At 37.5% G+C, this 57,671-nt stretch carries 45 protein-coding genes and 3 pseudogenes (2 of these 48 cut by a window edge); 24 read left to right on the top strand and 24 right to left on the bottom strand.

What is annotated here, in order from left to right; all coding sequences use genetic code 11:
• Positions 1-273, top strand: partial view of a BA14K family protein gene (locus ACFINY_RS00495; RefSeq protein ID WP_375611188.1) — the 3' portion only. It extends 519 nt beyond the left edge of the window; 273 of the gene's 792 nt are visible here — the last part of the coding sequence; its start codon lies beyond the left edge, outside the window; its stop codon occupies positions 271-273.
• A 70-nt stretch (positions 274-343) separates the two neighbouring features.
• Here ACFINY_RS00495 and ACFINY_RS00490 read toward each other — a convergent pair.
• Positions 344-655: pseudogene (locus tag ACFINY_RS00490) on the bottom strand (MBL fold metallo-hydrolase); the annotation flags it as partial.
• A gap of 4 nt (positions 656-659) precedes the next feature.
• On the opposite strand from ACFINY_RS00490, the pseudogene ACFINY_RS00485 reads away from it, so the two are divergent.
• Together ACFINY_RS00485 and ACFINY_RS00480 are read left to right on the top strand one after the other, a co-directional pair.
• Positions 660-1,058 (top strand): annotated as a pseudogene (locus tag ACFINY_RS00485) (two-component sensor histidine kinase); the annotation flags it as partial.
• 472 nt (positions 1,059-1,530) lie between these two features.
• Complete coding sequence (locus tag ACFINY_RS00480; protein ID WP_375700752.1) at positions 1,531-2,154, top strand: BA14K family protein; 624 nt, start codon at positions 1,531-1,533, stop codon at positions 2,152-2,154.
• A gap of 71 nt (positions 2,155-2,225) precedes the next feature.
• On the opposite strand, the gene ACFINY_RS00475 is transcribed toward ACFINY_RS00480, so the two are convergent.
• Positions 2,226-2,876: an MBL fold metallo-hydrolase gene (locus ACFINY_RS00475; protein ID WP_375611186.1), complete on the bottom strand. Its 651-nt coding sequence runs from the start codon at positions 2,874-2,876 to the stop codon at positions 2,226-2,228.
• Positions 2,877-3,020: 144 nt separating this feature from the next.
• Here ACFINY_RS00475 and ACFINY_RS00470 point away from each other — a divergent pair.
• Positions 3,021-3,724: pseudogene (locus ACFINY_RS00470) on the top strand (response regulator).
• A gap of 8 nt (positions 3,725-3,732) precedes the next feature.
• On the top strand, positions 3,733-5,073 hold the full coding sequence (locus ACFINY_RS00465; protein ID WP_375611185.1) for an ATP-binding protein: 1,341 nt from the start codon (positions 3,733-3,735) through the stop codon (positions 5,071-5,073).
• A 45-nt stretch (positions 5,074-5,118) separates the two neighbouring features.
• On the opposite strand, the gene ACFINY_RS00460 is transcribed toward ACFINY_RS00465, so the two are convergent.
• Positions 5,119-5,619, bottom strand: coding sequence for a YbjN domain-containing protein (locus ACFINY_RS00460; RefSeq protein WP_273724125.1), 501 nt, complete (start codon positions 5,617-5,619; stop codon positions 5,119-5,121).
• A 404-nt stretch (positions 5,620-6,023) separates the two neighbouring features.
• On the bottom strand, positions 6,024-6,269 hold the full coding sequence (locus ACFINY_RS00455; RefSeq protein ID WP_273791228.1) for an accessory factor UbiK family protein: 246 nt from the start codon (positions 6,267-6,269) through the stop codon (positions 6,024-6,026).
• 305 nt (positions 6,270-6,574) lie between these two features.
• On the opposite strand from ACFINY_RS00455, the gene lgt reads away from it, so the two are divergent.
• The 4 genes from lgt (at position 6,575) to ACFINY_RS00435 (ending at position 10,807) form a co-directional block, all read left to right on the top strand.
• Positions 6,575-7,453, top strand: a complete 879-nt coding sequence (gene lgt, locus ACFINY_RS00450; protein WP_375611184.1) for a prolipoprotein diacylglyceryl transferase — start codon at positions 6,575-6,577, stop codon at positions 7,451-7,453.
• On the top strand, positions 7,428-8,507 hold the full coding sequence (locus ACFINY_RS00445) for a class I SAM-dependent methyltransferase (protein WP_375611183.1): 1,080 nt from the start codon (positions 7,428-7,430) through the stop codon (positions 8,505-8,507). The genes lgt and ACFINY_RS00445 overlap by 26 nt, the downstream gene beginning before the upstream one ends.
• 102 nt (positions 8,508-8,609) lie before the next feature.
• Entirely contained in the window at positions 8,610-9,401 is a 792-nt protein-coding gene (gene pgeF, locus ACFINY_RS00440; RefSeq protein WP_375611182.1) for a peptidoglycan editing factor PgeF, read from the top strand.
• A 473-nt stretch (positions 9,402-9,874) separates the two neighbouring features.
• On the top strand, positions 9,875-10,807 hold the full coding sequence (locus tag ACFINY_RS00435; RefSeq protein WP_375606345.1) for a ribose-phosphate pyrophosphokinase: 933 nt from the start codon (positions 9,875-9,877) through the stop codon (positions 10,805-10,807).
• Here the strand turns inward: ACFINY_RS00435 and ACFINY_RS00430 are convergent.
• Positions 10,804-12,303, bottom strand: a complete 1,500-nt coding sequence (locus ACFINY_RS00430) for a helicase HerA domain-containing protein (protein WP_375611181.1) — start codon at positions 12,301-12,303, stop codon at positions 10,804-10,806. The genes ACFINY_RS00435 and ACFINY_RS00430 overlap by 4 nt on opposite strands.
• 292 nt (positions 12,304-12,595) lie before the next feature.
• Here ACFINY_RS00430 and ACFINY_RS00425 point away from each other — a divergent pair, with 292 nt between their 5' ends.
• Both ACFINY_RS00425 and pth read left to right on the top strand, forming a co-directional pair.
• Complete coding sequence (locus ACFINY_RS00425) at positions 12,596-13,225, top strand: 50S ribosomal protein L25/general stress protein Ctc (RefSeq protein WP_375611180.1); 630 nt, start codon at positions 12,596-12,598, stop codon at positions 13,223-13,225.
• 75 nt (positions 13,226-13,300) lie between these two features.
• Complete coding sequence (gene pth / locus ACFINY_RS00420) at positions 13,301-13,882, top strand: aminoacyl-tRNA hydrolase (RefSeq protein WP_375611179.1); 582 nt, start codon at positions 13,301-13,303, stop codon at positions 13,880-13,882.
• A gap of 221 nt (positions 13,883-14,103) precedes the next feature.
• Here the strand turns inward: pth and ACFINY_RS00415 are convergent, their stop codons facing one another.
• Positions 14,104-14,847 (bottom strand): L,D-transpeptidase, encoded by a 744-nt coding sequence (locus ACFINY_RS00415; RefSeq protein WP_375611178.1) that lies wholly within the window; start codon positions 14,845-14,847, stop codon positions 14,104-14,106.
• A gap of 265 nt (positions 14,848-15,112) precedes the next feature.
• Here ACFINY_RS00415 and ychF point away from each other — a divergent pair, with 265 nt between their 5' ends.
• Complete coding sequence (gene ychF, locus ACFINY_RS00410) at positions 15,113-16,216, top strand: redox-regulated ATPase YchF (RefSeq protein WP_375611177.1); 1,104 nt, start codon at positions 15,113-15,115, stop codon at positions 16,214-16,216.
• 159 nt (positions 16,217-16,375) lie between these two features.
• Here the strand turns inward: ychF and ACFINY_RS00405 are convergent, their stop codons facing one another.
• The 4 genes from ACFINY_RS00405 to petA form a co-directional block, all read right to left on the bottom strand.
• A complete protein-coding gene (locus tag ACFINY_RS00405; protein ID WP_375611176.1) occupies positions 16,376-16,816 on the bottom strand; it encodes a PRC-barrel domain-containing protein in 441 nt (146 codons plus the stop codon).
• Positions 16,817-16,926: 110 nt separating this feature from the next.
• Positions 16,927-17,823 carry a cytochrome c1 gene (locus tag ACFINY_RS00400; RefSeq protein WP_375611175.1) on the bottom strand — a complete coding sequence of 299 codons (897 nt, stop codon included), beginning with the start codon at positions 17,821-17,823 and terminating at the stop codon, positions 16,927-16,929.
• Positions 17,817-19,073 (bottom strand): cytochrome bc complex cytochrome b subunit, encoded by a 1,257-nt coding sequence (locus ACFINY_RS00395; protein ID WP_375611174.1) that lies wholly within the window; start codon positions 19,071-19,073, stop codon positions 17,817-17,819. The genes ACFINY_RS00400 and ACFINY_RS00395 overlap by 7 nt, the downstream gene beginning before the upstream one ends.
• Before the next feature lie 4 nt (positions 19,074-19,077).
• Positions 19,078-19,626: a ubiquinol-cytochrome c reductase iron-sulfur subunit gene (petA, locus tag ACFINY_RS00390; protein WP_375611173.1), complete on the bottom strand. Its 549-nt coding sequence runs from the start codon at positions 19,624-19,626 to the stop codon at positions 19,078-19,080.
• A gap of 726 nt (positions 19,627-20,352) precedes the next feature.
• Here petA and ACFINY_RS00385 point away from each other — a divergent pair.
• On the top strand, positions 20,353-20,829 hold the full coding sequence (locus ACFINY_RS00385; protein WP_375606355.1) for a tRNA (cytidine(34)-2'-O)-methyltransferase: 477 nt from the start codon (positions 20,353-20,355) through the stop codon (positions 20,827-20,829).
• 485 nt (positions 20,830-21,314) lie between these two features.
• Here ACFINY_RS00385 and ACFINY_RS00380 read toward each other — a convergent pair whose 3' ends face one another.
• Positions 21,315-22,568, bottom strand: coding sequence for a CCA tRNA nucleotidyltransferase (locus ACFINY_RS00380; protein ID WP_375612987.1), 1,254 nt, complete (start codon positions 22,566-22,568; stop codon positions 21,315-21,317).
• Positions 22,569-22,813: 245 nt separating this feature from the next.
• On the opposite strand from ACFINY_RS00380, the gene ACFINY_RS00375 reads away from it, so the two are divergent.
• The 5 genes from ACFINY_RS00375 to ACFINY_RS00355 all read left to right on the top strand — a co-directional run bounded on the left by ACFINY_RS00375 (position 22,814) and on the right by ACFINY_RS00355 (position 31,126).
• Positions 22,814-23,845 carry an AAA family ATPase gene (locus tag ACFINY_RS00375; protein WP_375611171.1) on the top strand — a complete coding sequence of 344 codons (1,032 nt, stop codon included), beginning with the start codon at positions 22,814-22,816 and terminating at the stop codon, positions 23,843-23,845.
• Positions 23,846-24,757 (top strand): DUF58 domain-containing protein, encoded by a 912-nt coding sequence (locus ACFINY_RS00370; protein WP_375611170.1) that lies wholly within the window; start codon positions 23,846-23,848, stop codon positions 24,755-24,757.
• Positions 24,754-27,552 (top strand): DUF4159 domain-containing protein, encoded by a 2,799-nt coding sequence (locus ACFINY_RS00365; protein WP_375638068.1) that lies wholly within the window; start codon positions 24,754-24,756, stop codon positions 27,550-27,552. Before ACFINY_RS00370 ends, ACFINY_RS00365 begins: the two co-directional genes overlap by 4 nt.
• The gene (locus tag ACFINY_RS00360) at positions 27,549-29,645 is read left to right on the top strand and encodes a glutamine amidotransferase (protein ID WP_375675053.1); all 2,097 of its coding nucleotides are present in this window, start codon (positions 27,549-27,551) and stop codon (positions 29,643-29,645) included. Before ACFINY_RS00365 ends, ACFINY_RS00360 begins: the two co-directional genes overlap by 4 nt.
• Before the next feature lie 596 nt (positions 29,646-30,241).
• The gene (locus tag ACFINY_RS00355) at positions 30,242-31,126 is read left to right on the top strand and encodes a metallophosphoesterase family protein (RefSeq protein ID WP_375612992.1); all 885 of its coding nucleotides are present in this window, start codon (positions 30,242-30,244) and stop codon (positions 31,124-31,126) included.
• A 1,376-nt stretch (positions 31,127-32,502) separates the two neighbouring features.
• On the opposite strand, the gene ACFINY_RS00350 is transcribed toward ACFINY_RS00355, so the two are convergent.
• From ACFINY_RS00350 to ACFINY_RS00295, 12 genes are all read right to left on the bottom strand, one after another.
• Positions 32,503-33,327 carry an outer membrane protein gene (locus ACFINY_RS00350; RefSeq protein WP_375611166.1) on the bottom strand — a complete coding sequence of 275 codons (825 nt, stop codon included), beginning with the start codon at positions 33,325-33,327 and terminating at the stop codon, positions 32,503-32,505.
• A 451-nt stretch (positions 33,328-33,778) separates the two neighbouring features.
• Positions 33,779-36,724, bottom strand: a complete 2,946-nt coding sequence (locus ACFINY_RS00345; protein WP_375700751.1) for a bifunctional [glutamine synthetase] adenylyltransferase/[glutamine synthetase]-adenylyl-L-tyrosine phosphorylase — start codon at positions 36,722-36,724, stop codon at positions 33,779-33,781.
• A 70-nt stretch (positions 36,725-36,794) separates the two neighbouring features.
• Positions 36,795-38,177 carry an ATP-binding protein gene (locus tag ACFINY_RS00340; RefSeq protein ID WP_375611164.1) on the bottom strand — a complete coding sequence of 461 codons (1,383 nt, stop codon included), beginning with the start codon at positions 38,175-38,177 and terminating at the stop codon, positions 36,795-36,797.
• Positions 38,174-38,860 carry a response regulator transcription factor gene (locus ACFINY_RS00335; protein ID WP_273791552.1) on the bottom strand — a complete coding sequence of 229 codons (687 nt, stop codon included), beginning with the start codon at positions 38,858-38,860 and terminating at the stop codon, positions 38,174-38,176. The genes ACFINY_RS00340 and ACFINY_RS00335 overlap by 4 nt, the downstream gene beginning before the upstream one ends.
• Before the next feature lie 72 nt (positions 38,861-38,932).
• Positions 38,933-40,444: a Do family serine endopeptidase gene (locus ACFINY_RS00330; RefSeq protein ID WP_375611163.1), complete on the bottom strand. Its 1,512-nt coding sequence runs from the start codon at positions 40,442-40,444 to the stop codon at positions 38,933-38,935.
• A gap of 217 nt (positions 40,445-40,661) precedes the next feature.
• Positions 40,662-41,072, bottom strand: a complete 411-nt coding sequence (locus ACFINY_RS00325) for a cytochrome c-type biogenesis protein CcmH (protein ID WP_375622274.1) — start codon at positions 41,070-41,072, stop codon at positions 40,662-40,664.
• 1 nt (position 41,073) lies between these two features.
• On the bottom strand, positions 41,074-43,053 hold the full coding sequence (locus ACFINY_RS00320) for a heme lyase CcmF/NrfE family subunit (protein ID WP_375611161.1): 1,980 nt from the start codon (positions 43,051-43,053) through the stop codon (positions 41,074-41,076).
• Between the two features lie 7 nt (positions 43,054-43,060).
• The gene (ccmE, locus tag ACFINY_RS00315) at positions 43,061-43,540 is read right to left on the bottom strand and encodes a cytochrome c maturation protein CcmE (RefSeq protein ID WP_375611160.1); all 480 of its coding nucleotides are present in this window, start codon (positions 43,538-43,540) and stop codon (positions 43,061-43,063) included.
• A 77-nt stretch (positions 43,541-43,617) separates the two neighbouring features.
• Entirely contained in the window at positions 43,618-44,388 is a 771-nt protein-coding gene (locus ACFINY_RS00310; RefSeq protein ID WP_375611159.1) for a tetratricopeptide repeat protein, read from the bottom strand.
• Between the two features lie 234 nt (positions 44,389-44,622).
• Positions 44,623-46,041, bottom strand: coding sequence for an ATP-binding protein (locus ACFINY_RS00305; RefSeq protein ID WP_375611158.1), 1,419 nt, complete (start codon positions 46,039-46,041; stop codon positions 44,623-44,625).
• On the bottom strand, positions 46,041-46,706 hold the full coding sequence (locus tag ACFINY_RS00300) for a response regulator transcription factor (RefSeq protein ID WP_375611293.1): 666 nt from the start codon (positions 46,704-46,706) through the stop codon (positions 46,041-46,043). Before ACFINY_RS00300 ends, ACFINY_RS00305 begins: the two co-directional genes overlap by 1 nt.
• Positions 46,707-46,727: 21 nt before the next feature.
• Positions 46,728-46,964, bottom strand: a complete 237-nt coding sequence (locus tag ACFINY_RS00295; RefSeq protein ID WP_375622279.1) for a hypothetical protein — start codon at positions 46,962-46,964, stop codon at positions 46,728-46,730.
• 345 nt (positions 46,965-47,309) lie between these two features.
• Here ACFINY_RS00295 and ACFINY_RS00290 point away from each other — a divergent pair, with 345 nt between their 5' ends.
• From ACFINY_RS00290 to ACFINY_RS00275, 4 genes are all read left to right on the top strand, one after another.
• Entirely contained in the window at positions 47,310-49,460 is a 2,151-nt protein-coding gene (locus ACFINY_RS00290) for a transglycosylase domain-containing protein (protein WP_375700750.1), read from the top strand.
• 17 nt (positions 49,461-49,477) lie between these two features.
• Positions 49,478-50,074, top strand: coding sequence for a DUF1214 domain-containing protein (locus ACFINY_RS00285; protein ID WP_375700749.1), 597 nt, complete (start codon positions 49,478-49,480; stop codon positions 50,072-50,074).
• Positions 50,067-50,606, top strand: a complete 540-nt coding sequence (locus ACFINY_RS00280; protein WP_375611154.1) for a hypothetical protein — start codon at positions 50,067-50,069, stop codon at positions 50,604-50,606. Before ACFINY_RS00285 ends, ACFINY_RS00280 begins: the two co-directional genes overlap by 8 nt.
• Before the next feature lie 535 nt (positions 50,607-51,141).
• Positions 51,142-51,927 (top strand): DUF1499 domain-containing protein, encoded by a 786-nt coding sequence (locus tag ACFINY_RS00275; RefSeq protein ID WP_375611153.1) that lies wholly within the window; start codon positions 51,142-51,144, stop codon positions 51,925-51,927.
• A gap of 1,918 nt (positions 51,928-53,845) precedes the next feature.
• Here ACFINY_RS00275 and ACFINY_RS00270 read toward each other — a convergent pair.
• Positions 53,846-54,439, bottom strand: a complete 594-nt coding sequence (locus ACFINY_RS00270) for a hypothetical protein (protein WP_375700748.1) — start codon at positions 54,437-54,439, stop codon at positions 53,846-53,848.
• Positions 54,440-54,647: 208 nt separating this feature from the next.
• Here ACFINY_RS00270 and ACFINY_RS00265 point away from each other — a divergent pair, with 208 nt between their 5' ends.
• Together ACFINY_RS00265 and ACFINY_RS00260 are read left to right on the top strand one after the other, a co-directional pair.
• A complete protein-coding gene (locus ACFINY_RS00265) occupies positions 54,648-56,363 on the top strand; it encodes a peptidase domain-containing ABC transporter (protein WP_375700747.1) in 1,716 nt (571 codons plus the stop codon).
• Positions 56,353-57,671, top strand: partial view of an HlyD family type I secretion periplasmic adaptor subunit gene (locus ACFINY_RS00260; RefSeq protein WP_375637417.1) — the 5' portion only. Its footprint extends 7 nt past the window's final position; the window shows 1,319 of its 1,326 coding nt (coding positions 1-1,319); it begins with the start codon at positions 56,353-56,355; its stop codon lies off the right edge, out of view. The genes ACFINY_RS00265 and ACFINY_RS00260 overlap by 11 nt, the downstream gene beginning before the upstream one ends.

Here is a 57,671-nt window from a genome sequence, read left to right as displayed (position 1 = left end):
GGTACAATTCTTGGTACAATTTTAAAAAAACCAGAACAGCCACAAGTGGTTTATCAAATAGTACCACAAAGTCAGGTAATTTATCAAAAAGTTCCGCAAAATCAAGGGGTTTATCAAGTGCAGCAAACGGTGGCATATGAGCCATTCCAGCAATCATTAGAATCTGATTGGCTTAACTATTGCAAGAAAAAATACCGTTCCTTTAACCCTAAAACAGGGACCTTTCGAGACCGTAATGGTTTGGAACACATTTGTTATGCCCCAATAAATTAACTTCTGTTGCGTCCTACTAAAAAAGTTTTAAATGGCAAAAAAAAACGCTTCAAAGCGTTTTTTTGTTTTCTCATATATTAAAATCTTGAAGAAAAGGATTATTTTGGCGCTCATAGCCTATGCTACTTTTGGGATCATGCCCACAGATAAAACAAACATCATCGCCTAAGGGTAAAACTTTTTCTCGAAGGGATTGCATCAATTTTTCATAAGAACAGAAGGGGAAGTCCGTACGTCCAATAGAACCACGAAAGAGAACATCACCCAAGAGGGCTAAGTGCTCTTTTTCATTGAAATAAATAACATGACCAGGGGAATGCCCCAGTGTATGTAAAACCCTAAACTCATGTCCAGCAAAATACACACACTCACCATCTTCTAACTATATCGAACAACGCACCACGATGCTTTCGGGTGTAAGCCATGATTTAAGAACCATTCTCACCCGTTTTAAACTTCAGCAAGCGTTAGCAAATACTGACTTTGATATCAAGCTGCTTGAACAAGATGTGAGCGACACGCAAAACATGTTAGAAGATTACCTTGCTTTTGCCCGTAGTGAAGAAAGTGAGTGTGTTAAAACTTTTGATTTAAATGCTCTTATGCAAAAATTCTCTACCGATGTGCATCTTCACAAACGTCAATTTTCCTACACCATTGAAAGCCCTACACCAATACAAGCACGCCCACGTGCCTTCAGGCGTCTCATCAGCAATCTTGTGTCAAATGCATTTTGTTATGCCAATACTGTCAAACTAACAGCCATATCCCAACAAGAATGTTTCCCATATATCAAAAAAAGTTCCCGCAATATATTATATTTATACAGTTATAATATGATATCGAACTCAATATTTAGCCTCACAAGAGAGTGGTCAAACAGGACTGTATTCAATCACACAAATAAGGTTCTATCTTAGCACCATAAGCCTATAATAAAAAACGATAACTTTTGTTCATACACCTATTGTTCAATTCATATTGTATCAAGCAATAAAAAATTACTCATCAATAAATAATTTATAACCAATAGTAAAAAATCTGGTGCTCTAAATACAAGCTGCTTAATTAATCTTAAGAAGAGTACATTAATTGAAATCAAAATTCTGTCATGATTTTATTTTATTGTATTGATAATAGTTTTAACTAAATGAATTTTTATTTTTTTGTCACAATAAAGTCCAAAATTGTTCAGTCTCTATTCAGTTTGAAACGTGTAGGATGTGAAAAATACGAATTGACACAAGGAGCATCATTATGAAAAAACTCTTCAGATTAGCGGTATTATCAGCAATGTCTACTGCAACCGTTTTGATGCCATTAAATCCAACGCTTGCAGATATGGCATGGTATCATAACTATGACATGAGAAGGGAGGCTGGTTTACCGTCTCACAATTTTAGCTCCCATTTTTCTCATAGTGAACATCACTCTTTTGATAACCCCCACACGCGTCATTATGTTAGCCATAAATGGGGAGCACAACAACACCATCATGTTGAACACAAGACATATCATTATGTCGAGCGCAAAAAGACAAAACACAGTAGTATTAATATAAATAACTCAGGAGAAGCTTTAGCAATGGGCATTCTTGCTCTTGCAGCAGGTGCACTTCTCGGCAAAATTTTTAAAAAATCAGAACAGCCACAAGTTGTTTATCAAACCGCACCACAGCATCAAATTGTATATCAACAGGCTCCACAAGAACAGATAATTTATGAAGCTCCGCAAACGGTGGAATATGAGCCAGTACAACAATCATTAGAATCTGATTGGCTTAACTATTGCAAGAAAAAATACCGTTCCTTCAACCCTAAAACAGGAACTTTCCGAGACCGTAAAGGCGTCGAACACCTTTGTTATGCCCCAATAAATTAACTTCTGTTCTGCCCTACTAAAAAATTTTAAATGGCAAAAAAAAACGCTTCAAAGCGTTTTTTTTTGTTTGCTCATATACTAAAATCTTGAAGAAAAGGATTATTTTGGCGCTCATAGCCTATGCTACTTTTGGGACCATGCCCACAGATGAAACGAACATCGTTGCCTAAAGGTAAAACTTTTTCTCGAAGAGATTGCATCAATTTTTCATGGGAACAGAAGGGAAAGTCCGTACGTCCAATAGAGCCACGAAAAAGAACATCACCCAAGAGGGCTAAGCGCTCTTTTTTATTGAAATAAATAACATGACCAGGGGAATGTCCTGGGGTGTGAAAAACCTTAAACACATGTCCAGCAAAATGAACGCACTCACCATCTTCTAACCATCGATCAGGAATACAAATGCAAGCATCAGTGATGCCATAATTTTTTGCGCTTTCGCTCACGGCATCCATCACAGGCTTATCATCGCGATGTGAACCGATAATTTTTACATTAAGCGCTTCTTTCACTTGCATTGCTGCTCCTACATGATCAAAATGACCATGTGTTATCCAAATAGCCTCAACGATAACACCATTCTTTTCGATTACGTCTTGAATTCGTGGCCAATCACCACCAGGATCAACGAGAACCCCCGTTTTACATTCACTATCAAAAAGCAAAGTGCAATTTTGTTGAAATGTCGTAACTGGAATAATATGTATATTAAGACTACCCATAATATCCTTTTCAAAAATAACTTTTTTAAATTTATAAATAAAACTTTCTCTCCTTTAAGGTAAAGGTGCTGCTCGACAGCTTTATACAACTTATGTAAACTTGCATTTTGTGTAAACTAAATTTTTATCAAGGTTTTTTTAAGAATGAGCAATCACGTTCAAGTTTTGTGTGACGATGCCCCTCACCTTCTTGTGATTGATGACGATACACGTATTCGCAATCTTTTATTTCAGTTTCTCATTAAAAATGGATTTCGTGTTTCAGTTTCAGCTAATGCGAATGAAGCAAGACGACTGTTAGTAAGTTTAGATTTTGATCTTCTTATTGTTGATGTCATGATGCCTGGCGAAAACGGTATTGATCTCACTCATTCACTCCGCCAAACAAAAGATGTCCCTATCTTTATGTTAACAGCTTTATCAGAAATAGACAATCGTATCCGTGGATTAGAAGCAGGGGCAGATGATTATCTGGCTAAGCCGTTTGACCCTCGTGAACTTCTCCTTCGCATCAACGCCATTTTACGACGTGGTTTTCCCCCTCACCAACCTAAAATTGAGCAAATAGTTTTTGGTCCTTATATATTTTCAATTTCACGACGCGAACTCAAAAAAGGAGGAGAAATTATTAAATTAACAGATAAAGAACAAGAAATGATGATCATTTTTGCCGAAAATGCAGGCGATACAATTCCGCGCCATAAATTCGCGACCGATGACAGCAATGTAAGTGAACGTGCCATTGATGTGCAGATCAACCGCCTTCGTCGTAAAATCGAAAAAAACCCAGCACTGCCTTATGGCTCCAAACCGTGCGAGGAATAGGGTACAAACTCTCTATTGAATAGGCACAAGAATGATCAAACCTTTAAGATTTTTTCTTCGATGGTTAACGAAAAAAATGCCTAAACGGCTTTATGCTCGCTCTTTGATCATTATCATCGCTCCCATGGTGCTTCTGCAAACGGTCATTGCTTATGTCTTTATGGAACGCCATTGGCAAATGGTAACCGAGCGTCTTTCAACGGCTGTCGTGCATGATATTTCAGCCATTATTGATATTCTTGAAACATATCCCCAACAAGATAACTATGAAGATATCAAGCGTATTGCACAACAACGTATGGGATTAAATATTTCTATTCTATCTCCTACCTCCTTACCCCCTCCAGGACCTAAGCCATTTTTTGCAATTCTTGACTATTTTTTAAGTGAAGAAATCACCCGCCAAATTAACCGTCCCTTCTGGATCGATACCGTAGGAGATTCTGATCTTGTTGAAATCCGTATCCACCTTGGTCACAACATTTTACGCGTCTTTGCTCCACGCAGCCAAGCCTATGCTTCCAATACTGCTATTTTTTTAAGCTGGATGGTAGGAACAGCTCTTGTTTTATTGCTGATAGCAATTTACTTTTTACGCAATCAAATCAAACCGATTCAACAATTGGCTGAAGCAGCAGAAAGCTTTGGACGCGGTCGTCCTTTACCAAAAGGATTTCAACCACAAGGAGCTGATGAAGTCCGACGTGCAGGCATCGCTTTTTTACGCATGCGTGAACGTATTGAACGCCAAATTGAACAACGTACCATGATGCTCTCAGGAGTAAGTCATGATTTAAGAACCATTCTTACACGCTTTAAACTTCAGCTGGCATTAGTAAATACTGACTTTGATATTAAACCGCTTGAGCAAGATGTAAGTGACATGCAAAATATGTTAGAAGATTATCTTGCTTTTGCTCGTGGTGAAGGAAGTGAAAGTGTCAAGACTTTTGATTTAAATGCTCTTATGCAAAAATTCTCCACCGATGCTCGTCTTCACAAACGTCAATTTTCTTACACTATTGAAGGTCCTACAGAAATACAAGTACGTCCCCGTGCTTTTACACGCTTGGTCAGCAATCTTGTATCAAATGCATTTTGTTACGGCACGACCGTTAAACTAACCGCTAACTCTCAACAAGAATCTTTTATATTAATAATCGATGATAATGGACCTGGAATTCATAAAAATATGCGCACAGAAGTTTTTAAGCCATTCTTTCGACTTGATAAAGCGCGAAATCAAGATGCAAGTGGAACAGGACTTGGTCTTTCTATTGCTCAAGACATAGCACGCAGCCATGGTGGCAATATACAATTAGATGAGAGCCCACTCGGGGGAGTGCGCGCTATTCTTGATGTCCCCCTATGAGCAATATTTCCGCAAACCGTCTGTAAAAATAACAGACTGTATATTTTAGGCATTCCCTACAGTTTCAAACAAAGTGTACTGTAGTGCCTTGTAAGCACTTTCTCCCGATAAAGCAACCATCTGAAATGCAACATAATGGCTTTCACAGGCTTTAAGTGCATGTATCAACAATGTTTCAACCTGTATATGAGATGGATGCATCCCACCAGCCAAAAGAAGACCTTGTCGATAAATAACTGAATTATTCCTTTGCCAGTAATCAAAATGTCCCAACAACAACTTTTCATTAATTGCTAGCAATAAGCGCTGTATTTCAGCTGTTCGAGCATTTTTAATAGAGAGATCAAACGAACAAGCTAAATGAAGTGCTTCATGCTCTTCCATCCATGAAAAAGCAAGACGATAGTTTGCGCGTTTTCCTTCCACACAAACGCTAATTTCATCTTGTGCATCCCGCTCAAACGACCAATCATATTCACAGGCAATCTGTTCGATAAAGTCAACAGGGTGCTCTTTTCTTTCTGTGGCGCAAAATGCAAGCCTCATCACAATCCTCAATCATCTTAAAACATTGTCAACAGAATATAAACCGTCTCAACTGTAACAATATTTTGCTACAATCAGAACCTTTACACCAAACAAATACACATAAAAACATCGACAGTACACAAACACCCAGAACACAATCGCGCTGTTTAGGGCAACCTGATAGTCATAAAACGAATCATCAAGTCTTTTCAGTGTATTGATACAATTTCATAGCGCCAGCCCCCCTGATTCAAAAAAATGTACTTTACCCAAAAAAAAATCAAAAATAAACAAATGCTCCGCTCTAACAGACTCAAGATTAAGCATTTTTTAGTTTCACGCATCATATTGAAAAATTGGGGATATTTTTTTGAAGATTCTTTTTTTTTAAACTATTTTACTTTTTTGTGTCTGCGTTTTTTTTAATCATCTTTTTTTAAATCATCAAGGCGTCTTTTCAAATCAGCGTTATCAGCATGGATTTTCAGCACCATCTCCTTAAAAGTCTCAAACTCTTCGCGAGAAACAAGATCAAGTTTGTTTGCTATCTTTTCAGCCTGCACACGAAAAGCTGTTCCAGCTTCACGTCGTATGCCTTGCGCAACGTCAGCAGCATCCGTTGCTAATTTTGCTAATTCATCAAGAATACGATTTGATCCATTACGCATAACCTTTTTCCTTAAATTTTAATTATTGACGCACGCATTATAGCGTATTCTCATAACATTTAGATACTGTAATTTGTTCCTTTTACTCTATATTTTACATACTGTGCAGATTTTTCATAATGATTTTGTTTAAGATTTTTTAATATTCCTTTTATCACCATATTTTTTACCGCGATAAATCAGTGGAAATCTATTTCCCTTTCTGACTAGCCTCCCTACTGACTTGACCATTGTGTATTCATCTGTCATTTCTGACCATCAGAGTCACTTCATATTCATCTCGTATAATGTAAGATGCTTAACTCATGAACAATTTGTCTTGTCCAGCCATTGCTTTTCCGTCTTTTCTTGATCCTGTCATTATCCAGCTAGGTCCCATAGCACTTCATTGGTATGGACTTGGTTACGTACTGGGTATTCTTTTTGCTTGGTGGTATGCGCAAAAATTATTAAAAAAAACATCTCTATGGTATAGAGACCACCCTCCTATGGATAAAGAAAAGATCGGAGATTTTGTTGTCTGGTCTGCCATAAGTGTTGTTGTCGGAGGGCGTTTAGGACAAGTTCTTGTATGGGATCCCATTTACTATTTTAATCATCCAAGTGCTATTATTGCCGTATGGGATGGGGGAATGTCCTTTCATGGCGGACTTATTGGTATTATCATTGCTATGATCTGGTTTGCCCGTAAAAATCATATTAACATACGAGCCATGTTTGATATCATTGCTGCAGGTGCTCCTATTGGTATCGGCATTGTACGAATCTGCAACTTCATTAACCAAGAATTATGGGGTAATATTACTACACGTCCTTGGGCTGTTTGTTTTCCTCTTGATCCTTACTATTTACCGCGCCATCCAAGCCAGCTTTACGAAGCATTTATGGAAGGATTTCTTCTCTTCATCATCCTGTGTCTTCTTATTTTTGGGTTCAAAGCATTAAAACGTCCCGGTACTGTATCAGGAACATTTATTATAGGCTACGCAGTAACACGCAGCATTTCTGAAATTTACCGTGCGCCTCAAGAAGATCCAGAATGGTTTTCGACTCTTTTCCATTCTACTGGTTTTACCTATGGCATGGCTTTATCTCTTCCCATGCTTCTTGTAGGGTTTTATCTTCTTCTCCACGCCTTTAAATATAAACCGACAGAAAATGGCCAATCTCAAAGAAAAAATTAAAGAAATTATTGCCCTTAATGGACCAATCACTGTTAGCCAATATATGACGTTGGCAATCACCGATCCCCAATTTGGTTATTATCACACACAAACCCCTTTTGGACATGCTGGTGATTTCATTACAGCACCTGAAATAAGCCAATTATTTGGAGAGATGATTGGCATTTGGACTCTTGCAAGCTGGAAAGCTCAAGGTTGTCCTCATCCTTTTATCCTCGCTGAGATAGGTCCAGGACGAGGAACTTTGATGGATGATATTTTGCGAACCATCCAAAAGCTCTCTCAAACGGCATTTAATGCTGCTGAAATTTTTCTGATCGAAATAAGCAAAAAACTTGCAAAAGAACAAAAAAAGCGCCTTTGCTCTTATCAAAAACAAATCCATAGCATTGAAAATTTTGATCAAATTCCTCCAAAACCTCTCTTCCTCATTGCTAATGAATTTCTCGATACACTCCCTATCAACCAATATATTAAAGTCAATGGAGAATGGAAAGAGCGCCGCATTACAGTCAATCAAAATGGAGATTTCATCTTTATTGCTGCCCCGCATAGACTTCCCTCTTCTTGTCTACAAACCTATTGTTCTAAAGTCCCTGACGGAACAATTTTTGAACATGCCCCCTTACGACATCAGTTCATGAAACAAATCAGCCACCATTTAGTGCAAGTGACAGGTTCTGCTTTACTTATTGACTATGGTGCTTGTGAGCTTGCCTTTGGCGATACCTTGCAAGCACTCTCAAAACATAGATTTCGTGATGTTTTTGATGCCCCTGGTGAACATGATTTAACATCCCATGTTGATTTTTCTTTTTTAAAAAACATAGCTCTTAAACAGGGCTGTTTTGCTGAAATCTTCGAGCAAGGAGAATTTCTTTTTAAAATGGGGCTACTGGAGCGCGCAAACCAGCTTGGAGTTGGCAAAAGCACTCCTTTGCAAGACAAAATCCGCCAAGACATTGAACGGCTCTCTGGTCCAGATCAGATGGGAAAATTATTTAAAGTTTTATATTTCAGTGACAAAAATATCCCCATACCTCCTCAATTTTAATGATCGGCGCTTTTGTCAATAAGCACATCATTATCTGAAATATTCATTGACAAATATGAGCATCTCCACCCTCACTTCAAATAATCCCCATAAGGAACTTTTATGAAACCTACCCCTCATCCTATCTTCGCAAAAAAACTTTCTACTTTACACACCCATGGGATAAAACATGGATTTTTTACACGACAAAGTGGTGTTTCAAAAAATCTTTATCATAGCCTTAATGTCGAGAAAAGTTCAAATGATCAACCTGAACATATCGTACAGAATCGTCTTTTGATTGCCGACTATTTTTCTATTGAGGTACAAAATTTAGTCACGGTCAATCAAATACACTCCTGTAACGTTGTTGTAGCTCATCAAGCAATTATCGGTGAACCTCCTAAAGCTGATGCTCTTGTTACGACCACACCAGGACTCGTTATTGGGGTTCTTACAGCAGATTGTGGACCTATTCTGTTTGCTGATCCACAAGCCGGTGTCATCGCTGCAACTCATGCTGGCTGGCGAGGAAGCTTAAATGGAATTATCGAGAAAACAATTGCTGTTATGGAAAAGCACGGAGCTAAAAGACAATCAATAACAGCAGTTCTTGGACCTTGTATTGGTCCATGCCACTACGAAGTAACAAGTGAATTTTATAACCAATTTATGGAGAGCCATAGCAAATTTCAAAAATATTTTTTAAAAACAGAAAAAGTCAATCATTTTCGCTTTAATCTATGGGCATTTATTATAAATCAACTCAAAGAAGCAGGCGTTAATGCTTCTTGTGTAGAGCTTTGTACCTATCAAGATGAACAGCATTTTTTTTCTTATCGCCGTGCAATACACCGCAATGAACCCGATTACGGACGGCAAATTTCTGCTATTATGCTGAAAAACAAAAGATGAGCCCCTTCATGCTTGAGAACAATACCAAAACTGCAAAACTAAACTTTTTACCCAAATGTAAAAATAAATCCCATTGTACTTTGCTTTTTTCACGAAATTATCTACCAGCCCATAAAATATGATAGCCTTCGCTATGATCATTTTCAATGTTTGGTTATAATGATTGAAGGCAAGATGATACTTCTTTTTATTACTCCCCTTCATTCATCTTAAATATGAAACATTCCCCATATTGAAAGTATTTTTATAAAGTAATAACTAAAAAGCTTAATCAATATGTATTTCTTTGCCGCATGGAGAAAAAACTTTGCTCTAAAAGTAACAAACTTTTGGAAAAAGAGAAAACATACTGCATAGCTCTTTAATAATAATCAATAAAATTGTAAGGCTTTTGTAATTGTTCTCTTGCAATTTAATAAAAAGAAATTAAAAACCGTGTCGCATTCCCACCATGATGATTCAGAGGTTCTACTATGAAACTTTTCTGCGGAAATTCTAATCCACGCCTAGCTGAAGATGTTGCAAATTATTTGAACATCCCCTTAGGCAAAGCAACTGTAAAGCGCTTTGCTGATCAAGAAATTTTCGTAGAACTGCATGAAAATGTACGTGGACAAGATGTTTTTGTTTTGCAATCTACATCCTATCCCGCAAATGATCATTTGATGGAATTACTCATCATGATTGATGCCCTTCGTCGTTCTTCTGCGCGTCGTATTACAGCTGTTATCCCCTATTTTGGCTATGCCCGCCAAGATAGAAAACCAGGACCACGAACTCCTATTTCTGCAAAACTTGTTGCCAACCTCATTACTGAAGCAGGGGCTCATCGTGTTTTAACATTGGACCTTCATGCAGGACAAATTCAAGGTTTTTTTGATATCCCTACGGATAATCTCTATGCTGTTCCTGTCATTTCTCGCGATGTCAAAGTGCATTATTCTCTTGAAAATGTTATCGTTGTTTCACCTGATGTGGGTGGTGTGGTGCGCGCGCGCGCGCTTGCCAAGCGCTTGAACAGTTTGCTCGCTATTGTGGATAAACGTCGCGAAAGCCCGGGTGAATCAGAAGTTATGAATATCATTGGAGATGTATCGGGAAAAGATTGCCTTTTGCTTGATGATATTGTTGATTCAGGTGGAACTTTATGCAATGCAGCAAGTGCTCTGCTTAAACATGGTGCCAATAGTGTCACAGCTTATATCACGCACGGTGTTCTTTCTGGTAATGCAATCGAGCGAATTGCCAATTCAGAGATGAAAGAATTGGTTATTACAGATTCAATTATGCCAACACAAGCTATTGAGAAAACCCATAATATTCGTGTTTTGCCCATTGCCGACCTTATGGGAGAAGCAATAGCAAGGACAGCAGCAGAACAATCGGTTTCCAGCTTATTTGGTTAAAGTGGTTCCTTGGGGTCTCCCGGTGCTGTTTCAACACCAAGATCAGGAAATGCAACAATACGTTGACCACTAAAATGCGTATGAATAACAATAAGTCCACGCTCTTCAAAGTAGGTTAAAAGTCGGCGTGCACGGCTTAAAGAATGAGTTCCATAAAGACGTGCTAAAAATGCATCAGATGGACATGGCTTTCCCCCTAATGCGGCCTGTGCCACATTCAAGAAGACTCCTTGAACATCTTCTTCCAAACTTTCTGATATCTGCAAAATATGTTTCCAATGTTCACTGACAGCCGTTTGTTCATCAACAAAAGCCTGAGCAATAGCCAATTTACGCCGAAATTGTGAAAGATTAAAAGGAACCTTTGACATACCATGGATACGGCAACGAACTGAAAAATCTTGATAAAGCACCGCTGTTGAACGATAAAAAGCCTCAGAATCCTCAAGAATTTCCCGAATAATATGTTCTGCTTGGCCGTCACGCTCAACATCAGAAAGTTCAGGAAATAAACTTGGGTTTTCTTCTAACAACTCTTGTTTTTTATGCACGACCTCCTCTAACATCTCGTGCATTGATTTTTCCCTCATCGGCTCTCGTGTTTGTTTAAATGGCGTTAAAATTTCCTCTGGTGAAGCAGTAAAAACGAGCTCTTGCACATCATCCCGCTCTGTTGGAAGTGGCATTAATTTAGGACTAGAAGAGCGTGCCAAAGTTTCAACAGAACCGATAATGATTGGTAAGGGACGTCGTGATAAAGCAGGGCCTAAAGCTATAAAATTTCCCCGTTCAAGATCTCTAAACATTTCCGCTTGGCGACGCTCCATTCCCAAAAGATCAGCAGCGCGCACCATATCAATATCTAAAAAAGTCCGCCCTATTAAAAAGTTTGAAGCTTCCGCAGCAACATTTTTGGCAAGCTTAGCCAAACGTTGTGTCGCAATAACACCAGCAAGACCACGTTTACGTCCTCGACACATAAGATTGGTCATAGCGCTCAAAGAAATTTTACGCGCTTCATCAGAAACTTCTCCTGCCGCAGTTGGAGCAAACAATTGTGCTTCATCGACAACGACAAGCATAGGATACCAATAATCACGTTCCACATCAAACAGTGCCCCAAGAAAAGCCCCAACAGCACGCATCTGTTGTTCAGTATCCAAGCCTTCAAGATTAAATACCACTGAAACTCGATGTTGTCGAATGCGATGGGCAATACGAGTCAATTCTAATTCACTACGTTGAGCTTCTACAATAACATGACCAAATTTATCTGCCAAAGTTACAAAATCGCCTTCTGGATCAATTACACAATGCTGCACCCACTTAGCACTTTGCTCCAAAAGACGGCGTAAAAGATGTGATTTCCCTGAACCAGAATTACCTTGTACAAGAAGACGTGTCGCCAATAATTCTTCCAAATCAAGAAGTGCTGGCATCGATTTATGCAAAGCACGACTCTCTGACATCTCACCCAAGGCAATCTCAACCTTCATAACATCTCCAGTGTTTGATTTTGAACATATCAGCGCCAGCACATATTGGTTGATTCTCCATCCACACCGTAATTTGTAACATTTCCTCCTTTTTAACGGTAGAAATCATCGATTTTTCCCACAACTCTTGCATCTATGAATAGTTTGAACTATAGAACAAACTTCTGCGTAGACACCCTTGGAGGCAACGTAGAATGGAGTGATCGCTGTTGGTTAGCGCATATCTTCATATCCATGCAAAAACTATTACTGTTTTTGAAGGATCTCCAATCATGTAAAAAGGACTTAAATTATGAGCAAAAGCTACACTCTTAAGGCCGAAAAACGCGAGCGGGTTGGTAAGGGGTCCTCCCGTGAACTTCGCCGCAACGGTCTTATTCCTGCTGTCATTTATGGTGAAAAACAACCTCCTTTGGCAATAACAGTTCCCTATAAAGAAATTTTCTACAAAATTCACGCTGGTGGCTTTCGCACCACCATTGCAACGATTATTCTTGACAAGCAAAAAATTATGGTTTTGCCAAAAGATTATCAATTAGATCCCGTGCGTGACTTTCCCCTCCATGTAGACTTTTTGCGCATTTCAGCAAAATCCGTTGTAGAAGTGAATATTCCTGTCCACTTCCTCAATGAAGATACGGCACCTGGACTTAAAAAGGGTGGTGTCCTCAATATTGTTCGGCACGAAATTGAATGTACAGCTCCAGCAAGTGCTATTCCTGAAGCTATTGAAATTGATCTCTCCAGCTACTCTATTGGTGATTCTATTCACATTTCAGCAGTGCAACTGCCAAAAGATGTGACTCCCATCATCCAAGATCGAGACTTTACCATTGCAACCATTGCAGCTCCTGCTGGCATGGATGTCAGCGATGAAACTTCTGAACAAGAAAATGATGAAGAAGACACACAAACTTCATAAAACTCAAAAGGCGGGAATTTTTCCGCCTTAATTTATGAGACATTACCCTTACTCATACTTTGACTGAAGATACACATGTGGCTTATTGCTGGTCTTGGCAATCCTGGTTTACAATATCAAAATAACCGCCATAATATCGGTTTTATGGCTGTTGATGCCATTTATCAGTCCTTCTCTTTTTCTCCATGGTCAAAGAAGTTTCAAGCAGAAATCTCCAATGGTTTCATAAATAATGAGAAAATTTTTCTTATAAAACCACAAACTTTCATGAATCTTTCTGGTCAAGCTATCGGTGAAGCTTTACGATTTTATAAATTAGATTTAAAGAATTTGATCATCATTTATGATGAGCTAGACCTGTCACCGGGGAAAGTTCGTATAAAAATTGGTGGAGGAAATAATGGGCATAATGGCATTAAGTCTATTGATGCCCATTGTGGTACTGACTATTGTCGTATACGCATAGGAATTGGTCATCCTGGAAGCAAAGAACTTGTTCATCAGCATGTCCTAGGAAATTTTACCAAATCTGATCAAGAATGGTTATCCCCTCTCTTAGAGACAATCGCAAAAAATATCGCTCTCCTTATAAAAGATGATAAATCCCTCTTTATGAATGAAGTTTTACAAACGATAAAACACAATCAGAACCATTAGCTTGCGTGCCCCTGTCGCGTGAAGAATATGAATAAGAACTCTTAAAAAAATCCTCTTATAAACTTTCTCAAAGGCAAAATCTGTTGGCAACGTGAGAAGCTAGAAAATAGAACAGAATACAAGCTTGTATACACCTTTGAAAAAGAAAGGCTTATATTCTCTTTTGAGAGAAAGAAAAGATTGAACAGCAAACACAGCTCTCTCCAATCTTCTCCCCTAAATTAAAAAAAATCATTTGGCTGAATGGTCGACTGTAGCGGATCGTAACCATTTGATTGTTGACTATAAACTGTAGGAATACTCCTATTGTTTTGCAATACCACAACGCGCGAACCAATAGGAACACGATCATAAAGATCGATAATATCTTGATTAAGCAAACGGATACACCCACTTGAAATAGCACGCCCAATTGACCACGATTCGTGTGAGCCATGAATACGGAAAAGTGTATCTTTCCCATTTTTGAACAAATAAAGTGCCCGCGCACCTAATGGATTATCGGGCCCTGGTGGCATTCCTTTCCCAAGATGACCATAACGTTCTGGTTCTCGAGCCATCATAGCTGCAGTAGGAGCCCAATTTGGCCACCGACGCTTGCGCTGTATAACCCCCTCACCTTCAAATGCTAGGCCTTCTTTACCGACACCAATCCCATAACGCAAAGCTTTTCCATTTTCACCAATAAGGTAAAGAAAACACTCTTGCGTATCTATAACCAATGTTCCAGGCGCATAAGATGTATAATAAATCACCTCTTGTCGCCAATATTTTGGATCAATTGTCGCAAGATCAACAGCAGGTAACGAATAGGTCTCATTCGTTACAGGACCATACAAAGCCTGTATTTCTGGTGGAATGTATCGAACTTGTTGAAAAGGTACCGATGACATATCTGACTGACGTGTAGCACATCCAGCCAAAGCCAAAAGTGCTGCAATTAAAAAGGCACAACGAGATAACACTCTTCTATTTTCTCCGATTAATTATTTATGCAGATTTGCATACCATGAAAAACTTAGCACAATATTAACATTAATTCGAAGTTTTCTTATCCTTGTAACTAAGGAGAACAATAAGGTAAGAAGAACTAAGGTAAAAAAGTAGATACCTATTACTTTAGACTTTTTTCTCACTTATCGCAAGACCAGGACTATAACTCTTCTGAAAATATGCTATAAAAAGGAAGCTTTATCTTGACCATAAAATTAATAGAAAAGAAAGACTCTCATGGGCTTTAAATGCGGTATTGTCGGATTACCTAATGTCGGGAAATCAACTCTTTTTAATGCATTAACAAAAACAGCCACTGCACAGGCTGCCAATTATCCTTTTTGTACCATTGAACCCAATACCGGAGAAGTTGCTGTTCCAGATTTACGAATGGAAAAAATTGCATCAATCGCTGGTTCAAAAGAAATGATTCCTACACGCATTAACTTCGTCGATATTGCGGGGCTTGTGCGAGGAGCTTCAAAAGGCGAAGGTTTAGGAAACAAGTTTTTAGCCAATATTCGCGAAGTCGATGCTATTGTCCACGTTTTACGCTGTTTTCAAAATGAAGATATTACCCATGTAGAGGGACGTATTGATCCTGTTTGTGATGCGACAACGGTTGAAACCGAACTCATGCTTGCGGATCTTGAAAGTCTTGAGAGACGAATCATACAAATCCGTAAACGAGCAACCGGAAAAGACAAAGAAGCTCTCACAATTTTACCTATTATGGAAAAAGCATTAAACATACTGCAACAGGGAAACCCTGTCCGGTTATTACTCAAAGATATTTCTTCCGATGAACACCACATTCTTAAGAGTTTGAATCTTTTAACCTCCAAGCCTGTACTTTATGTTTGTAATGTAAGCGAAAATGACGCCGCTCGTGGAAATAGCTTTACCCAAACAGTTGAAAAAATGGCAACAGAGCAAAATGCGCAAAGCATTATCATTTCTGCTTCTATCGAAGCGGAAATTACACAACTGAGTGATGCTGAAGCATCAGAATATCTCAATGCGCTAGAACTCTTTGAACCGAGTCTCAATCGCCTCATTCGCGCTGGTTACCATTTACTTGATCTCATTACTTACTTCACCTGTGGGCCTAAGGAAACACGAGCATGGACAATTACGCGTGGTACAAAAGCTCCCCAAGCAGCTGGTGTTATTCATTCAGATTTTGAGCGCGGTTTCATTCGTGCCCAAACCATCAGCTATAATGACTATATTGCTCTGGGTGGAGAAAGCGGTGCAAAGGAAGCAGGAAAAGCCCGCGATGAAGGAAAGGAATACATTGTGCAAGATGGCGATATCATGTTATTTAAACATAATACTTAAATCTTCACTCTGTCTTAATAGTTTATCTTGAAAACTTTGATAATAGCTCCTTGGAATCTTGTCGCAAAAATTCTCAAGAGCTTTTAGAACAAAAAAACTGTTGCTAGCATATGATTGTGATAGCAACAGCTTGGTCCATTAAAGAATAGAAATATAAAATTAGCGTGTCCAACGCCCTTCGTATTTAAATGTTGGAGCGTTCTTTAAAGAATCTTTTGTCGCATTTGTAATAAGTTTCCATTTACCATAATCATTTGTCATCTGGATTGTTTCTGGAGAAACGACCACATAACTCTCGCCTATGCCAAGAAAACCACCAACAGCAATAACAAATCCTGCAATATTATTTTCACGTAAAATAATATCTTTTACTTCACCAATATTTTCATCTTCTATATTATATACATTGGCGCCTATAAGACTGGAAGCAACAAAATCCGTTGCTAAAGGTGTCACATAACGCACAGACTTATCTATCCCCACCTGTACAATACCCGTCGAAGAGATCATTTCAGGTTTTGAAGGCACTTCAAAAGACTGAGCATAAGTACTAGAAACCATCAAAATTGACATAAGAGTAGTACATGCAATTTTTTTCATTTTAACATCTCCATTTTTACTTTGCTTTTACTTTATAAAACCTCAATGCATCATAAAAAGATTTGTTCCTTATGCTCTTTATACTCTATACTCTTTTGAGCCTTATCGCTTTACCCTTTTCTCTTTATTTCGTCTTTTATTTCTTTCTCTAATTCTTCTTCTAAACCACACCAAATACGATTTTTTAAAATATAAACAAACCCTGCAAAAATGATTAAAAATAAAATAACACGAAAACCGGTTTTTTTACGAATTTCCATATGAGGATCGGCAGCCCACATCAAAAAAGCAGAAACATCGCGCGCATAATGTTCAATGATTTCTGGGGTTCCATCTTCATAAGCAACCATACCATCACTCAAAGGAGGAGCCATAGTTAAAGAATTACCGGCAATAAAATAAGGATTATACCAATAACCATTCGCAATTTTTATCTCCTTCGGTGCCTTCTGATATCCTGTTAAAAGAGCTGTAATATAATCTGGACCAGCTGTATCATAATGAGTCAATGCATCAGTAATTAAAGCAGGAAACGGCAAAGATACCCCACGTGCACGTGCTATCAATGTCAAATCTGGAGGATAAGCACTATTCAAAATAAATCTTGCTTCTTCTTCATGTGAAAAGGGAGAAGGAAAACAATCCGTTGCAACCCCAGCACGTTTAAAAAATTTTCCTTCTCGATTAGGACCATCGCGCACTTCATATTGCCCCGCCAAAGCTTTGATCTGTTCTTGATCATACCCAAGATCTTTTAAATTGCGAAAAGCCACATATTTTAGCCCATGGCAGCTGGAACAAACTTGTCTATAAACCTTTAATCCGCGCCTCAATTGCGCCTTATCATAAAGCCCAAATGGACCTGAAAAACTCCATTCTTGTTTTTTAGGAACCTGTAAAGGAAAAGAAATAAATCCTTCTTCCTGATCAGAGGCACCACCCGCTAAACTCTGAGCAGAAAAACTCATAGCAACAATAACAACCAGCCCGACAAAAACATTTACCATAGTCTCTTTTTTTTCTGTTTTAAATCTTGCATAATTGAAGAAGGAAGAGAACAATTTTTTTCAAACGCTGGCAAAATCGGCAAAATAACCAAAAAAAATATAAAATAATAAACCGTAGCCAATTGTGTCCATAAAAGAATTTTGTCACTTATTTCTCTTGACCCCAACCAACCAAGAAAAACGACATCAATAACCAACGCCCAAAAGAAAATTTTATAAACAGGTCGATATCTTGCTGAACATATTTTAGAGCGGTCTAACCATGGCACAAAAATTAAAATGCAAATCGAACTGACGAATAAAACAAAGCCAACAAAGTTTGAAGAGAAAATACCAATATCAAAAGTTATAGCACGAAGCATCGCATAAAAAGGCAAAAAATACCATTCTGGAACCACACGAAGAGGTGCCTTTAAAGGATCTGCCACACTATAATTTTCAGCCTGCCCCATATAATCGGGCATATAAAACAAAAACCAGGCAAAGAAGATGAGAAAAACAGTAATAGCAAAAATATCTTTGATAAGCGCATAAGGCGAAAATGGAACTGTTTCCTTATCTGATTGTATAGCAAGACCCGTTGGATTGCCTTGCCCAACACAATGAATTGCCCAAATATGCAGCCCCACAAAAAGAAGCAAAATAAATGATAAAACATAATGGAAAACATAAAAACGATTCAACGTTGGTTGTCCTACGACATAACCACCCAGAAGTGTCTCATGCAACCATGTCCCCACCAAAGGTATCGTTTTTAAAAGCCCTGCAATCACTGAAGCCGCTGAAATAGACATCATCCCCCAAACAAGCACATAACCAAAAAATGCTATTGCCATCATGATGATATAAATAAAAATACCTGTAACCCATACCATTTCTCGCATATTTTTATAAGAACCATAATAAAGTCCACGTGCTAAATGGATATAAACAGCAATAAAAAAAAACGAAGAGCCTACACAATGCCATGGACGAAAAAGCCAACCAAACTGCCCTTCACGCCGAAATCGTTCACTGGTTTCAAAAGCCAAATGAATATCCGGAACATAATGCATAGCCAAGACAATACCAGTCAAAAGCTGTGATAAAAGCATAATGGTCAAAATACCGCCAAATGTATAAAAGTAATTAAGATTACGCGGAACAGGAAAAATCACAAATGCATTATAAAAAAAACGAGGAAGAGGAAAACGCTTATCAAACCAACGGGCAAGTGCATTTTTAGGACAATAAGGAGAAAACCTTGTCATAACCTTATCCTATTTTGAGCAAAGTATCAGAAAGAAATTGGTAAGGAGGAATAGCCAAATTATAGTTAGCTGGACCCGACCGCACTCTTCCAGCTGTATCATAAACAGACCCATGACATGGACACAACCACCCTCCAAATTTCCCAGATTGCCCAAGTGTTATACAGCCTAAATGCGTACAAAGATTAATGACGATAAGCCAATTTTCACGTCCTTTACCTGCTGAACGTGCAAAATCCGTCGCTTCTTTTTCACCTTCAAGATTAGGATTGCGCGCTTGACGATCTTTTAGAAGTCTCAATTCAGTAGCGCGCGCATCAGCAATTTCTTTTGCCGTACGATTTCGAATAACAACAGGCTGTCCTCGCCACTTTACCGTTACTGACATCCCCTCTTCAATACCAGAAAGATCAACCTCAACAGAGGAAGATGCCAAAACAGCTTCATCTGGACGCAACTGACGGATAAAAGGCCACACAACCGCTCCCATTCCAACTGCTCCTGCAACAGCTGTTACCAAAAACAGAAAATCCCGCCTCGTTTGCTCACCCATGGCCTTAACTTAAAGAGACACTTTGCTAAAACATTCTTTTACCATACCCTCTCCCATTGTACAATGCTTGATCACTCCGTTACCTCAACCATAAAAACATCCCCGTAAAACACTCCTGCCATTTGTATGGTTTATACAAAAAACTGTTTTATAATGATAATTCATCGTTTTACAGAGTAAATGAAATCCCTAAACACCGTAAGGTTTTTTCATTTCAAACCTATTCATATTAATCAATCAAAATTACTCCCCCGCCCGTGAAAATCAGAGATAGCATGTAAATAAACACTTCTAAAGAAAGAAACATAGTCTTGTTATGACCATATCTCAGTAAACAAGTTGAGCTTATCGGTTATTTCTTTAACACATTTACAGCATCTCTCCCTCCCTCAATTCCAACTGGTTGCATGAGTATTTTTTTCGCTTCTGTTTTTGCATAAAAAGCATATTTTGTTGATTTTAATTAAAATTGATGATCTAACCTCATTAAATATCCCACTTTTCAACATAATGAGCCAAGTTATTTCATGGATTGCTCAATAAAAGGAAGTCCCGAATAGGGAGCTTCTCTCTTATCCCAAACAGATCTGTATACATAACTTTTTCCCTGAAATTTAAAGGGTATAAAAATTAACCGTAAAAAACATGTATTTCTCAAAGCATATTTTTCGAATAAATTGTGGTATTTCTTTACAAAGTCGAAAGAAAAATCATATTACAGAGAACATGACACTTCATATAGCTCTTTTCCAACCTGATATTGCTGGTAATACTGGAACGATTTTACGTCTTAGCGCTTGCTTTGGTCTACATGTGCACATTATTGAACCTGCAGGCTTTAATCTGTCGGATCGTAATCTCAAACGCGCAGGATTGGATTATCTCGAATATGCGTCCTTAGAACGACACATTGATTGGCAACATTTTATAAGCTCCATGAAACACTTTAACCGCCGCCTGTTGCTTTTAAGTACAAAAGCAAAAACATGCTATACGCAGATATGCTATCAAAGAAATGATGTTTTACTTTTTGGTCGGGAATCAGCTGGAGTTCCCGATTATGTTCATGAAACGGCCGATTACACACTGAAAATTCCCATGCAACCACAGGCACGCTCTCTAAATCTCGCCATGAGCGTGGCTATAACAACAGGAGAAGCATTGCGCCAAATTGGTTATTATGAAAGAAAATGTATTTTATAAAAATATAAATTATCACGAAAAACAATAATACAACATATAAAGAACAGTTAGAGCGTATAATGCCTATCATTTTCAAACAATTAAGTGCTTGTAAAATAAACATTTCTTAGTACCCATCACATCCATTTCATATCACCTCATATCACCACCTATGAATGATTAAATACTCCTCATAGTAAAAATCCAGTGAACATCCCCCTCTTTATGGTCATACAAGGTGCAAACCGCTACCACTATTCTCTTTATTCGTTCTCATTTTCGAGAATCCTTATCTTTGAGATGATTCATAAGAGACATTTTTCCTCTCTGTAATCATTTTTCCTCACTTGTGACGTGTAAGGCAATAACTTTGATTGATGTAATATGAACAGGTTTGAAATAACCTTACAATATTGTGGACTCTTCTTTCACATGAATAATGATTATTATAAATTAATATGTTGACTTAAAAAATATAAAAAACAATGGGTTTATAAACAGAAATATTATAAATCAATTTTTTCTAATAGTGCATGACGATCCATTAAAAATCCGCTTTCAATCCATATCATTTCTAGCTCTTTAAGCTTTTTTCCTAAAAGTACACCTTTTGTAAAACCTTTCTTTATTAAATCGTTACCATTAATAGGAAAAGTTGGAATTTGCCATTTTTGGGCAAATTGATAAAGCTTGACATAACCCTCTGCTTTTTGCAAAGCATCACTTTTTTCCAGATGATCAAGATGTGATGCAGCGACAGACAACGATAATTGATCTAAAACTGGCTGTCGTCCATGAAAATAAATCAGTTTTTGCACAAAATGATCAGAACAGTTTTGGTTTATTATTTCTAACTCTGCCCATTCTTTTAATCGCGTTGTTTCCTTAAGAGAAAAACGCAAGCGCTGTGCCATTTCATGAAGACGCATGGGATCAGGAGGAAGAAGGCTTTCTAGCCGTAACAATGGATCAACTTTCCAACCAAGATCCTGTTCTGTCTTCACCAATGCGTGAATTGCATCAATACCCCATCGTTCTGTTTCAGGAAAAATGAGTGCCAAAATTCTGCTTTGTCGCATCCATAAAAGAGCACGCGTTGGATCAAACGCCGCAAGAAGCTTTTTCATTTCTGCCCAAATACGTTCAGAAGAAAGTTTTTTTAAACCGTGTTTTAAACGAACACATGCCTTCAATCCTTGCACATCAGGTCGCCCTGCTCCATACCACGCAAAAAAGCGAAAAAACCGTAAAATACGCAAATAATCTTCGCCAATACGATCTTCTGCAACCCCAATAAAACGAACTGTTCGGCTAGCAATATCACTCAAACCTCCCACATCATCATAAAGGTTGCCAGCAGCATCACAATAAAGCGCATTTATCGTAAAATCTCGCCGTTCAGCATCTTTTTTCCAATCACGACCAAATGCCACTTTTGCATGACGACCATCTGTTTCAATATCGCAGCGAAGCGTTGTAACCTCATAAGAACATGAATGAGCAACTACTGTTATTGTACCAAAAGCAATCCCTGTAGGAATAGCTTTAAATCCTGCTTCTTCTACACGTGCAATAACCTGTTGCGGCAAACAGGTTGTTGCAATATCAATATCACTAATAGGCTGCCCTAGCAGTTGATTGCGCACTGCTCCCCCTACAATACGCGCCTCTTCCCCCTCCACAGACAAAACACGAAGAAGTGTTTGGATATCACTTTGTTGTAACCACGCAACCTGTTTGAAGTTCTGTCTTATATTCACCCTTTAACCTTTCAAAAAAGTTGTCTTCATTGCTTTAAAAAACTCTCTTCATAAAACAAATTTTTTAAGACATCCCTTATAAAGCACGTCTATTCTTCCAAAGAAACTTTTCTCTTCTATACGAATATGAAAAAAAACGGCATATGATACTTCATTTCTTCTCATTTTCTGTTACAAACAATAAGATATCCATTATCATGCAGAGAAAATTACCATTTTTGCGACAAACGCCTTAAGGAAGAAATATGAGTCAACATGATCCATCATCCAATTCTATAAAAAAGGTCAATATCAATCATGAAGCTCAAGTCATTATTGATGATATTGATACGGCACACAAAGAGTTGGATATTTTACAAAAAGAAATTGACAAAGTTATTTTTGGGCAAAATCAGGTAATCGAATATGCTTTAATCGCTATTTTTGCTGGTGGTCACGCCCTTCTTGTCGGGGCTCCAGGACTTGCAAAAACACGTCTTGTTGAAACATTGGGAACAGTCTTAGGGCTTGATGAAAAACGCATCCAATTCACTCCTGACTTAATGCCATCGGATATTATTGGTTCTGAAATTATGGATTCCGATAAAGACGGTAAACGTTCTTTTCGATACATTCAAGGTCCTATTTTCACGCAACTTCTCATGGCCGATGAAATCAATCGTGCTTCCCCACGGACACAGTCAGCCCTTTTACAAGCTATGCAAGAATATCATGTTACTGTTGCAGGTACCCGTTATGATTTGCCACAACCTTTTCATGTTCTTGCAACGCAAAATCCTCTCGAACAAGAAGGGACCTATCCACTTCCTGAAGCACAACTGGATCGCTTTTTGATGCAAATCGATATTGACTATCCTGACCTCACAACAGAGCGACGGATTATTTTAGAAACAACAAAAGAAAAAAAATCAAATGCAAAACCAATTTTATCCGGCAAAAAATTGCAAAAAATTCAAAATATCGTTCGCAAAATGCCTCTTTCAGAAAGTGTGATCGAAGCTATTTTAAAAATTGTCCGCTCATCTCGCCCTCATAAAGACAATAGCCTTGCTAATACTTATGTTTCTTGGGGACCTGGTCCACGGGCATCACAAGCCCTTTCACTTTGTGTTCGCGCCCGTGCTCTTTATTATGGACGCTTAGCCCCTTCACTTGATGATGTTGAAGCATTGGCCTATCCTGTATTACAACACCGCATGGCTCTTAATTTTTCTGCCCGTGCTGAAGATATAACCGTAAAAGATATTATTAATAACCTTGTGAAAGATGCTCTTTGAATGGCTCTTGGCAAAAAAGTTTTACAAAAGCCTCCATTGTCGCTGGCAAATGAACTGCATAAGGATACTGGCAAAATGCCATATTTCCTTTTACAAGCGCGTCATATCGCTAATACATTGATAACCGGATGGCATAGACAACGTAAAAGCGGTAATGGGGAAAACTTTTGGCAATTTCGTCCCTATATGGAAGGAGAATCCATTAGCCGCATTGACTGGCGTCGCTCAGCGCGTGATGAAAATACATATCTCCGTGAACATGAATGGCAAATGACACAAACCGTTTGGCTTTGTCCTGATCAGAGCGCATCAATGCATTACTGTTCGCGCTTTTCTAAAATCTCTAAAGGTAATCATGCCATTATTCTTACCCTTACCTTGGCATCCCTTCTTGCACGCAGTGGCGAACATATTGCTATTCCTAACTTAATGTCCCCCACAATGACATCCAATGTCGTAGAACGAATAGCCTTTGCTTTAGAAAATCATTCCGATGAAAATTTATTTCCGGATTTTTCAACGATTACACGCTTTTCACATGTCGTTATAATGAGTGATTTTCTCGATTATCCTGAAAAAATCATCCAACATTTAACCGTTTTAACTACAAAACAGGTGACAGCTCATTTAATTGAAATCTCTGATCCCGCAGAAGAAAGCTTTCCCTACACAGGTCACACAGAATTTTTGGATCCTGAAACGAAAGAGAAACATGTTTCCACTAAAGCAGAAGATCTTCGTAAGAGCTATTGTAAACTATATCACGCAAGGCGACAAGAATTGGTAAATTTTTGCGCACGCCAAGGATGGTCTTATCACGTTAGTACAACAGATCAACCTTTAACAGAGACCATTTTTCATCTTGCAAATACAATGAGCGACTCTCCATTGCAAAAAAGGAGGGCACTTTGAGTTTTGCTGCTCCCTTTCTGTTACTAGGGCTTTTGTTCCTACCGGTCATTTGGTGGCTGTTGCGGATAACTCCTCCATCTCCGCGTAAAGAGCTTTTTCCCCCTTTTCGCTTCTTACCCAAACCAACTCATCAACAAGAAACAGCAAAACATACACCTTGGTGGTTGCTCTTGTTGCGTTTAACCATAGCGGCACTTGTTATCATAGCTCTAGCACGCCCCACTTGGAATCAAAAACCAATAAGCTTTTCCGGATCTCAACCCCTTGCACTCATTATTGATAATGGTTGGGTTTCTGTAAAAGAATGGAAACAGCGCATCTCTATCGCTGAAATGCTCCTTGCACAGGCAGAAAAACAGCAAAAAAATATTTATCTTGTTGCAACGGCTGAAAATAATATCTCCAATATAGAGCCCCAACCAGCCAAGATTATAAAACAGCATTTAATGCATTTGCAACCGCGTCCTTGGCCTGTCAACCGTGTGCATGCCTTCAAAAAACTCAGCGAAAGAACCAAAGGAAAACCTCTTGATATTGCTTATTTAAGTGATGGATTACAAACAAATGAAGATGAGCAAGCTTTTGCTCTTCTTGAAGAATTAAAACCTAGAAACTTCTTGTGGTATTTGACTGATATTTCCGATTTAACCGGCATAACATCCATAGAAAATAATAATGGAAACATGGGCGCGCGTATTATCCGCTCAACAACACACAGTAATACTCCCGCTATACTCAGCCTTTACGATTCAAATAATCAACTTCTCGGTCAATTTACGAACAAGTTCTCTGAAGGAGAAACAACAGCACTTGTTCCTTTTAATGTACCACTTGAACTACGCAATGATATCGCTTGGATAAAAATAAACAATCAAAACCATGCTGCTGCAACCTTCTTGGTAGATAGCCATAACAGGATAAGCCGTGTTGCTCTTCTCTCACCCGATACCAATGAAATGGCACAGCCTTTACTTGCTCCATTTTATTACATTATCAAAGCCTTACAAGGTCATACACAGCTTATAACAGCCGGTGGAAGAGAACTTTCAACGGATATTGATCATTTGCTTAAACAAAATCCATCTGTTTTGATTATGGGTGACATTGTTAACATACCCCCAAAAGCAGAAAAAAAACTTTCTGATTTTGTGAATAAAGGGGGAACACTCATCCGCTTTGCAGGAGAAAAACTCAGTAGCGCAGAACATTACGATAACCTTCTTCCGATACCACTGCGCCCAGGTCAACGTTCCCTTGGAAGTATTATGTCTTGGACAAAACCACAAAAGCTTGCCCCTTTTGCAAAAAATAGCTTTTTCTTTGGTCTTCCCTTTCCAGGAGATGTTACTGTCTCGCGCCAAATCCTCGCAGAACCAACCCCAGATCTTTTTGAAAAAACGTGGCTTAGCCTTTCGGATGGAACTCCTCTTGTTACCGCAGCAAAACGTGGTAAAGGAACCCTCATTCTCATTCATGTTGCTCCTGACCCAACATGGTCTAACCTTCCTCTTTCTGGCTTTTTTGCACAAATGCTGCAAAAATTAATCACATTAGGTTCTAACGAAAACACAAACCTAACACACAGAGAAAAAAGAACAGTGATACAAAACCCTTGGCGAACTATAGCCATTGACGGACAATTACAAGTACCACCCTCTGATGTTGTTCCTTTGATCTTTGACTCTCAAAATCCACCCCATCCTTCCTACCATACTCCCCCAGGACTTTATGGTGCCAAAAACAATTTTTATGCACTCAATCTCTTAACTCATTCGTCGCACTTGATGAAACAATCATCATTGCCAACTTCTCTTAATAAAAGCCCTTTATCTTACGATACAAAAGAAAAAAATCTTATCGGTCCACTTTTAGGATTAGCCATCTTATTATTCGCCTTTGACAATTTTCTCATTTTATGGATGGGAGATATTTTTTCTTTCATGAAACGGCGTAATATGTTTCTCGTCCCCTTTATAAGTCTTATTGCCTTGTTTTCATATGATCCAACTCTTCATGCACAAACGAAAGAAAATCATCATGATAGTGTACAAGCTGCTGGCGCAACACATCTTGCCTATGTTATAACCAATAATCATGAAATTGATACAACGAGTAAAAGTGGTCTAGAAGCGTTAAGTCAATTTATCGCAGAGCGCACAATGCTTACCCTTGGCTCTGTTACAGCACTTGATCTCGATAAAGATGAACTCTCTTTTTATCCTCTTATTTACTGGCCAATTGATGTTAAGAGTCCTATACCAACCCCCAAAAGCCTTGAAAAAATAAATAACTTTATGAAACATGGGGGAACAATTTTATTTGACACGCGCGATCAGATAAAGAGCAATCTTAATCTTGAAGGAGACGCTACTCCAGAAACGCAAAGATTACGAGATATCTTAAAAAAGTTAAATATTCCATCCATTGAGCCAGCATCAACAGATCATGTTGTTGCACGTTCTTTTTATATTATGCCAGATTTTCCTGGTCTCTACCGTGGTTCACCTTTATGGGTTGAATCCTCATCAACAAACAAAAAAAATAAAAACTCTCTTGCCAACGGCGATAACGTAAGCTCCCTTCTCATCACCGCAAATAACTTTGCTGGGGCTTGGGCACTCGATGAAAAAGGGGCATGGAAATATCCCCTTGTTCCCAATGATCCAATGCAACGTCTATGGGCATTTCGTGCAGGTTTAAATATTGTCCTTTATGTGCTTACAGGAAACTATAAAGCGGATCAAGTGCATGTTCCAGCACTCTTGGAACGCTTTAAAAGAGAAAGAAGGCAATGATATCATTTTTCACTTTTCAGCCTTTTTTACCACTCTTTTGGATTCTGCTCTTAAGCGGAATATCGATTCTTTTTGTCGTTGTTGGTCTTGTTACGCTACGGCAAGGTTCTTTATTTCGTCTGATGGCATTAAGCGCCCTTATCCTTGCTTTGCTCAATCCAATGATCATAAAAGAACAGCGCGAACCACTGAAAAGCACAGTAGGCATTGTCATTGACCGCAGCAAAAGCCAATCATTTGGAACACGTACAAATGATAGTGATGAAGCGCGCAGGCAATTAGTCGAAACACTGGCGCATTATCCACAATTTGAACCACGCTTTATTGAAGCTGGGAAACTTGCTGATAATCGATATGCACCCTCAACGAATTTGTTTGAAGCTTTAACACAAGCACTATCTGATGTACCGTTCTCTCGTTATGCAGGAACCATTTTTATCACCGATGGACAAGTGCATGACATCCCTGACCTATCAGACCTTCATCATGAAGCACCTCTCAATGCCCTGATTACAGGATACTCAGATGAATTTGATCGCCAAATCAAGTTTATTTCTCCTCCACGCTTTGCCCTTGTCAACAAACCACAAACGCTCTCCATTTTGGTAGAAGATAAAGGCCCCGCCAAAAAAACAATATCAGAGAAAGCAAATATTACACTAAGCGTCAATGGACAAGACATTGGCCATTATTCTGTAACTCCTGGCGTGATTTTTCAAACTGAAATTACCCTTCCTCATGCTGAAAAAAATATTATCCAAGTTATAACTGATCCACACAAAGGTGAACTAAGCTTGGAAAACAACCGCGCCATAACAATTATTGAAGGAATCAGAGAAAATTTACGCGTTCTTCTTATTTCAGGTGCTCCTTATAATGGAGAACGGACATGGCGAGACCTTTTGAAAGGTGACTCCAATATTGATCTTGTTCACTTTACTATTTTGCGTCCCCCCACCAAAGCAGATAATACGCCCTCAAGCCAATTATCCTTAGTGGTCTTTCCCACAAGAAAACTCTTTGTTGAAGAAATTAATAACTTTGATCTCATCATCCTTGATGGCTACCAGCACTCTACTGTTCTCCCCTTAATCTATTATGATTATATCGCCCAATATGTACAAAAGGGGGGTGCATTGTTGATGGTAACAGGACCTGAATTTACCCAAAAAAACTCACTTGCGAAAACACCTTTAATAAGCATTCTACCGGCATTGCCCAATGGAACTATTATTGAAAAACCTTTTCGCCCCACATTAACCAAAGAAGGTGAGCGCCATCCTGTCACAAGGGGTCTTGCAACACTTAACCTTCCCGCTTCTCAATGGGGGCAATGGTTGCGACAAATTGCTATTCAAAACATAAATAACGGAATCGCCCTCATGAAAGGAGCGGATGAACAACCACTTTTACTTCTCTCCCATGTTGATAAAGGACGTGTGGGCATGTTGCTTTCTGATGAAAGTTGGCTTTGGGCACGAGGTTTCGAAGGCGGTGGTCCTTATGCTGCTCTTTATCGTCGTATTGCCCATTGGCTCATGAAAGAACCAGAACTTGAGGAAGAAAAATTAAGTGCGACTAGCAGCCATCATCATTTAACAATTCGCCGCCAAACTCTAAAAGACCATCCAGAACCCGCTGAAATAATCTTTCCCTCTGGAAAAAAAGAAAATATTACTCTGACCAAAGAGAAAGAAGGCCTTTTTACTGCAACTGTGACCACTGATGAGACAGGAATTTTTAACATTAAAAATGGCGGTTTAACAATACTTTCTTCTGTAGGGATGCTCGATAATCTTGAGTTGTTTGACTTGATTTCAACACAAGAAAAACTAGCCCCCATTATTAAGCACACTGGTGGCTACATCGGACGTTTACACCCTGAAGGAAAAGAAAACATTCATCTTCCTCCATTTAAGCTGATTCAATCAAAAACAAGTCCGTCCTCTTCCCCAGCACATTCAATTGTTCTGAAAGAAGCAACAGAAACCCGTTTAATCAATACCTTTTATTTTTCGATATTTTCTGGTTTTTTTGCACTACTTGCTTGCCTTTTACTGTTGAGCAGCATGTGGTATTATGAAGGCCGTTAAAAAGTCTGAGATTTCGTATAATAGTTTTAAAATTCAGCTTATCTTTTTACGTATTTACTTGTCTTTTGTAATTAGATAACGTATTGATTTATAACTCAAAATACAGTGGAATTCTCCTTATTTCCAATATCCTCATATTAAAACAATAAAAAACATTCTCTTGCGTATTATTAGAAGGGATGCTGTATGGATAGAAACCATTGAAGAAAAGAGTGAAATACCTCTTATGAATCCTCTTAAAGCAAAGCAAGGATTTTCATAAAATTGGGGGAAAATAGTATGATGTTTTTTATTTGCACCTTGTATAAGTGTAGAGATGGTAGTGTACAGTAAGCCCTATATAGTTCACAGAAGCTTTCCATTATAATATCGAGTACCATCGTGAAATTAGCTCAAACGCATTGAGAAATGTTTTTTTTACAAATATGTGAATCTACAACACAATGATATTTTATTAGGGATATTCTATTTGGAACATTCCGCTTGAGACATTCTTTTTTGCAAGCTAATTTTCATTTTACAATCTTTCTTGCCTTTAAGCACTAACTTATCTTATGTTTATTCTTTAAATCGTTTTTAATACTTTACGAGCTTTTATGTTTTATCTTGCCCATATATCGGATGTACATCTTTCCCCTCTCCCGCAACCTTCCCTTTTTGAACTTTCTGGGAAACGTCTTACCGGTTATCTGAACTGGCAAAAAAAACGTAAGAGTCAGATGGCAACAGATGTCCTAGAAACTTTAATAGATGCCTTGAACAAAACAAAACCTGATCACCTTGTGATCTCTGGTGATCTTGTAAATCTTGCTCTCGATAAAGAATTTGTACAAGCTCATCGTTGGCTACTTAACCTAGGAAAACCTCAAGATATTTCTTTGACATTTGGAAATCACGATGCCTATGTCCGGGGCGCTTTACAAAAAGCATGCACTCTCTTTAAACCTTGGATTACAGGTGACATCCCTCAAAAAAGTGCCTTTCCTTATATGCGCATTCGCAAAGATGTTGCCATCATAGCAGCTTCTTCAGCCATTGCGACATTGCCTTTTCAAGCTTCTGGCTATTTTGGTAAAATGCAAGCGCAAACTTTACCGCTCTTTTTAAAGGAAGCAGCACAGCGCAACCTTTTTCGTGTCGTCATGATTCACCACCCCCCCTTTCCAAAGGCAACGTCTTGGCATAAAAAACTACGGGATATAAAACGTTTTCTAGACATTATCAAATACCACGGTTGTGAGCTTATTCTTCACGGACATACTCATTTACCCACATTGAATTACATTGAAGGACCAATTAAAAAAATTCCTATTGTTGGTGTTCCTTCCGCATCACAAGCTTTTGGTGATAAAAAACCGCCCGCAGGCTTTAATTTATTTTCCATTGAACGCTTACAAAATCAATGGCATTGCCAATTACAACGTTATAGCATTATCAACCCCAAAAACGAGATTGCATGTACTGAAAAAATTAATCTTTAAACACCTTCATAGTTGCCCAAACAACCAAAAATAAAAACATTTTTATTTCACATCCCTTTGGAAATCATAATTCTTATTTCCCTTTTTCTCCTTAAAAGATAAAGTTTCACCTTCTCTGTCAATAGATCAATTTTTCTCAGACAGTTCCATCTGCTGCCCCACTTATGTGACTAGCTTTTTACAAACTTATCGGTTTTCTTCCTTCCCGCTCTAAAGGACGAAAATTCTACCACATCTGATTTATAAATAATTCGGATTCTTGTCTCACGGGTTCCAGCTGCTAATTGCGCATGTGATTTACTTCACAAAGCTCTACACATAAACCCTGCTTTGAATTTCATCATCCACTCCTCCAAAAGCATCTAATGCCTAAAATCCTTATATTATTACAATGATGATATTTTATAGAATAATAGAGAAGCTCATTCAGCTTCTATACCTGAAAATCAATGGCTAAAAAAGCCAAATAATAACTAAAGTATATAATTTAAATAACCCAACCTACTTGTGATTCATAAACAAATGATGTTGATTGATTTATCGTAAATAGATTTGAAATGATCCATTACTATTTCACTCGAAATTTATTATCGTACATTAAAAAATTAGGAAAATAATAGATTATATTTCGATAACAGACATAGGTAATAATGTTTTTTATGTCTCAATAAATTCCTAATTTTCTCTCTATTTTTTCCTATAAATCACTTTATAATACTCTTTATAATTATTTTATTATTGAATTATATTGCGGATGTAATTTTACGTTCTTTAGAATTTTTTTGCGAGCTTTTTGTTATTAAATAAAATATTTTACGATACCGCAAAACAGAAAAGTTGATTGTATGAAAAATCTTTCAAATAAAATAAAATGCCATTAGCTTGCCAATTCACATGTTGGTTTAAAAAAGCATCTTTTAAAGCACCCAAACCCATTTCCCGACGGTACCTATGAATGATGTAATGTTAAGTCCATTTAGCAACACCATCTTCACGTTTATGGAAAAGCAAGCTAGTATCAAAATCTCACACTTTGCCACCCCCTAATGTAGCGACAGCCTTTAGCACTTAAAATGGTTCATAAGAAGCATTTTTATTCTTTCTTTAATGTTTTTATCTCACGACGCCCCCTCTTTTTGACGTGCAAAAGACATGGTTTTGATCGGTTCAATATGGTATAGGTTTAAAATGAGAAAATCTTATGACACTTGGGTCTCTCACTCAACATGACAAAAAGTAATTTATGTTTACAAATCAAAGTATTGTTCGAATAAAATAGTAGCTCTTTTGAGTAAAGGATATTTACTAGAACATATCTGAAAAATAAAAGCCTCATTCGAAAATGAGACTTTTGAAGTGTTTAATTCTGCAAAAAATTAAAATTTATAAGCTACACCCACACGAAAATCATTTGTCTTGTAGCCCATTTCAAATTTATCCTGTATGAACTTCTTTTTGCCAAAATCTGAATAACGATATTCTGCACGTACAATAATATTATCAGTCATTGCAAAATCAATACCACCTCCAAGGGTATAACCAATCATGGTCTTTTTTTCATCATGCAACCAATCAGAAAAATCAACTTCTCCATTTTTGCTATCAGCTACTGCCGCAAAAATATTCTGAAGCTGCGTATAAGCAATCCCTCCAGAAATATAAGGCATCATACGCTCAATCGCAAAACCAACTCTCACCCGTGTAGCACCAGCCCATTTTTGTTTTAAAGTATGACGTACAGCTTTAATAGGTGTTGTCGAATCCTCCTCATGCAAATCTCTTGTTAGACTTGTTTTTTCTACAAGTTTTGGTGTTTCTTCAGTTGAACTTTTTTTCGGTAGATTGACATCTTTAGAATTCTTTTTACCAAACCACATAATATCTGTATCAATACCTATAATAAAACTATTATCGATATCAATATTGGAACCTGCATAAACTCCCCCGATAAAACCAGAAAGTTTAGGTAAATTCTCCTTTCCAATTGGATTCCATATCCCTGTCTCATGTTTTAAATAACTTGCAGTTGTTTTACCTGAAAAGTTACCAATCTGTCCTCCAAGATAAAATCCTGTCCAAGACAAAGCAGGTGCTGGAATAACAGGAACAGGTTGTTCAGGAATAACGATATCCGACGCCTGTACTACAGAAATTGAAATTAAAGAAAATATAGATGTTGAGGCTAAATACTTTGTAATCATAATTGCTCCCCTAAAAGCTAATGTGATACATAAATAATGATAAATCGTTTCACAATTTTTTGAAAAAATCTATAGCAAAAATGACACAGTTAAAAAATTAAAATTAGTTTTAAATAAAGCTTAAATATTATTTATAATTTCCAGAAGCTATTAATCTATAGTAGCTTTTATAGCTTCATATTGATCATTATTACCTAGAATTATATAAATAATTATAATGTCAATTTTTTGAAAAAATGAGATACCGCTCATAAAAAATATGATTCACTAAATTAATCACTCACCGCTTTTTGTATAAAGAATGATACCTAGAATGGAGAATTTTTTCATCACACTTGAAAAAACAGTAGAGAACTTCACTCTAACCCTCTCAAGCGTCTATGAAATGAAAGACAAAAATTAATATATAAAAATGGAATTAATAATTTTTATTTATTCTTATAGAATTATTTTAATATTTCATGATTTTTGTAAAAACTGAACAGACCAATTGCCCAGTTTCTGCAATTAATTTTTCCACACGAAGCAAATCAGGTTCCCCAACACTATTCAACAAAAGGTCACTTAATCCAGGTGGCATGTCATTGGGATCAAGAGAATCATTTAAGCAAAGCCGTATAATTTGACTCAAATTTGTATAAAGACGATAGGCATAATGTAAATCAGCAATACATGACTGATTAAGAAAACTGTTTGGTAAGTGATCTAAAATATCCGCTGTCGTCGCTCCAATTTGAAACTCAATGACATGCGTAATAAGAGAAAATTGAGCAATAAACTCCAAATCCATAATGCCACCAGACATCGTTTTTAAATCCCATTGATTTTTTGGCGGCTTTTCTTTTGCAATCAAGGCACGCATTTCACATACTTCTTTTGCAACTTCCTTCTTATCACGAGAAATAGCAATAATTGCACACACTTCATTTTCTAGCTTTTGTAAAAAATCAGGGTCTCCTGCAATGCCTCGAGCCCTTGTTAAAGCAAGATATTCCCATATCCATGCTTCTTGGCGATAATACTTTTTAAAAAATGGAAAAGAAACAGCAATAGGTCCTTTATTGCCTAATGGCCGTAACCTTAAATCAACGACATAAAGAATACCTTGGCTTGTAAGAGTGGATAAAGCAGAAACGAGGCGTTGTGCTAAACGCGTATAATATTGAGAGATATAAAGAGGCTTTTCTCCATCAGATATTTCTGCATCATCATCGTGTTCATAAAGCAAAACGAGGTCAACATCGGAATCTGCTGTTAATTCGCGACTTCCAAGCTTCCCCATACCCAATATGCCAACACGCCCCCCTTTAATACGACCATGAAGACGAGAAAATTCCTCTTGAACAGTAGCAAATGTTTTTGTAATCATAAGATCAGCAAGCGCAGTAAAAGCAAAACCCGCTCTTTCTCCTGTAATTGTACCGTTTAAAATTCGAATACCAATCAAAAAACGTTGTTCATCTGCAAAAATCCTTAAATGGTCAAGAATTTCCTCATAAGAAAGAACATTTTCAAGAAAATATTCAAGCCGTTTTTCTAAGTACGTTTTGGTCGGTAATTCTGAAAGAATATTCGGATCTAACATTCCATCAAAAACATGGGATCTGCGTGTAATAATTTCTGCAAGACGTGGAGCAGCACCCATAATAAGGACAAGCATATCCAAAAGAGAGGGATTAGACTGCAAAAGACTAAAAAGCTGAATTCCTGAAGGTAAGCCCTGTAAAAAACCATCAAAACGCAACATCGCCTCATCAGCTCGTTTTGTCCCACCAAAAGCTTTCAAAAGAGCTGGTGTTAATTCCGTTAATCTCTCGCGTGCTTCGGCTGATTGCGTTGCTTTATAACGACCAAAATGGAGCGTGCGCATAATACGACAAATATCACTTGCTCTTTCGAAGCCTAAACGGCTTAACGTTATTAATGTCTCCGGATCATCTTCTTCACCGGTAAAAACTAAATTACCAATTTCTAAACCAAGTTCTTGCTCATTCTCAAACAGTGCAGCATAATGTTTTTCAACAACCTGAAGTGTTTTTAATAAATCACGGATAAAACTGCTCCTGTCTTGATAACCCATTAAATAGGCAACACTCGTGAATTGAGCTGTATCATTTGGAAGAAGATGTGTTTGTTCATCGAAAAGCATTTGAATACGATGTTCCACATTTCGAAGAAATGCATAACTTTTTATAAGGCTATTTCTCGTTTTCTCACTGATCCAACCAAGCGTGTGAAGTTCTGCTAACATTGCAACTGTCTGACGTCCACGTAATTGAGGAAAACGTCCACCAGCAATGAGCTGCTGTGTCTGAACAAAAAACTCAATCTCACGAATACCACCACGACCTAACTTTATATTATGCCCATAAGCTGCAATTTGACCGTAATTTTTATGCGCATGAATTTGACGTTTGATCGAATGAATATCAGCAATAGCAGCATAATCTAAATATTTCCGCCACACATAGGGAAAAAGCTCTTTGAGAAAGTTAAAACCTGCCCTCTTATCACCAGCAACTGGACGTGCTTTAATCATGGCTGCTCGTTCCCAATTTTGCCCACGCCCTTCGTAATAACGCAATGCAGTCCTTACTGGTAAGGCCAAAGGGGTTGAACCTGGATCTGGACGAAGACGAAAATCAAGACGAAAAACATATCCTTCCGCAGTGCGTTCTTGAATGATACGGATTAATCGGCGTACCATTTTAGAAAATACGTCAACACTTTCAGAAAGATTACCAATATGAGGTGATGTTTCATCAATGAAAACAATAAGATCAATATCAGAAGAATAATTAAGTTCCCCTGCTCCTAACTTTCCCATCCCTAAAATAATTAAACCACAGTCTTTTTCTGGATTCTCACGGCTTAATAAATTGATCTTACCATGATCATGCGCTTCTCTTAATAGAAAACGTAGTGCTACACTTAATGCTGCTTCGCCCAAACGTGTCAACCAAGCACATGAAACTTCGTAAGTAAAAACACCACCCAAATCAGCTAAAGCAATAAGAACATGCGCTTCTCGTTTTTTGCGCCTTAAAGCAGCCATCAATGAAGTTTCATTTATAGCTTCATCCTCATCAATAGCTGTAATATCATCTATAATTTCGCTCAGCTTTGTTTCTATATCAACATTTAATAAAGCACTAAGATATGATGGGTTGGCAATTAAAACCTCACGCAAAAAAGGAGATAAGGTCATAACCGAACTGATAAAATCAATCTGCGTTCCACTCTCTGAAATGATGGAAACAAGCGATTCTAAACCTTCTTTCCTTGCTTGTTCTTCCATGTCTTTTAACCATTGGGAACCACTTTTATCGAGAGGACATAAAGGGAGAAGCTGTGTTTTTAAAAAAGCTTGTTTCGTCTCTGCTCCCTTGAAAAGCATTTTGCTTTCCTTTCTATTGCTTTATACTTTTAAAATAGTTGTTACGTATGAAAAGTGAAGAAAAATATCTTTAAGGAAATAACAAAATAGCCCTAAGCCCTGGATTTGCATTTTCAAGTAACAATTCACCCCCGTGAAGCTTCATAACCGCTTTTGCTATACTTAAACCAATCCCAAACCCAGGTTGTGTGCGGCTTTCTTCAAGACGAACAAATCGTTCTGTCACTTTTTCACGTTTATCCTCTGCTATTCCTGGTCCATTATCGCTCACAACAACTAATAAATGTTCATCACGATATTCCATTGATAAGCAAACCTTCGCTTGCCTTCCACCTTTAGGCGCATATTTAATTGCATTATCTATAAGATTAAAAATTGATTGCGCAACAAGCTCACGATTCAATTTTAGCTCTTTATCAAATATATCTCCCAACTGAAGTAAAACACCTGACTCTTCAGCAAAAGGTTCGTAAAGCTCAACAGCATCCTCAAGGATCAGTTTCATATTAATCATTTCAAGATGTTCAATTGCACTGCTGGCCTCAATACGTGAAATCATTAAAATCGCATTGAACGTACAAATAAGTTGATCTGATTCTGCAATAACCCTATCAAGGACCTGACGATATTCAAGCTTTGTCTTATTTCCTGAAAGCGCTTCTTCAGCGCGATTTCTAAGACGCGTTAACGGCGTTTTCAGATCATGAGCAATATTATCTGATACTTGACGTAAACCAATATTTAACTCTTCAATGCGGTCTAACATAACATTAAGATTGGTTGACAATCGATCAAACTCATCCCCTACTCCAGAAACAGGTAAACGCCCACTGAAATCACCATCCATCAAGCGCTGTGATGCAGCCGTTACATGATCAATCCTTTGTAAAGCTCTCCTGCCAACAAAAAACCATATGAGTAAAGCGCCTCCAACCATTGCAGCAAGTGCAATGATCACAGCTTTGCGAATAACAACAGCAAAACGTTCTGGCTCATCCAAATCACGTCCTATAAGAATCTTCATAGCATTAGGTAAATCAACAATAACTGCCAAAGCGCGATGTTCACTTGTTTTGCCATGTTCTCCAAAACGGGAATACAAAAAAGAGGTAGAAATAAAACCACTCTGATTCAAAAGACCTAATTCAATACGTGCTACATTTCCAGCTAAAATACGCCCCATAGAATCTGTAACAAGATAAAGAAATGCTCCTGGTTGTCTTGAACGATAATCAATAGTGCGCATTAATAAGGATAATCCCCCATAATTATAAGCATTTTCAATATATTTTAATTCTTCATGTAAAGCCTGTTCAGTTTGCTCTGTTAACAATGAAGCAGAAAATGCCGTCATATAAATAGAAAGTCCTGTTGCCACCAATCCAAACAATAAAATGTAAAGTGCTGAAAGCCTTAGCGCCGTCGTGCGCATTATATTAATCAAACGATTCATGCTTTGTTATCTGGTACTTTCAGCATATATCCAGCTCCACGCACTGTATGGAGAAGGGGAACATCAAAATCTTTTTCAATTTTGGCTCTCAAACGAGAGATATGGACATCAATGACATTCGTTTGTGGATCAAAATGGTAATTCCAAACGTTTTCCAAAAGCATAGTGCGTGTAACAACCTGCCCCGCATAACGCATCAAATATTCAAGTAAACGAAACTCTCGTGGTTGCAATAGAATGTTTCTATCACCTCGTTTTACCGTATGTGCTAACCGATCAAGCTCAAGATTACCTACACAGTAAACAGTTTCTGCTTCTTTAGGATTTTTCCGCCGTTGTAAAACTTCAACACGCGCAAGAAGTTCAGAAAAAGCATAAGGCTTTGTCAAATAATCATCTCCCCCTGCACGCAGCCCCGTTACACGATCATTAACTTGCCCTAAAGCAGACAGAATAAGAACCGGTGTTTCATTGCCTTTAGCGCGCAATTCAGCAATAATAGAAAGACCATCACGATGCAAAAGCATTCGGTCAACAACCATAACGTCATAATTTTCCGTGGTTGCTAAAGCATATCCCGTATCCCCATCATAAGCAACATCAACAGAATGCCCTACTTCCAAAAATGCTTTTTCGAGATAATGCCCCGTCTCATGATCATCTTCAATAACGAGTATCTTCATAAAACGTATCTCCATTATTTTATTATGTTGTAGGACAAATGTTTAATAAACATTTGTCCTACAACTAAAGCCTTATTTTTTGAAAATTGGAAGAGCAACAAAACGATTTTGATCATTTGTTCGCACTTGTAAGAGTATAGCCTTTCGTCCTAACTGCTGAGCATTTTTGATTGTGTTAATAATATCAGAGACTCGTTTAACTGGTTTATTATTTACTGTCACAATGATATCACCAGGGCGTATCCCTTTATCTGCAGCATCTGAATCGGTATCGACATCCGTTACGACAACCCCTACACCATCATCAGAAGGCATAACAATCAAACCATAATCTTCCAATGTTTCATCTAAATCACTCTGTCCATTTGAATATTTTGAAGTCTCTTTCTTACTTTCATCTTCAGACATTGAAGCGAGTTTAACCTTTATACTCTCCTCCTTACCTGATCTCCAAATCCCTATGGTTACCATTTCTCCTGGTTTAATATTTGCAATACGTTTCGCCAGCTCACGCGCATCAGCAACTTTTTCATTATTCACTGAAATAATTACATCACCCGCTTTAATACCAGCCTTTTCTGCCGGTCCTTTTAACGGATCAGTAACCAAAGCACCTTTGGCTTCTTTCAATCCTATTGAATCGGAAATCTCCTTTGTTACCGGCTGAATCTGAACACCTAACCAACCACGTTGAACTGAACCTTTTTCAATAAGTTGTTGTACAACCTGTTTTACAGTCGCTGCTGGAATAGCAAAAGCAATCCCAACATTTCCTCCAGAAGGAGAAAAAATTGCTGTATTAACCCCAACAACCTTTCCATTAAGATCAAACGTTGGACCACCAGAGTTTCCTCTATTAACAGCAGCATCAATCTGAATAAAATCATCGTACACACCAGTGCCAATATCACGTCCACGTGCAGAAACAATACCTGCTGTCACAGTTCCACCAAGACCAAATGGATTCCCAATGGCAACAACCCAATCCCCAACACGAAGCTTTGAATCATCACCAAAATCAACATAAGAAAATTTTCTTTTATCATTCACTTTTAATACGGCAAGGTCGGTTTTTGGGTCTTTCCCAATGAGCTTTGCGTTCAATTCTGTACCATCATCAAGAACAACAGTATAACTTGTTCCGTCAGAAATCACATGATCATTGGTCACAATGTAACCATCAGATGAAATAAAAAAACCCGATCCAAAAGCAACAGGACGGAGTCTCTGCGATTGGTGCGGAAATTTATTTTTAGGTTTATCAAAATCATAAAACTCTTTAAAAAATCTTTTTAAAGGATGCTGATCTGGTAATTGATCAAGTCCTGGACCACTAAAAAAGTTGCTAAAGAACCTATCTTCTTTCTTTTTATTGCTCTTTACTTGTACTGCCACAACGGCTGGTTTCACTTGAGCAACAATATCGGCAAATCCCTGTTGTTGCATTAACGAAGTAAATACAGAACTTGCATGAGCCTTTGTCATCCACAAGCTTGATGTACATCCACTAAAAAACAGTGCACTTTCCAATATCGCAGAAAAACTCACTGCGACAAATGTTTTAAAGAAAGCCTTTTTAACCATTTATTCTATGCTCCTATTCAATCATACCTTTATTTCAATTCCGATCACTTATAAAATACCAGACCTTACCATTTTCTGTCTAAATTATTAAAGTTTTGTAAGGTTTCAGTATTCCCTAATATAATTACAATAAGATTGTCTGCTCATTGCAGATGATCTGATTTTTTCTTTTATGTAACATTTTTTTTAATGCAATGACATTTTTGACTGTTCTTTTTCATTCACATAACGCATGATTATTCCGTTTGAAGTGGAAAAATATGATACTTATGCCAATGATAATAATGATCAAAGGCGAGAACCATAAAAACCAAGTTATCTTATTCAATGGTGGTTTCAAGAGAATAAATTCACCATATCGCTCAACAAGAAAGTCAGTGACTTGCTGATTACTATAGCCCATTTTTAGCCTTTCCCGAATTAAAAGCCGTAAATCACGTGCTAAAGCAGCATCTGAATCATCAATTGATTGATTTTGACAAACCGGACAACGTAAATGCGATGAAATATGGCGTGCTCGCGCTTCAAGAATCTTATCCTTTAAAATCTCATCCGGCTCTACTGCTATTGCTAATCGAAAAGGAAACGTTGCAATTAAAAAAAATACAATCCAAAGAATTTTTTTCATCTCAATGTCTTTTCCAAAAATTTAAAGCAAGCACTACCCTATTGTACATGCCAATGCGAAACCAATACCCCAGAAGAGAAAGACATCCCCCCATAGCCATCATGAATGCCCCTAACCAAATACATATTACATAAGGCTTCCACCATACGTGCACAACGAGACCCCGATTATCGATATGTCCCGGTATAATATATAGCTGCGATAAGCCACGATTTTTAAGACCAACTTCTGTTGTTGATGTATTTTGGCTTGAATAAAATCGCTTTGAGGCTGTTACATGACCCACAATGTTTTTATTTTCATATATTTTAAAATAAAATTCCATTGTCGAATAATTCGAACCAACACCATCATGCACTGCATCAAAATGAAGCGTTTTATCCGCTATCGTCACCCTATCCCCTACGTTCATGATTAAAATACGTTCTTGCCCAAAACTTGCCACGCAAACAATACCAAATAATGTAACGCCTAATCCCATATGTGCTATTGCTGCACCAAAAGTAGACCATGGCAATCCAAGAAATCTCTTAACGCGTACTGAAAAAGCTCTCTTACCATATCCACTCTTTCCCCATAGATCCGCTAAACTGCCTAAAAAAACAAACGCTGAAAGCCCAATCCCTAAAACTGCAAAAATATCACGCACAGATGTCGCATAGAATATTATAAAACAGACGATACCAACCAATACAAAAACAAACCACAAGCGTTCAAAAACTGCAAGAAAATCACCGCGTTTCCATGCCATCATTGTCCCAAATGGAACAAACAACAACAGCAAAACCATTAGCGGTCCACAGGTAAGATTAAAAAAAGCAGCCCCTACAGAAATTTTTTGCCCTGTTAATATCTCAATAAAATAAGGATAAAGCGTACCAATCAATACTGTTGCTGTTATTGTTGTCAGTAACAAGTTATTTAAAACAATAAACCCTTCACGTGAAATTGGTTGAAAAAATCTTTCTGTTTTTAAAATAGGGGTACGCAAAGCAAAAAGAAGAAAAGCAGCTCCCGTAAAAAAAAATAAAAGAGCAAGAATTGCTTGCCCGCGTGCTGGATCAACAGCAAAACTATGAACAGAAACTAAAAGCCCAGAACGCACAAGAAAAGTTCCCATCAGAGAAAGGGAAAAAGTAAGCAGCGCTAAAAACAGAGTCCAACTTTTCAATATTTCTCGTTTTTCGAGAACAAGAGCAGAATGTAAAAGAGCCGTTCCTGAAAGCCACGGCATAAACGAAACATTTTCAACAGGATCCCAAAACCAATACCCCCCCCATCCTAGCTCATAATAAGCCCAATAAGAGCCAACCATAATACCCAATGTCAAAAAACACCAAGCAAGTAAAAGCCACGGACGAATCCCACGCGCCCAAATTCTATCAACATGTCCCATAATCAATGCCGCAACGGCAAAAGAAAAACAAAGTGAAAAACCGACATAACCTAAATAAAGTAGCGGTGGATGAATTGCTAATGCGATATCTTGTAAAAGAGGATTGAGACCATTTCCCTGCAATGCTGGTGGATTTACACGTAAAAATGGATTGGATACAAAAAGAATAAATAAAAGAAAAGCAGTTGTAATCCAACTTTGGCAAATTAAAACAAGCGTCTTAAAATCTTCTGGCAAATGTTGGCTAAAAAAAGCCATCAATGCGCTAAAAAAAGCAAGACTTAAAACCCATAACAACATAGAGCCTTCGTGGTTGCCCCAAACACCTGTAATTTTATAGAGCATCGGTTTTTCTGAATGAGAATTCTCAACAACGTTCAAAACAGAAAAATCAGATACGACATAAGCATAAATTATCACTAAAAAAGATAAAAGCAGTAATGTAAAAGTAATATATGTTAGAGGAACAACTGTTTGCATTAACAAACGCTCTCTCCACCAAAAACCTAAAGCAGGTAAAAATGCCCCTAATAAGCTTACTGAAAATGCTGCAGCTAAAAAAATATGACCCAGTTCGACAAGCACAATCGAATTATTTCTCCATAATGTAATGTTTTTTCAAACGATCAGCTGTTTCTTTAGGCATATAAGTTTCATCATGTTTTGCTAAAATACGCATCCCTATAAAAAAGCCCTGTTTATCGAAATGCCCTTCTACGATCACCCCCTGACCTTCACGAAAAAGATCCGGTAAGGCACCATTGAAAACTACTTTTTCATGTTTTTTGTTATCCGTTACAAAAAAAACAACGCCTCTCTCTCCAACATATTGAACAGTTCCCTTTTCAACAAAGCCACCCAAACGCAAAGGGCGCTCCGTTAAAATATCTTCTCTTGTAATTTCAGAGGGCATTCTAAAAAAACTGACCGCATGACGCATTGCATACACTATGAGACTTGCTGCAATTGTCATAACCAAACAACATAATAATATGATCAGTAAGCGCTTTTTTTTTCGCTGCTCTAAAATAACCTTCCATGAGGCAGAATTCTTTAAAGATTGACTGTTCATAGACACTCTGCGAAAAAATTTTAAATACGTTATAATTAAGTATCAATATTTTATTTTTTAAGAGCTTTGCACATCTTCTACATAGGTGCAAGATTTCTTTTCTTTGTATGCTCACTCGATAAATCACGTAACTGAATCATCATTTTTTTAACACGTGATTGTCCTGAAAAATTTTCAGGCATTGTATCAAGAAAGCTTTGTAAAAATTGTACTGCCTGCGCAGTTTTTCCTGCTTGATGCAATGCATCGGCCAACAATAAACGTGGATAAAAATCTGTTGGCGCTAAATCTGCTGCTTTTTGAAAAGCATTTTGCGCTTCTTGCGTTATCACTCCCCCTTCATAACCAACCAATGCTAAACCGTATCCTACAAGCCTTGGAGCTGTTTCTCCATTCAAACGAAGTGCATCTAAATAAGTATTCACTGCTTCTTGAAAAAGGCTTTCTTCGAGATACCCTACCGCTAACGCATCTGCTAGCTTGCCATCATGAGGTGCACGGAAAAAAAGCACTTGTAAACGAATAAGCTTTTCTTGCTTACTAAGAGTTTGAGGATCCTTATCCATTAATTCGCTAAAAAAATAACTTTTCACTTCTGGATTGCCTGTCAGCCCATAAATATTCCATGTCATAAGGAGAACAAATAAGATACTTAAAGCCTTAAGAATATTTCTTTTTTTATAATGCATATAAAGCTTGTTAAACTCAATCATACGCTTATGGCTTCTGTAACCATCCACGGTTTGAACTTTCCATTCTTTTTTTATCTCATCGTCAAAACGTAGTGAAAGAAAAAGAACACTTGCCAGAAAAATCAGAAAAAATGCTGCAAAAATTAATAAGAGCATATCGTTTTTTTCCAATACGAACAGAGAATAACTCGCTTACATTTTATCCTCTTCATGAGAAAAGTGATGTGAATTAATAAAAATTCATTTTTTCATGGAGAATATTATAAAATCTATTATATACATCAATTAAACAAAGAAACTAAAAACAATGTTTCCCTACTCTTTGATGTATTATCTGAAAATACTGCTTTACAAACTTTATAGACATTTCTTGCTTAAGGAGAAAATATGTTATTCTCCCATCTTAGGTAATAAAACTTTTGCATACAACCCACCCAAATCAGAACGTGATAAAAAGAGATTGCCACCATATTCACTGACCATATCTGAAACAATTGCTAACCCTAAGCCTGACCCTAGTTTACTTTCATTAAACCGCCGCCCTCTTTTTAATGCTTCATCAATTTTGTCTTCTGTTAAACCAGGACCATCATCTTCTACAAAGATACTAAAATATTCTGTTTCTTCAGCATTTTCTTCTAAACAACAAGAGATCAAAACCTTTGCGCGAGACCACTGAGTAGCATTTTCAATCAAATTCCCTATAATTTCTTCTAAATCTTCCTTCTCTCCAGAAAAAACAATATCATCAACATCCATAATAAATTGAATTTGTTTTTCAGGATTAAGCTTTTTCATAACCCGTACCAAGCGTTCAAGCACACTGCGAACAGACGTATGATAGACAACACTATCGCATTGTGCTGCAATCCGCGCACGCTGAAGATAATGATTGATTTGAGCTTGCATTATTTGCGTTTGCTCTCTCAACAAACTAGCCTTTTCTCCGCGCATCTTATCTGTCTCATTCATAATCACGGATAGAGGCGTCTTCAATGAATGCGCGAGATTACCAACCTGTGTGCGAAATCGCTCGATAATACGCTGATTATTATTAATGAGAGCATTCATCTCTTGTACAAGCGGCATCACTTCGCTTACTAAATCCGTATTCACATAATGAACTCTTCCTTCGCGAATATCATTCAATGCACGTCGAATAAGCTTCAACGGTTGAAAACTAAAGAAAATAATAGCAATATTAATAAGAACACTCCCGATACCGAAACTCCAAAGAAAAATTTGCAAAGTTCGCTTAAATTCCTTTACCTGGGCATGAGCTTCATCGATATTCCCAACAAGCCGAAAACGTGCAATATGATTTTTATTATCAAGAACAACATCACTCTCAATCACTTGTAGCTTTTGACCATTGTTCCCCGTTATCCGATAAGAGCGAAAGAATTTATTGTCAAAAGGTATATCAACATCACTTGGTGTAAATATCTCGCCTGTTCCCAATGAGGGAGATGTCAATCTTCCTTTTAAATTATGGGATATCGCAACAACTTCCCAATACCATCCTGTTGTTGGATCAGAATAACGAATATCATCAATCCCAGCCCCTCCTATCAAAGTACCTTCCGATGACACCGTCACTGTTGCAATAAGACTGTAGAGTTGAGCAGAAAGGATACGCTCTAGGCTTTGTTCAGTCGAACGCTTATAAAATAAAATACTTACTGCAGAAATCGATAAAAGAGAAATAACAACCCATAATGTTGATAAGATCATAACACGTAAACTGAGAGATCGAGTAATTACAAAAAAGAACCTCCTATACCAATTATTCTCTTCAAAAACATTCATTAATCACCTCGCGTTCTCACGCGATATCCCATTCCTCGAATAGTTTCAATCAAATTCACTCCAAGCTTTTTCCGTAACCGACCTACAAAGACTTCCACCGTATTCGAATCCTTATCAAAATCCTGATCATAAAGATGTTCAGTAAGCTCTGTTCTTGAAATGACCCTGTCACAATGATGCATGAGATACGAAAGCAGTCTGAATTCATAAGATGTTAGTTTAATCAATTGACCATCCACAAAAACACGAGACGTCTTTGTATCCAACAAAACATTTCCGCAACATAATGCACTTGTCGCATGTCCCGTAGTGCGACGAATTAATGCTCGCAAGCGCGCCATCACCTCCTCCAAATGAAATGGCTTCACAACATAATCGTCAGCTCCAGCATCAATACCGTGCACCTTATCAGACCAACGGTCTCGCGCCGTTAGCATTAAAACAGGCATGGAGAGCCCTTCTTGACGCCACTTTTCAACAACACTAATACCATCAATCTGCGGTAAACCTATATCAAGTATCACCGCGTCGTAAGACTCTGTGCTCCCTAAAAAATAAGCCTCTTCACCATCGAAAGCACTATCGGAAACATATCCTGCACGTCTTACAGCTTCTGCTAATTGATGGTGAAGATTCCGATCATCTTCAACGATTAAGATACGCATCACAACACCATCTGCTAAAGACTAATCAGCAGGAACAAAAAACTCAACACGACGTAACTTTTCACCATTACGGGCTGGTACAACAACTACAATTGCACACATGTCCTTTCCATCCTGAACAACCGGTTTTGAACGGACGAGAACCCCGCTCTCTTGCGCGGCAGCCTTCTTACCTACTTCAGCACACCCAGAAGCTAGAACAGAATCTGCTTCTAAAAAAGCTGCTATTATTACGAATAAGAATTTTTTTTTCATCATAAATATTTCAATAACCCATCTCTTCTCTTCCTTGATAAAGGATAAAAGAAATAATGGTTTTTTTGGTCGATTAAAAAATCACAAATGGAAATAATTTATCCTCTATCTTACAGAATAACATATTAACATTACTCCAAATTTTTAAAAAATCAAAAAAATATTTTTAATAATGAGAATAAAATTTATTCAATAAAATAATAAAATATTAATATACTATCTTACAAAAAATGAATAATTCTAAAACAAATTCTTTCTCTGTTAGAACTATAGAAAAAAAATACTTCTACTCCATATAATTATTGTAGATTTGTTTGGTTGTATTGCTTTGCCATAGGCTCTCTTTAAATGTTTGATTTTTTTAAAAAAAAGAAAGGGCAACACCGTAAGCCATTCCATAGTCCTGCTCTCATTGAATTAGACGCACGATTAGACACAGCGCTTTATCACATTCATTCTGCTAACAGTTTTTTCTGGAAAAAGGCAAAAATCGTCTCACAAAATTTTCATCTTCAAGGATGGAAACGTTTTATCGTTGAAGTTCTCGATGAAATACTGACATTAGGGTTGATGGGATTTACTCTTTTCACTATTTTGGGTATTTCTGTTTTTGAACTGACCAAAACAGATTGGTCTTCTCCTAAAAACTTTTCCATTCTTTTTCTAGATCGCTATGGAAATTCCATTGGGCACCGTGGTGCACTGCCGGCAATCTCTGTCCCCGTTGAAGAAATGCCTGACACTGTCATTAAAGCGGTTCTCGCTACAGAAGACCGTCGTTTTTTTGATCATTGGGGCATTGATTTTCAAGGACTTACACGGGCAATTTCACAAAATATGCAAGCTAAAGGTGTGGTGCAAGGTGGTTCAACTCTCACACAACAATTGGCTAAAAATTTATTTTTAACAAACGAAAGAACCATAACACGTAAAATCAAAGAAGCTTATCTTGCTCTTTGGCTAGAAGCAAATTTTAGCAAAAAGCAGATTTTACAACTTTACCTTGACCGAGCCTATATGGGAGGAAACAATTTTGGTATTGCCGCAGCGGCAAAATTTTATTTTGGAAAAAACATACGTCATGTCTCTTTAAGTGAATCTGCTATGTTAGCAGGACTCTTTAAAGCTCCAACAAAATATGCTCCTCATAGTCATCTCTTTGCAGCTCAAACACGTGCCAATATCGTCCTTTCTAATCTTGTTAATAGTGGCTTTATGACGAAGAGCCAAATTATCAATGCGCATCGCCACCCTGCTAAGGCACTTCCCCAAAGAGAAAATAATCAGCCAGATTATTTTCTTGATTGGGCATTCGAGGAAGTCAAAAAAATGCGTAATCAACTTCCAAGCCATAGTTTAATTATTCAAACGACCCTTGATCCGAATATTCAAAAAGCAGCAGAAGAATCAATTGCATATCATTTACATCAGTATGGTCAACAATATCGCGTAACCCAAGCTGCCACCGTTATACTCGATAATAACGGTGCCGTATGCGCAATTGTTGGAGGACAAGATTATAAAAAGAGTCAATTTAACAGAGCAACACAAGGCGGACGGCAAACTGGTTCTTCATTCAAACCTTATGTTTACGCAACCGCACTAGAACACGGACTGTCTCCCTCGACAATCGTTTTAGATGCTCCTATCAATTGGGGAGGTTGGACACCAAAAAATAATTCTGGCCGTTATTTGGGGAAAATTGATTTAGCAACAGCTTTAGCTTTTTCTATTAATACAGTCCCTGTGTATCTCACCTATCAATATCTTCACCGCGATACCCAACCTATCATAGATCTCATCAAGAATATGGGGATTAACGCGCATATTTTATCACACAAAACGATGGTTCTGGGCACTTCCAACATGACCCCCATGGATCAAGCAACTGGCTTTAATGTCTTTGCGAATGGCGGGATAGCTGGTAATCGTCATGGGTTTACGCAAATCAAAACAATTGATGGTCGTGTCGTGTGGGATTTCGAACATAACGGAAAAAAACTACACCGAGTTCTGAGTGAACAATCAACAGCTTATATGAACCAAATGATGGTGGGTGTCACGACACGAGGATCTGGTAAGCGTGCTGCTCTACCCATGACTCTCGTCGCTGGGAAAACTGGAACATCACAATCTTATCGTGATGCTTGGTTTGTTGGCTTTACAGGCAATTATACAGGAGCGGTATGGATGGGAAATGATAACTTTTCACCGATGAATCGTGCTTTTGGGGGTGGCGTTCCTGCCATGATATGGCATCGCATCATGCTTGCTGCACATCAAAATATCATGCTCAAACAGCTCTATGGTGTTAAAGATTCTCTCCTTCCTTATCAGCCTCCAGTACTTTCTTCCCATGCAGATTCTGAAGTTCCTCCTCCAATACCCTCTACGCTTTCTCCTGAAACATTAAATATCGTGCGATTGATTAACAAAGATCTGAAAAAAACATCTGCAATTTCTTTGAAAATGAAAACAACTGGAGATTCAACATTTTGAATTCAAGATATTCACTGATGTTTTTTAATATCACCATTTTCTTTTTTATCTTCGCTTTTTCCATTTTATGTGGAACACTGAGTGTCGATTATGTGCTCAATTCCTTTCCTCATTTTGGACTCTTTAGAATTGGAAAATGGAGTGCTTATCCCCAAATGGGAACCGCCAATATGGATCCTTATACCCGCGCCCGCACCGCTAAACAAGGCATTGTTTCACTGGGACGAACTGAAGGTATTCAATTCCAGATTTGGCAAGATAATCAAGGGCGTCCACTCCACCCCCACTGTCATTATTTACTCAAAGGCACCATCCCTCAAACCCGTCTTTTTACCCTTTATACAGCTGACAAATCCCTAAAACCCTATACTTCATCCAAAGAAATACCTTTTGAACTCCACACGAACGCTATTATTTATGAGCATAATGGCTCATTGCGCATTAATATTTCACCCACACCGCAAACCGGCAATTGGCTTGCAACAGTTAGTCAAAAAGAATTCGGGCTTATTCTTACCTTATACGATACCTCAATCATCTCTGCAACGGCATTACAAAAGCTTACAATGCCATCAATAGAACAAATCCCATCAGGACAAATAAATTGTGACTAGATTTATTTATATCGCACTTCTTGCAATCATTGGCGCTATTATTGTTCATATTTGCGTTCTCTTTCTGATCCCCTATTGGGCACAAGATAATATATGGACAACACTTAAAAAATCCGGAGCCCCTTATCAATTTGTCGATTTTACGCTCGATAACCCTATTCAGCAATCTGCTGATCCACTCTTTCTTCTTAAAGTCTGTAGATTTAACCTTGAAAATGGACCTGTTCATTTAAAAGCTTTGAAAACACGACAATTTTGGTCACTAGCAGCCTACACACACGACGGAATTATTTTCTATAGCCTTAATGACCGAACAGCCCCTGATAATACACTCGATCTTATCATTGGAAAACCAATACAAATCATAGAACTCAAAAAATCAAAACCTAAAAAAAATACCAATTCAGTTTTGGTTGCTAAAAATTTGAATGAAGGGTTTGTTATTTTACGTACTTTTGTCCCTTCTTCCCTTGCGAAAAAAGAAAGTGAAGCTTTTCTTTCATCTGCGACCTGCCGTATATTTTATGAATAAAAACGGACTAAGCTCTCATTTGTACAATACCTTACTTTCTATACAAAATACATGAAGCCTATCAAAATGGTTATCTTTTTTCTCTATTAATCAAATATTCGAATTCAAATTTATCTGATTATAAATCCCTCAATTTTTTATTGAGATATAATGAAATCTCTATTGCACATCATCATATCCTATTTGATACGCATTATCTGACAGAAAAAACTCCCCGCAATCAGAAGAGAAAAATCAAGAGTAAAGCTCTAAAAAAATATGCTGCTAACAATTGTAAAACTTGTTATTTGAGTTTATTTCTTTTTATTTACAAACATTCCCATAAAATTCGCATCAATGACATGATAAACTATAGAAGAAATACTGTTTACCTTCAATAAAGTGCGAAAATAATCGCTGGAAACTTATAAGACATTACGCATCCTTGACCTCAAAAATAAGTGCTTTATTTTTCTCTTATAAGCAGAAGCTTTTTGTACGATAGGCACTCTGAAAAAACTTGGCTTATAGTTTACAATTGAGGGGAAAAAACTTCATGAAGAAGAGATATGTTCGGTTCGTTTCAAGAGCAGCAGTATGGTCCCCTCGATTTGGCGGATTGTCGTTCTTTATTTTATTATTTTCAGTCATTTTACAACGTTTTTCGGTCATTAACGTAACCGATTTCATAATTTTGATAGGTATCTCTACTGGCTGTGTAATTATTTCTCTTTTTCTGGCTATTAAAGCACTTCATAGTTTGTGGGTCTATGGTGCTCTAGGCGGAATGAAAGCTTTAAAAGGGATCATTTATTCGTTGATAACGGCTACACCACTGATGCTCTTTTTGGGACTTTGGTTTACCTTACCGGCTCTTTACGACGTTTCTACCGATACACAAAAACCGCCGGCTTTTTTTCGCACAATACGTCCTAGCGATGCTTTACCGCTCAAAAGTGTTTTGACTGAACAAGAAACATTACAGATGTCACAATGGCCAGAAATATCGGGGCGCCGTTATGATGGCTCACCTGATCGTATTCGCGAATCTGTTCTCAATGTTTTAGCAGCCTATGATTGGCCTGTTGTGGCTCAACGAGAGTTTAAAGGTGAAGAAAATGCGCTTTATATTGAAACGAGAGCTAAAACTTTTTACCTTGGTTTTATTTCGGATATCGTGATACGCTTAACTGATGAAGGGGATACAACTTTTGTTGATATGCGTTCTGCTTCTCGTTATTTGCCAAGAGATTTGGGGACAAATGCTGCTTTTATTATCGATTTTATGGATGCCCTTGATACAGAAATCGCCTCACTTCCTCTCTCACAAGACGATGAATAACAATCTAAGAGAAATAAGGCATTTTATTTCATAAAAGTTGCCTATTTTTCAATAAATCATGATACATAAGCAAACAATCACTTTTCAAAAACTATAAATTGATAATCCTTATACAAAAGATAATAATCTCAAAACAACCCATGCTTGAAATAATGAAAAAGATTAAAAAAATAGGAAATAAAAAACAGAAATATTGATAATAATATTAAAGTCTCTGTCTAACTGTAATCAGTAAATATTTTTTAAAGTTTAATATTATATAAAAATAATAACTTATTTTTTATAAATAACTCTACAAATAACACCTTATAATTATATTTTTAAAATAATATAACAACTTGATTTTATATTATTTTAAAATTCCCATATATTCAATTAATAAATTTGCAGCATAATATAATATAAAAAACCTAATTGTTGTTAATATTGTCCTTTTTATACTCCATTTCTTACCTTTAAATCTATTGTAAAAAAACATGCAAAGTCCAAATCCAATTGCTGTCATTAAGGAGCTAGTAAAAGTATGCATAACAAAAAATCCAGACTGAAATTTCATCTACTTTATGAATGATTTAAGAGAGAGAGCAATAGAGTATAATTCAAATAATAAACTTAACTTAATTAAATATAATTTTATATATAAACAATCTTTATAAAATTCCCATATATTTAACTAATAAAATTCCAAAATAATATAATATAAAAAACATAATTGTTGATAATATTTTCCTTTTTATACTCCAGTTCTTACCTTTAGATCTATTGTAAAAAAAATTGAAAATCCATATATAAACGTTACCAATAAGGCGCCAGTAAAATTATTCATAACAAAAAAATCCAAAATAAAATATCTATTGTCTTAAACAAAAATATCCCTGAAATCAGTTTAGCCATAGCTTTAAAGTATGTTTACGATATCACTGATCTCAGAAATATCTTTATCGTTATTTTCTAAATAAATTAGAAACAGTGTTCTTCCACTTTACGGATGGCATTGATTGTACTTATCTATCAAACCGATAGCAGCTCCTAATAATCCGCCTCCTACTACTCTAGGTAGACCAGCTACTGCACCCAGCCCCTCCTCCTAATAAAGGGGCTCCCACGAGACCGCCTGTGCCTACTGTTTGAGCATAAGAGCCTGCGCTACAACCATCTTATTCTGGAAAAAGCCAACTTTTGGGATGTGAGTTACTACTTTAATCATCTGATGATGCATGCTATTTAGCAAAAAAATCAAATATAATTTGTAAAATGTATAAATTATGATAAATAATAAAATGCTGATAATAACGTAATTCTATATTATTTTAAAATTCCCGTATATTCAATTAATAAATTTGCAGCATAATATAGTATAAAAAACCTAATTGTTGATAATATTTCCATTTTTATACTCCATTTCTTACCTTTAAATCTATTGTAAGAAAACATTAAAAATCCATATATAAACGTTGCCAATAAGGAGCCAGTAAAAGTATGCATAACAAAAAATCCAGACTGAAATTTCATCTACTTTATGAATGATTTAAGAGAGAGCAATAAATTATAATTCAAATAATTATAATTTTATATATAAGCAATCTTTATAAAATTCCCATATATTTAACTAATAAATTTCCAGCATAATATAATATAAAAAACATAATTGTTGATAATATTGTCCTTTTTATACTCCAGTTCTTACCTTTAAATCTATTGTAAAAAAACATGCAAAATCCAAATCCAATTGCTGTTACTAAGGAGCCAGTAAAAGTATTCATAACAAAAAATCCAAAATAAAATATCTATTATCACACACAAAAATATCCCTGAAATCAGTTTAGCCGTAGCTTTAAAGTATGTTTACAATATCACTGATCTCAGAAATATCTTACTAGCTATTTTCTAAATAAATTAGAAACAGTGTCCCTCCACTTTACGGATGACATTGATTGTACTTATCTATAAAACCACTAATAGCTCCTCCTAATCCGCCTGCTACTGCTGTTTCCGGACCACCTAATAAACCAATTAATGCTCCTGCGCCTCCCTTTATGGCCGCTGTTTCGACATAATCGCTTACTTCACAACTTGGATTCGGATGGCATTCATTGTACTTATCTATAAAACCGTCAGCCGCTCCTCCTAATCCGCCTATTGCTGCTCCTTCCGGACCAAATAATGCACCAGATGCTAGTCCTATGCCTCCGTGTATGGCAGCTGCTTCAACATAATCGCTTGTTTCACAACTTGGTGCCGTATAGCATGCATTGTATTTATCTACCACAGCGTCACCAGCTCCTGCTAGTCCACCTCCTATTGCTCCATTGACAAAGCCAGAACCGACACCTCCCGGTCCAGAAAAAAAACCTCCAACTGCACCAGCAATACCTCCTATTACGTCTCCTATGATGCCGCCTGTACCTGCTGCTTGGGCATAAGCGTCTGTACTATAATCATCTTCTGGAAAAAGCCAACTTTTTGGATGTGAGTTACTACTTGAATCATTTGATGAGCTTGAACTACCCATTTAAATCCTCCTTTTATTATTAAAAATAACTGTATCACAACGATACAGTGGGAATTTGATTATTGTTCATTTTAGCAAATGTCAAATATAATTTGTAAAAATAATAATAAAAATACTGTATAAATAATAAATACATTATGTTTATATTATATTAATACAAGATATATATTTTGTATTAATATAATACTATTTACAATACTGTTTAAATATGCGACATCAATCGCTCTTTCTCTTAAATAAAATCATAAATTCAAATGAGACATTCACAAGAAAAACTAGTATCCTTTTCTCTTGGTTTACAATAACAACAAAGAAATATATTTATTATGTCATCGAACTCAGTTGCGTTGCTGTTGTTTTGCGTTTGCTGGGCTTGGTGAATCCTTTTATTTTTCAAGCGATTATCGACCGTATTCCCCCTTTTCAGCGTATTGAAAGTCTCTATGCTATCGTTGTCTTGATGGTTGCTATCATGCTGTTTAGCACGGCTCTTAGCACTCTTTCAGGTTACTTAGGTGCCTATTTAGCCAATCGGCTTACGCTAGAATTTGGACGGCGCATTTACACCCATGTGTTAAGCCTTTCCTTGCCCACTTTACGCACTTGGCAAATGGGGGAATTGTTTTCACGTATTGGAGAAGTTGATACAATTCGCGGTTTTTTAACAGGAACCATTACAACAACTGTCCTGAATGTTCTTTTTGCCATCATTTATCTCGCAGCACTTTTTTCTATCAGCCCGCAACTTACTTTTATCGTTCTTATTGTTTTACCATTACAAATGGGTTCTTTAGCATTGGTTGGTCCCTTTTTACGTCGCCAACTACGCCGTGCTTTCACCCTGCAAGCAGCCCATCAATCACGCCTCATTGAAAGTTTTACTAATCTTGAAGCCATCAAAGCGCATGTAAAGGAGCCAATCCATACCATACGCATGCAAGAAACTTTAGCTCGTAGTCTTGATCAAAGCCTCACAACCAGCAAATTACATCTCCTGAATGGAGCTATGGGGCACATTTTTGGTGATCTTTTCACTATTTTTATTATCTTTTTTGGTGCTCAGGCAGTTCTTCAAAATCAAATCACATTAGGGCAACTTATTGCTTTTCATCTCCTCGCCGGTAATGTTTCCGGTCCTATCTTAAGTCTTGCGTCTCTATGGGAAGAATGGCAACATTTAAAAATCTCTCGCCTGCGTTTGGGCGATATTCTTAACTCCCCATCAGAATGGGAAGAGGAAAAGCCTCCCTTTCAGCTTATCACAACGCCTTATCTTGAAGCTAAAGATACCTGTTTTTCTTATGGAGAAAAGCCAATTATCAACCATCTTGATATCTGTTTACAACCTGGGCAACCAATTATGTTACTTGGTCCTTCAGGGTGCGGAAAAACAACCTTGGCGAAGCTCCTTTGTGGACTCTACCCCCCAACAAGCGGAAAGATATTGATTAACGCCCAACCTTTACAGAATTTTGATGTCCGTAGCGTGCGTGACACAATCGCGTATTTTCCCCAAAATCCTTGCCTTTTTTCCGGAACCATTCTTGAGAATATGCTTCTTGCTAAACCAGATGCCACTAAAGATGAAATCGACGATGCACTATATGTTAGTGCTTGCCATGATTTGATTGCTCAGTTGCCTTTAGGACTCAATACTCAAGTAGGAGAGCAAGGTGGTTTTTTATCAGGTGGTCAGCGCCAACGCTTGGCTTTGGCTTGTTTCTTTCTGATAAACCCAAGCCTGCTTATTTTAGATGAACCTACTTCCGCATTGGATGACACTGTCAGTGCACAAATTGTTGAGCATTTATATAAACTTTCACAAGATCGTATTGTTCTTGTTATTACCCACAAAAGTGACCTCTTTCCTCAGCATGCAAACGTCTTAAACTTTACTGATTTGGAGGCAAAAAATGGCAGATAAAGCTCCCTATTTGCGCCCTTTGTCACCAACGCTTCATATGGTTGTTGCTGTTTTGGTCACCTTATTTCTCTTTATTGTGATCGGCAGCTTTATCGCAAAAACAGAGATTGTTGCACGGGGGCAAGGAAGTGTTATTCCCACCGCTTACGTTCAGCTGGTCCAAGCGCAAAATACAGGACGCATTGAGAAAATCCTTGTAAAAGAAGGGCAATTTGTTCATCAAGGGGATCTCCTTATTCAATTAGATCCCCGTGAAGCCCTCAATGAGTGCGCACGTGTTCAAGCAGATATCGCGCAACAAACCCTTCAAGCACAAATCGCAACAGCTATTTTAACAGCTTTGCATGAAAGTGATCCTTTGGATAAAGATTTTGTAACCAAAGGGCTTGCCTATCTGCCTGCTCCTCCTTCTGGCAATAAAACTGCAAGAATAGAAGGGGAAAAACTCATTAGCGCTACCCTTCAATCTCTCCAAGATAAATTAAGAGCGCTAAAAGCACAGGCGGACCGCGTCGAGCGCAGCGGTGCAACACAACATGCGCAATTAGATAGGTTGGAAGATGATCGTCAATTAAGCCAAGGAAAATTAAAAGCTGCAAAAAGCCTGATGGAAACAAAAGTCATTAGCCAAGCCGTTTATTTAGAGCGTTTACATGACTTTAAAAATGTCGAGCATGAAATTTTAACCAATCAAAGGCGTTTGGAAGAAAATGCCGCCGAAATAAACACCCTCCGCCAACAACGGAAAAGTCTCATTTCCGATGAAATCGCCCGCTATCGGCAACTTTCGCGTGAAACAGAACTGAATCTTCAAGGATTAAAAGCAAAGCTTGATAGCACTCAATACCATCTTGACCACTTATCACTCTATGCACCTGTTGATGGACGTATCGATGATTTAAGTATCCATACTTTGGGCGGCTTTGTAGAGGCTGGTAAAACTCTCATGCGCATTGTCCCTGGTGCGGGTGGTCTCATTATTGAAGCATTTTTTGATAATCGAGATATTGGTTTTTTAGAAAAGGGCCAACGTGCTTACATCAAGTTTTCTGCCTTTCCTCCTGAACGTTTCGGTGTTATCCACGGTACAGTCGTTAATGTAGGCGCTACAGCGCGCTATAATAAAGAAATTAATGGTGTCTACGCTGTTTTAATCAAAATTGACCAAGATCACATCACTTTGAATAACAAACAACTTAAATTTATCCCTGGCATGACTGTAACAACGGATGTCATTACCTCAAAACGACGTCTCATTTCTTATTTCTTTGAACCTATCACCAAAATTTTAGAACAATCTCTAAAGGA

Source organism: Bartonella sp. AA23NXGY, from assembly GCF_042197165.1.
Lineage (GTDB): Bacteria > Pseudomonadota > Alphaproteobacteria > Rhizobiales > Rhizobiaceae > Bartonella.
The sequence above is the reverse complement of the archived record's forward strand: the minus strand, read 5'-3'. Positions and strand labels throughout refer to the sequence as shown.

Coding starts and splice junctions, on each gene's coding strand:
- ccmE (WP_375611160.1), bottom strand. CDS start 43,540: ATGAACAGTCAATCTTTAAAGAATTCTGCCTCATGGAAGGTTATTTTA.
- ACFINY_RS00475 (WP_375611186.1), bottom strand. CDS start 2,876: ATGGGTAGTCTTAATATACATATTATTCCAGTTACGACATTTCAACAA.
- pth (WP_375611179.1), top strand. CDS start 13,301: ATGTGGCTTATTGCTGGTCTTGGCAATCCTGGTTTACAATATCAAAAT.
- ACFINY_RS00265 (WP_375700747.1), top strand. CDS start 54,648: ATGCGACATCAATCGCTCTTTCTCTTAAATAAAATCATAAATTCAAAT.
- ACFINY_RS00400 (WP_375611175.1), bottom strand. CDS start 17,823: ATGGTAAATGTTTTTGTCGGGCTGGTTGTTATTGTTGCTATGAGTTTT.
- ACFINY_RS00350 (WP_375611166.1), bottom strand. CDS start 33,327: ATGATTACAAAGTATTTAGCCTCAACATCTATATTTTCTTTAATTTCA.
- ACFINY_RS00305 (WP_375611158.1), bottom strand. CDS start 46,041: ATGAATGTTTTTGAAGAGAATAATTGGTATAGGAGGTTCTTTTTTGTA.
- ACFINY_RS00430 (WP_375611181.1), bottom strand. CDS start 12,303: ATGAAGGTTGAGATTGCCTTGGGTGAGATGTCAGAGAGTCGTGCTTTG.
- ACFINY_RS00480 (WP_375700752.1), top strand. CDS start 1,531: ATGAAAAAACTCTTCAGATTAGCGGTATTATCAGCAATGTCTACTGCA.
- ACFINY_RS00355 (WP_375612992.1), top strand. CDS start 30,242: ATGTTTTATCTTGCCCATATATCGGATGTACATCTTTCCCCTCTCCCG.
- ACFINY_RS00445 (WP_375611183.1), top strand. CDS start 7,428: ATGGCCAATCTCAAAGAAAAAATTAAAGAAATTATTGCCCTTAATGGA.
- ACFINY_RS00285 (WP_375700749.1), top strand. CDS start 49,478: ATGTTTTTTAATATCACCATTTTCTTTTTTATCTTCGCTTTTTCCATT.
- ACFINY_RS00340 (WP_375611164.1), bottom strand. CDS start 38,177: ATGAATCGTTTGATTAATATAATGCGCACGACGGCGCTAAGGCTTTCA.
- lgt (WP_375611184.1), top strand. CDS start 6,575: ATGAACAATTTGTCTTGTCCAGCCATTGCTTTTCCGTCTTTTCTTGAT.
- ACFINY_RS00425 (WP_375611180.1), top strand. CDS start 12,596: ATGAGCAAAAGCTACACTCTTAAGGCCGAAAAACGCGAGCGGGTTGGT.
- ACFINY_RS00325 (WP_375622274.1), bottom strand. CDS start 41,072: ATGAAAAAAATTCTTTGGATTGTATTTTTTTTAATTGCAACGTTTCCT.
- ACFINY_RS00335 (WP_273791552.1), bottom strand. CDS start 38,860: ATGAAGATACTCGTTATTGAAGATGATCATGAGACGGGGCATTATCTC.
- ACFINY_RS00375 (WP_375611171.1), top strand. CDS start 22,814: ATGAGTCAACATGATCCATCATCCAATTCTATAAAAAAGGTCAATATC.
- ACFINY_RS00290 (WP_375700750.1), top strand. CDS start 47,310: ATGTTTGATTTTTTTAAAAAAAAGAAAGGGCAACACCGTAAGCCATTC.
- ACFINY_RS00295 (WP_375622279.1), bottom strand. CDS start 46,964: ATGATGAAAAAAAAATTCTTATTCGTAATAATAGCAGCTTTTTTAGAA.
- ACFINY_RS00395 (WP_375611174.1), bottom strand. CDS start 19,073: ATGACAAGGTTTTCTCCTTATTGTCCTAAAAATGCACTTGCCCGTTGG.
- ACFINY_RS00370 (WP_375611170.1), top strand. CDS start 23,846: ATGGCTCTTGGCAAAAAAGTTTTACAAAAGCCTCCATTGTCGCTGGCA.
- pgeF (WP_375611182.1), top strand. CDS start 8,610: ATGAAACCTACCCCTCATCCTATCTTCGCAAAAAAACTTTCTACTTTA.
- ACFINY_RS00435 (WP_375606345.1), top strand. CDS start 9,875: ATGAAACTTTTCTGCGGAAATTCTAATCCACGCCTAGCTGAAGATGTT.
- ACFINY_RS00310 (WP_375611159.1), bottom strand. CDS start 44,388: ATGCTCTTATTAATTTTTGCAGCATTTTTTCTGATTTTTCTGGCAAGT.
- ACFINY_RS00275 (WP_375611153.1), top strand. CDS start 51,142: ATGAAGAAGAGATATGTTCGGTTCGTTTCAAGAGCAGCAGTATGGTCC.
- petA (WP_375611173.1), bottom strand. CDS start 19,626: ATGGGTGAGCAAACGAGGCGGGATTTTCTGTTTTTGGTAACAGCTGTT.
- ACFINY_RS00360 (WP_375675053.1), top strand. CDS start 27,549: ATGATATCATTTTTCACTTTTCAGCCTTTTTTACCACTCTTTTGGATT.
- ACFINY_RS00300 (WP_375611293.1), bottom strand. CDS start 46,706: ATGCGTATCTTAATCGTTGAAGATGATCGGAATCTTCACCATCAATTA.
- ACFINY_RS00330 (WP_375611163.1), bottom strand. CDS start 40,444: ATGGTTAAAAAGGCTTTCTTTAAAACATTTGTCGCAGTGAGTTTTTCT.
- ACFINY_RS00465 (WP_375611185.1), top strand. CDS start 3,733: ATGATCAAACCTTTAAGATTTTTTCTTCGATGGTTAACGAAAAAAATG.
- ACFINY_RS00405 (WP_375611176.1), bottom strand. CDS start 16,816: ATGAAAAAAATTGCATGTACTACTCTTATGTCAATTTTGATGGTTTCT.
- ACFINY_RS00345 (WP_375700751.1), bottom strand. CDS start 36,724: ATGCTTTTCAAGGGAGCAGAGACGAAACAAGCTTTTTTAAAAACACAG.
- ACFINY_RS00385 (WP_375606355.1), top strand. CDS start 20,353: ATGACACTTCATATAGCTCTTTTCCAACCTGATATTGCTGGTAATACT.
- ychF (WP_375611177.1), top strand. CDS start 15,113: ATGGGCTTTAAATGCGGTATTGTCGGATTACCTAATGTCGGGAAATCA.
- ACFINY_RS00455 (WP_273791228.1), bottom strand. CDS start 6,269: ATGCGTAATGGATCAAATCGTATTCTTGATGAATTAGCAAAATTAGCA.
- ACFINY_RS00270 (WP_375700748.1), bottom strand. CDS start 54,439: ATGGGTAGTTCAAGCTCATCAAATGATTCAAGTAGTAACTCACATCCA.
- ACFINY_RS00460 (WP_273724125.1), bottom strand. CDS start 5,619: ATGAGGCTTGCATTTTGCGCCACAGAAAGAAAAGAGCACCCTGTTGAC.